Here is a 56,171-nt window from a genome sequence, read left to right as displayed (position 1 = left end):
TTGCGCCCGAACTGGGCAACGTGTACAAACGCCGTGGCGGCGAGTTCATCAAGGCATGGATCAAGGCTCAACCCACCCAGACCCCGGGACGCCGACAAATGCCGCAGTTCAATTTCACGGATGCGCAACTTGATGACATGGTGGAGTTCTTGCGTTGGACGAACAACGTGAACACCGAAAAATGGCCTCCCAATATTGAAGGCTGAACGTTGAGGCACGTCTGAACGAACAAGGAAACTCAAATGCAAGCGACAACACTCAAGTACAAATCTCAAGGGGTTGCGAAGTATTACTTCATAGCCGCCTTGATTCTTTTCACGGCCCAGATCGTATTTGGTATCGGGCTAGGCCTGCAATACGTGATCGGCGACTTCCTCTTTCCCTATATCCCGTTCAACCAGGCCCGGATGGTGCATACCAACCTGCTCATCGTCTGGCTGCTGTTTGGCTTCCAGGGGGCCGCCTACTACCTAGTGCCGGAGGAATCCGAAACAGAGTTGTACAGCACAAAGCTGGCGATGGTGCTGTTCTGGGTCTTTCTGGCCGCAGGGGCTCTGACCATCGTGGGCTACCTCGCGGTTCCCTATGCCACGCTGGCAAAGTGGACCGGCAACGAATTGCTGGCCACCATGGGACGGGAGTTTCTCGAGCAACCTTTGCCAACCAAGGTAGGCATTGTGGTGGTTATGCTGGGCTTTCTGTTCAACATCAGCATGACGGTGCTCAAAGGTCGCAAGACCAGTATTTCGCTGGTACTGCTGATGGGCTTGTGGGGCCTGGCGCTGATGTTCCTGTTCAGCTTCGTCAACCCGGACAACCTAGTCCGCGACAAAATGTACTGGTGGTTTGTCGTGCATTTGTGGGTTGAGGGAACCTGGGAGTTGATTCTGGGCGCATTGCTTGCATTCGTGCTCATCAAAACCACAGGGGTCGACCGTGAAGTCATTGACAAATGGCTGTATGTCATCATTGCCATGGCTCTGATCACAGGCATTCTGGGCACGGGTCACCATTTCTTCTTCATCGGCATGCCAGGCTACTGGCTGTGGGTTGGCAGCATCTTCTCGGCACTGGAACCTATCCCGTTCTTCATGATGACCGTGTTTGCTTTCAACATGGTTCAGCGCCGCCGCCGGGAACATCCCAACCAGGCTGCCCTGCTGTGGGCTGTCGGCTGCTCCGTGGTCGGATTCCTGGGCGCCGGTGTGTGGGGTTTCATGCACACATTGAGCCCCATCAACTACTACACACACGGCAGCCAAATCACAGCCGCGCATGGTCACCTTGCGTTTTATGGCGCCTATGTCATGGTGGTTCTGGCCATGATCAGTTATGCGATGCCAACCCTCCGGGGGCGCGAGGCCAACAGCCGCCGCGCGCAAAGCTTCGAAATGTGGAGCTTCTGGATGATGACCGTGGGCATGGGTGTCATGGCGCTGGCTCTTACCGGCGCAGGCATTCTGCAAGTTTGGCTGCAGCGCATGCCCACCGAAGGCGCCATGTCATTTATGGCAACGCAAGAGCAGCTCAACTTCTTCTACTGGCTGCGCATGGCCGGCGGCGTGGGTTTCCTGCTCGGACTGATGACCTACCTATTCAGTTTCTTCGCCAAACCGGGGGCGGATGAAGGCGAGGTCGGCGTTGCCTCGCCAGGCATGATGCCGCGACGGACTCAGGCGGTCTAAGGTGATGCAGGCGGCAACCCTACCGTTCTACGCAGAGCAGGGCAACGAGTGCGACCTCTTTGAGCATGCGTGGAAAAAGCAGTTGCCGCTTCTCATCAAAGGCCCCACCGGTTGTGGCAAAACCCGGTTCGTCGAACACATGGCCGCCCGGTTGGGGCGGCCTCTTGTCACAGTGTCGTGCCATGACGATCTCAGCGCCGCAGACCTGGTCGGCCGTTTTTTGATTGGCAACGGCAACACCGTGTGGTCTGACGGCCCGCTGGCCCGCGCAGTGCGCAGTGGCGCCATTTGCTACCTCGATGAAGTGGTGGAGGCGCGCAAAGACACCACCGTTGTGCTGCATCCGCTGGCCGATGACCGGCGCATACTGCCGATCGAACGAACCGGTGAACAACTCGCGGCACCGCCTGAATTCATGTTGGTGATTTCCTACAACCCGGGCTACCAGAATTTGCTCAAGGGCCTTAAACCCAGCACCCGGCAACGCTTTTTGGCGTTAAGCATGAGCTATCCGGTTCCTGAGGTCGAGATCGCCATTGTCCAGGCTGAAACCGGCGTTTCGACGCCATGCGCAACCCAACTGGTTCAACTGGCAAAGTCTTTGCGATGCCTGACAGAGTACGACCTGGAGGAAACCGCCAGCACCCGGCTGCTCGTTTCGGCAGGCCGTCTGGTGGCTTCTGGTTTGTCACTGCAGGGGGCCTGTAGAGCCGCCATTATTGACGCCCTGACGGACGACACCGCGACCGCCGAAGCCCTGGGTGAGGTCGTGCGCGCCCTGGTTGGCGATGCCCCCTGATCTTTCGCCCCTGGCCGCGACGCTGGAAACCTCGGCCCGGGCTAGAACCAGGCCTGGGCAACTTCAAAAATCACGCCGTGCAGCGCAGGCCGTGTTCTTCCTTCTGTTCGTTCTGGCGCCGGCGCTGAATTTGCTGCGCTTTGACCTGTACGATACACAATTATGGTTTATGGGAATGCGCTGGTCGCTGGGAATCGGTGCCCTTGCCAGCGGCGAAATCAATGCCACGCAAGCGGGCATCAGCATTTTGCTGCGCGCATTTTTGCCGGCGATCGTGTTCGTCACCGTATTTCTGGGCATTGCTTACCGCTATGGCCGCCTCTACTGTGGCTGGCTATGCCCCCATTTTTCAGCGGTTGAGTTGCTCAATAACTTTTTACATCGTGCCTCCGGCAAACTCAGCCTGTGGGACCGCGGCACGACACCACGCGTCAACGTGAAGCCCAAGGCCCGCTGGTGGCCGCTTTTTGCCCTGAGTTGCGCGTTGATGGGCTTCCTGTGGGCCATCACACTCTTGACGTATCTGCTGCCGCCAACAGTGATCTGGGGTGGCCTGATACAGGGCACATTGACCCCCAACCAGACGCGCTTCATTGTGATAGGCAGCCTGGTATTGACTGCGGAATTTGCCTTCGCCAGGCATTTGTTTTGTCGCTTTGGCTGCGCCGTGGGCTTGTTTCAAAGTTTGGCCTGGATGGCCAACCCGCGCGGCATGGTGGTTGCGTTTGCACGGGATCGCGCACGGGATTGCAAGACTTGCGACCCGCCAAGAGGCTCTGCTTGTGACAACGCTTGTCCGATGCGGCTCAATCCCCGCAACATCAAACGCCTGATGTTCTCTTGCGTGCAGTGCGGTCAGTGTCTGAGCGCTTGCGACACTTCACAGCAAGCCCAGGCGCGCGAACCAACCCTGCAATGGCAAGTGGGTGTTGAGGCGCTGCGCGAAACCCTGCGCCAGCGTCGCAGAGAGCATTCAGAGAGTTCTTGATGGAAGAAATGGTAGGACGCTGGTGGCATCACGCGGTGACGCGTCTGGCGCAACGTGGTAACCCTGAGGCCATTGTTCATCTCAATGATGTCCAAAAGTCGATTGGCGTTCTATTTCGGGCGGCAGGCGGTTCGGCCGCGTTGCGGCTGGCGCCAGCCTCCGAGCAGCGCATGGGTGGTCCGCGGAGCTGGCTGCAAAGAGTTGCCGGCAGTGGTGGCCGGGCCGACACGGCACGGCTTGAGCCCGATGTGCTCGCACTGCCCGCGTCGCTGTCGGTATTTGATGATCGAACGCTGAACCGGGATTTGTACCTCTGGCTTGCCATTCAATCGGCCTGCTTCGAACACACCGGCAACTGGGTCGCCGATAACTGCCGCGCCAGTCTGCGGGGGCTGTGCCACTTCCCCGGCTTTGCGCCAAGGTACAGGCAATTGCAGAGCGCACATCTTTCACAGCGTGCCAACCCAAGCCATCTGCGAGGAACCGCCGCTCTGGCTGAAGCCGCCATTCAGGCCGCCTTGCGGGGCGATGGCTTGAGTGCCTGTCAGGTTGAGCCATCGGACGTGGCGCCGGTATGGCTGTGGGTAGGCGCTGGAGGTGCCCTGGCATGCGGGGCGGCACGAAGCGCGGGCACGCAGGATCCGGTGGATGCCGCGCGCGCCAACTCTGCCGAGGACAAACAACGTCGACGCACGGAGCGCGCGCAGGAAAGTCAGGGACGTAACGCCATGGTGCTGCCTTTTCGGGGCGAGGCCCTGATGTCCTGGAGCGAGATGGTGCGCGTCAACCGCAGCACCGACGACGAAGATGACGGCAACGCCGTCGCGGCAGCCAACGACATGGACAAGCTGTCGTTGGCACCCGACGGTCAAACACTGGCATCGCGCGTCAAGTTTGATCTGGATCTGCCGAGCACGAGTGCCGACGACTTGCCTTTGGGGCCTGGACTGCACCTTCCCGAATGGGACTACCGGCGTGGCGTCATGCAGCCTGATCATTGTGTTGTACAAGTCATGGAGGCGCGTCCGGGCGCCTCTTTTGTGCCATCGCCAACTCTTCGATTGACAGCTCGGCGCGTGCGCCGTCGCCTGGAGACGCTGCGCGACGCACCCCGCCCGCAACACGGACAGGACAGCGGGGACGCCATTGACCTGGATGCCTGGGTACGCTTCAGCGCCGACCAGCTGGGGCACTGCGGCCTGCGCAGCGATGCGCCGCCGGTCTACACACGGCACGCCCGCAGTGAGCGCAGCCTCGCCACCTTGCTGCTGGCTGATTTGTCGCTGTCGACCGACGCCCATGCGACGTCGCAAGTCCGTGTCATTGATGTCATTCGCGATGCGCTGTTTGTTTTCGGCGAGGCCTTGTGCGCCGTGGGGGACCCGTTTGCCATGTGGGGGTTCAGCTCGGTGCGCCGCCACCATGTCAGACTGCAGCGCCTCAAGAGTTTTGACGAAGCATGGAATGAAACCACCCGGGCACGCGTGGGCGCCGTTCGGCCCGGCTACTACACCCGCATGGGTGCCGCAATACGTCACGCCACACGCCAGTTATCGGGGCGGCCGGAGCGCCGCCGCCTGTTGATGCTGCTGACCGACGGAAAGCCCAACGACCTGGACATTTATGAGGGGCGCTACGGCATCGAGGATACCCGTCATGCCATTCATGAAGCGCATGCCGCGGGCCTGTCACCCTTTTGCGTCACCATCGATGAATCCGGTCATGACTACCTTCCGCTGCTTTTTGGCCAACGGGGCTATGCACTGGTTCACCGGCCAGAAGACCTGGTCAACCGGTTAACGCAGGCCTGGGCGACACTGGCCCGTCAATAGAAACGCACTTCGGAGCCGCACCGCCTCCAGCTTGAATTCGACGGTGCATTGGCCCCACCATGCCGGTCTGATCTTTTGTCCATTTTTTCAACTGGAGGCCTTGGCACGTCCACTACAATTAAACAGCCACACCAACTCACCACCGGTAGAAAAAATCAAAATGGATACCGAACAGTTCGATATGCTGCGTTACCTGTCAGTGCTGCCACTGTTCAGCAACTTATCGCAACTTGAACGAGAACGCTTAGCTCAAAGCTGCCAACTGAAACGATTTGTCCGGGGTGATATGGTGTTTCGGGTGGGAGAGGAATGCGACGCTTTTTATGTCGTCGTGGTGGGGCAAATCAAACTGTACGTTGCCTCACCTTCCGGTCATGAGAAGGTGATTGAAATCGTGAGCCCTGGTCACAGCTTTGCAGAAGCCATGATGTTTCTCAGTATGCCTTGTATTTTGAACGCTCAAGCACTGGTTGACACCTTGCTTTTGCGTGTCAGCAAGCAGTCCGTATTCAGTGAAATAGAACGCGATCCGCGCTTTTCAATGCACATGCTTGCTGGCATCTCGCGTCGGCTACACGGCTTGATTCGAGACGTAGAGGGCTATGCCTTGCACAGTGGCATGCAACGGCTGATCGGCTACCTGCTGCGGGAGGTTGAGGACGAAAATGCCGACAGGATTGGCGCCGTCACCGTTGCCTTGCCCGTGAGCAAAGCCACCATTGCCTCACGCCTGTCGCTAACCCCCGAATATTTCTCTCGCGTTTTGCACGAACTTGAAGCCGAAGGTCTGATCGAAATAGACAAGCGCGAGGTCCGTATTCTTGATGTACAACGCCTCGCCAGCTACGGTTCGCATTGACTAATTGCCCCGACAAGAACCGCAACCCAAATCGTGCCGAATAAATAATTTGGATCGAGGCTGTTGGAACTTTGCACGGCTGTACGCGCTGTATCAGGGAGACTCCTTCTTTGTGACCCGCGCCAAGCCCGATTTCAATGCCTGACGGGTGTATCGCAGAACTGCAAACAGGCATCACCAGCCAATCAATGGCTGGTGCCCTCTGAGCGACTGATTTTATTGAACACATTGTATTTTCCGGAAGGTTTCTTCATCTTGATCCGCTTGACAACCTCCAGCGTCACTGCGTCGTAAATAACCAGCTCTCCATCAATTTCCCAGATGCTGACCACCGCATATTTGCCATCCCGCGTGAATTCTGTATGCGCTGCAATCTTGCCTGGGCTGGGCTTGAGTTGCTTGACGATTTCCAACGTTTTTTTGTCGATGATCTGGATCACATCGCTATTTTTTGGATCGTTAAAGACATCGACCCAGGCATACGGCGTGTTCTCGTGGCTGCGCATGAAGAAGCCAGGCCCCAGGGTGGGTATCTGCTTGATGGTCTGCCATGATTTCATGTCGATCACCGACACCACGCCATCTTTCAGGTTGGGCGTCGCCATCACGGGCTGACCCTGATAGGACCAGGATATGCCGGAGCCCAAGTGCGGCAAACCCGGCAGGCCAACATCGGCTGTTTTGCGCCCGCTATTGAGGTTCACCACCTGACCCTGACCGCCGCGCGAGGAGCCAAACACGTGGTCATAGGCGGGGTCGAAGAAGAAGTCATCCAGATAGTCATCGAGCTGGATGCGACGTGGCACAAAAGGCCCTTTGACGCCAAGCCCCGGCGTCAGCCGGTTGTCTGGCGCCGGGTCTGCGTCAGCCGGGGGCGCCTTTTCGGCGTAGCTAAGCTCCCATACTTCCGCAATATCTTTCAGGGCCGCTATGAAGCTTTTGCGCGGGGCGGCGTCATAGATGGCCGACACGCGTGACGACTTGCCGCTATCGTCCTTGACGTCGATCACCCGGATGGGCGACAGGTCACGGGTGTCGAGCGCTACCAGCGTATGGGGAAAGTAGTTGGCGACCAGGGCGAAGCGCCCGTCACTGGACACCGCCAGATTGCGCGTATTGATGCCGGCACGAATTTCGGCCACCAGTGTCAGATTCCAGATGTCATATTTGGCAACCCAGCCGTCGCGCGAAGCGAAATAAACATAACGCCCATCAGGCGAGAACTTGGGCCCGCCATGCAGGGCATAGCGAGTGGGGAAACGGGTAATCGGCTCGAACTTGTCGCCATCGAGGATGGTCGCATGGTGGTCGCCAAGCTCCACCACCACGAACAGATTGAGCGGGTCAGCCGAAAATACGGGTTTGTCCGGCAGGCTGCCGGCCTTGACATGTTCAACCCGGGACGCGCGGATTTCATCCATGCCCCATGCCGGTGTCTTGGCCAGCGGTTCATAGATCAGGTCCGTCAGCGATGCGATCTCCTGCGGCGTCAGGCTGGAGCCAAAGGCGGGCATCTGGGTGGCCTGCCGGCCTTGCGCGATGGTTTGGATGGCATCCGGACGGCGCAGGCGCGCAAGGTTTCCGGGCAGCAAGGCAGGCCCGGTGCCGCCCAGTCGGTCGGCGCCATGGCAGGACGCGCAGTGCGACTGATAAACCTTGCCTGTATCGACCACGGCATGGGTGGCCGCAGGGCCTGCCGCATTCACGGGCACGGGTTTTTCCGAGGCCGCCCATGCCGCAGGCAGAAAAGCGCCTGCCAGCAGCCCCATCAGCCCGGGCAACAGTTTGTGGAACAGGGCTGTGCTCATGGGGTGACCCTCGCCCTGCGTACGCCAATAAATGGTTTCATCGGGACCCGTTCCCGTTCCCGTTCGCCGGCCAGCCCGATTTCCGTATCCGACAAATAGCAGGCCGGGTCTTCCTGCCAGGCGTCGCCGGTCAACTGCAGGGCGCGCACTCGCGTGTTGCCGCCGCAAACATCGAAATAGCGGCACTCTGCGCAGCGGCCCTTGATCGTGCGCGGAACCGCCTTGAGCCCCGCCATCAGGGGGTCCGAGGTATCGCGCCAGATGTCGGAAAAGGCCCGCTCGCGCACATTGCCCAGGTTGTGGTGCCACCAGAAGGTGTCCGGGTGGACATTGCCCAGGTTATCGATATTGGCGACATTGACGCCGGACGAGTTGCCGCCCCACTGCGCCAGCCTGGCGCGCAGCGCCGCCTCCTGCTGCGGGAAACGGCGCCGCACCCAGTGCAGCAGGTACACGCCATCGGCATCGTTGTTTCCGGTGACGAATTCCTTTTCAGCGCCATTTTCAATATTTTTCCAGCAGGTGTCGAACAGCAAATCCATCGCCTTGCGGGTTGTTTCCAGGAACGCATCACGGCCGCGGTTGGTGTTGCCGCGCCCTGCGTAGTTGAGATGCGACAAATAGAACTTGTCGATGCCTTCATCATCGACCAGCCTGAGCAAGGCAGGCAGGTCGTGTGCGTTGTCCTGCGTCAGCGTGAAGCGCACGCCGATCTTGATCCCCGCATCACGGCACAGCCTGACGCCCCGCAGCGACGCATCGAAAGCGCCTTCCTTGCGGCGGAACTTGTCATGTGTTTCGCGGATACCGTCGAGGCTGATGCCGACGTAGTCGAAACCGATGGCCGCGATGCGCTCGATGGTCGATGCATCCACCAGCGTCCCGTTGGTCGACAGGCCGACATAAAAACCCATCTCTTTTGCGCGCCGTGAAATGTCATAAATATCCTTGCGCAGCAGGGGCTCGCCCCCCGACAAAATAAGCACCGGCACGCCGAAGCCACGCAAATCGTCCATCACGCCATAAACTTCCGCGCAACTCAGTTCGCCGGCGAAATCCTTGTCCGCCGAAATCGAATAACAATGCCTGCAGGTCAGGTTGCAGCGGCGAATCAGGTTCCAGATCACCACCGGACCGGGCGGGTTGCGTCTGGGGCCGGGCGGCGTGGGGTGTGCGATTTCTCGCATGTAGTGGGTGATTCGAAACACGGTGGGTCCTCTATTCGGTTTTTTTTTGGCCCGCCAGGCGCAGGCCCGTTTTTTTCAATATGCGGGTGCTGTACAAAATTGTGTGGCTCCGCACATGCTCGCCCAGCAGTGCGGCGATTTGTGAAACTTTCTGCTCGACTTCGTCGCGGCTCTTGCCGTGCACCATGGCGAACAGGTTGTACGGCCACTGCGGCAGGCGGCGTGGACGGCGATAACAGTGACTGACGAATTCGAAGCCGCCGACCGACGCCCCCAGTTGATCCACCCGGTCATCGGGCACATCCCACACCGACATGCCGTTGGCGCGGTAGCCGATGGCGTAGTGATTCGGCACCACCCCCAGACGGCGGATCACGCCGGTCTCCTGCATGCGGAGAATCCGCGTCATCACTTGCCTGGGCTCGAGCTGCAGGCTTTGCGCGATGGCGTGGTAGGGCCGCGCCACCAGCGGCAGACCGCCTTGCGTCGCCACGATGATGGCGCGATCAGTGGCGTCGATAGCTGGCAACTGGAACCCCACCCCGGTGATGTCTGTCATGTGCTTGCTTACGCTTTGAGTTTCAATTCGACGAAGTATTCCCGCGACTTGGGGAAGTTGAGTACGCTGCAACCAGTGTCCTGCTCTATCCGGGCGATGACCTCCTCGATTTCATCCGGCGTTTCGGTGGCGATGACGAACCACATATTGAGTTCATGGTCGCGCGCATAATTGTGCGCCACCTGTGGCAAGGCATTGACGCGTTGCGCCACCAGTTCGTACGCTTCGACTGGCGCATGCAAGGCAGCCAGGGTAAAGGCGCCACCCATGCGCTCGATCTGATACAAAGGGCCGACACGGGTGAGAACACCCTGCGCCAACAGTCGGGCGAGCCGCGCCATCAACTCATCCTCTTGCAGCCCAAGACGCTGCGCCGCTTCAAGATAAGGGCGCTCACACACCGCAAGCCCCTCCTGCAAACCGTTGATGATGTCGCGGTCAATCTGATCCACTGGCCAACTCCGGTGAGATGTCGTTGTTCACATGGGAGACATAGCGCGCACCGCATTGCTTGAAACGGCGGCAACTGAACAGGACCTGAAACGGATAAGAACCCAGCCCGCAGGCCTGTGCCAGGGTGGCGATGCGTTGTTCGACCTCTTGGCGATCCTTGCCATGGATCATGCAAAAAAGGTTGTATGGCCAGTGGGGCAACTTCCGCGGTCGGCGATAGCACAGGCTAACCTGGCCGGAATCCGCAATGCTTCTGCCCAACCGGCTGACCACTGCATCCGGCACATCCCACACCACCATCGCATTGGCGGTGTAGCCCAGTTCATGATGACGCACCACCACGCCAAAGCGCTTGATGACACCGGTCCCGGTCCAGCGCGAGAGCAGGGCCATCGCATCCGCCTCGGCCCAGCCCAAGACGGCAAACGGCTGTGAAATCAGCGGCAGGCCTTTTTGCAAAACAGCCACGAATGCCCGTTCCGCCTCGCTCAATTCGATCGCCGCGACATCGGCCGGAGCCTGTGCGTCACTTTGAACATGGTGCGGCGCAGCAGGCGCCAAGGAAAAACCCAAATCTATATGGAACTGCTCCAGCAAAGGCAGCACCAGCACGGGTCCGCATCCGCAAGCGATTTCAATTTTCCGGAAAATAGCGTGCAAATGTTCTGCCGATGATGTGGTCGCAACGAACCAGAGATTAAAACGGTGCTCGCGCTGATAGTTGTGGTTGATCTCGGTCAGCGCGCTGACCTGGGCGGCCACTTCTTCCAGCCGCCCGGCAGGCACGGCCAGCGCCGCCAGGGCGCTGACCCCGACGACATTCGGCCGGAACACGGCGCCGATCCGGCTGACCATGCCACGCTTGCGCATCGATTGCAAAACGTCAATGACCCTCGCCTCGTCGACGTCCAGACGGCTTGCCAGTTCAGCAAAAGGGCGCGCCACCAGCGGAAAATCCCGCTGGAAATCATTCAACAACTTGAATTCCAGTTCACCCAAAATACGCTCTTTCGTCAGACCCAGCTCGTGCATCTGTCCCATGTCCGCCTCAGAATCCGATGCGCGCCGCGCGGCTCGTGAAGAAAATACCGCTCGGGGACTCCGCCGGGAGCACGCCGCGTTGCGCAAAATTCTCCGTGTCGTACACCACCACACGGTTGTCGTCGCGCGCCGAAATCCAGACGGATTCGCCGCGCGGCGTGAACTCCATGTGCAAGACGGCCTTACCCGGTGCCAGTTGTTTCATGAGCGTGCGTTTTTCGACATCGATCACGTCGACATTGCCGTTGTCGGGAAATGCGAAATTGACCCACACCTGCCGGCCATCGGGTCGGGCCATGACAAAGACCGGCTGGCCCGACACCTTGATGCGACCAGCTTCAAGCCAGGTCTCCATGTCCAGCACCAGGACCTCATGGCGACCAATGGCCGGCAGGTAGGCATATTTTCCGGCGACCGCCCAGCCGCGCAGATGCGGCATCTTGAAGACAGGCAACTTTTCCTGGCCCTTGCCGTAACCGCTCAGCACGCGGCGCGCGCCCCGCTCCGGGTGCCACAGATCGACCAGGGCCATGCCATCCTCCCCGAACAGGCCCGCCAGGTAGAAGCGTCCGTTCGGTGTGATCAAGCCATCGTAGGGGGCCCGGCCAATGTCCTTGAACTTTTTGACATGGGGCTTGTGGGGGTCGGAAAAATCGCCGACCCAGATTTCATCCGCATCAAAAAGACTCCAGACGAAACGGTTGCCCGGCGCATCGGCCAGGCCGACCACTTTAGAGCGCAAGCCGGCCGCGCCGTAGGTCGCCGGCACGTCGGCAACCAGCTCCAGGGTGTCGGCTGAAAACACCTTCACGCCGCCGGGCGCATAGTTCTGGGCCGCGACCAGTTTGCCATCTTGCGAAATGGCGCCTCCGATGCTGTTGCCCGCCTGCATCACCCGGCGTTCGATGGCGCCACGCAACAAGTCAACCTTGCTCAAACCGCCGTCGCGCCCGAACACATAGGCATAGCGGCCATCGCGCGAATACACGAGCGACGCGTGGGACAGGTCACCCAGGCCCTGCACGGCTGCGATGGCCACCAGCTTGCTGGTGTCAACGATCTGTACGCTGCCGGTGGCCCGTTCGACGATGACACCCAAGTCCCCGGTACCGCGAATCACCGGGCTGGCACAAGCGGCCAGCATGAACAACGCCGTGGTCCACAGCATGGCCTGAAATTTTCTAATAGCCACCGGGAAAACCTTTCTGCAAATTGAAAACGATCCATTCAGCGTCTGCTTCACTGAGGAAGCGCTGCCAGGGCGGCATGGCCGTATGGGGCAATCCATGCAGAATGACGAACTTGAGGTACTCCGGGGGTTTGTCCTTTAAAGCTTCGGGCAACAAGGCAGGACCCAGGCCGCCTTTGAGCGCCAACCCATGGCAGGAGCCGCAATCCTGTCGCACCAGCTTGACAAGCTCAACGCGTCGGGTAGCGGCAATGGATGCACTGGATTCAGCCGCATACCCTGTGGAAAAAACCGCCATGGAGAAGGTGAAACCAAGCGTTGCGATGCCGGCGATCACACGTGGGATGCCTTGTTTGACAGCATGTTGTTTTGTCGGCACCTGTAGATCCTTTGCTATTTTTTCATCCGGACAGAACTTGCATCGTTTGGAGTGGCGGAGCCACGCATTGAAATCCGGGAACCTGTTGACGGCGAGACCCCCAAGTCTGCTGCAAAGTAAAAGTGGATGGTGAGAGAAATTATGCGGTTTTTTTATGGTGCTTTGGGTGATTTCCCATCCAAAGCTGAAGTTTCAGCGGGCGGCTTGATGCAGTTCAAGAAAAAGGTGCGAGCAGCGCTCATCCAACCCACGGCCAATCAAATAAGCCGCATAATTTAACGGACTGTCAGCTCGAACCTGCCAACAAAATTCGGGATGTCGCCCCGCAACGGGGGCGGACAGTGTTTCAACAGTGAAGCGTTTTATAAAATTGGAAAAGGAAAATCCTTGAATAATTTATTGGCGCCAGAACGGCAATCAAATGCAGACCGCGACAAATCGAAAACAGGCATCGTGTACCTGGTCGGTGCCGGCCCTGGCGACCCTGACTTGTTGACGCTTAAAGCCGCCAGGTTATTGAAACAAGCCAACGTGGTTGTCTACGACAACCTGGTCAGCGATGAAGTGATCAACCTGATTCACAGCGGTGCCGAGAAGATCTATGTTGGCAAGGAAACAAGTCGCCACACCCTGCCGCAAACCGAGATCAATCAGTTGCTGGTCGCTCTGGCAAAGACAGGGAAAAAAGTAGTTCGACTAAAAGGAGGGGACCCTTTCATTTTCGGACGCGGAGGAGAAGAGCTGGAAACACTGGCTGATCAGGGCATTGCGTTTGAAGTGGTCCCCGGGATCACCGCAGCCAATGGTGTTTCCTGCTACTCAGGCATCCCGCTCACACACCGGGACTACGCGCAGTCGTGCCTGTTTACGACCGGCCACCTCAAGGACGGTTCACTTGACCTCGATTGGCAATCTCTCGCAAGGCCGAGCCAGACGCTCGTGATTTATATGGGCTTAGGCGCATTAAGCGAGATTGCCCAGCAGCTAATCAGGCACGGCATGCCCGCCAACACGCCTGCTGCCACTATTGAAAAAGGGACGACCCATCAGCAACGAGTGATCACCGGAACCTTACTGACGCTGCCTGACCTGGTGCAGGCCGTGGGCCTGAAATCCCCTTCCCTGATCATCGTCGGCCAGGTGGTGGCGTTAAGCCAGCGACTGCAATGGTTTGGAAAATCAATCCAGGCCTGACACCAGATTAGCCTCGAGCAAACGATTCCCTGTGGGGTTGGTTCTCGACCGTTGCGGGACAGGGAGCGATCCACCGTCGCCACATGATCGACGCGTCACGGCAACGCGGGCCGCAAACGCGCGACCTATGACCGGTTGGCGCGGGCATACAAGCCCGTCACCTTGTCCATGACCTGCAGCAGATTTTCGCTGGTGACAAAAACGTCGCTCGCGCCTGAGCCGCCCGCGCTGGGTCGCGCTTTCAGTGCATTGTCAAAAAACAGCCACTGCGCATCGGCCAGGGTCAATTCCTGCTTGATTTCTGTGCTCGCCTCCGGCGCGTTGCGCAGTGTTTCCAGTGCGCTCACGAACTCGGCGCGTGCCTTGCCCAGTTCCGCCCCTGAGGCGACGGGGTCGATGCTCCAAGCCGTGGCCAGGTAGTACTTGCCCATGCGCTGGGACAGCATGCGTTGACGCCCGGCCACATTCACCAGCTTGCCCGCGGGTTTGCCCGAGAGTTGCTCCAGTTGCCCCGTGCCCTTGTTCGCCAGCTCCAGCACTTTGCTGTCCTGCGCCAGCAGCTTGCGCGCATTGGGCACGGAGGGTGCGGCGCCGACGAGCAGGGCTTTGTAGGCCGACCACTCCGATTCAAGCTGGAGGTAGGTGTCGCGCACGGCGCCTGCGGGGGCAAAAGCCTTGAGTTCCACCAGTTGCCGGTCAAACAGGGCCATGGACTGGTCCAGCGCCTTGGCGGCGGCTGCCACCTGCACCTGCTGCCCCAGGCATAGATAGGATTTGGCCATGCGTTGCGACAGCATGCGCTGGCGTCCGGCCTTGTTGATGGCGTCGCTCAGGTCGCCTACCTGCGCCTGCGATAGCAGGACGGATGATGCCGCCCAGGCAACAAAAATTCTGCGTTTCAGTTTCACGGATAGTCTCTTTCTCGGTCAGTCCAGCGCCGCAACTGCACTCAAAATACGCGGCTCGATGGGGTTGTTTCGCCAGCCACGGGCACAAACTCACCCCACGGCGAGTCCTGAGTCACTCACCACCCGTTCACCAGTTGATACGCTGATCGACCTGAGAGTCCGGTGATGACGCCAGGAACTCCAGAATCGGGAAGTATTATTGTTTGACGGCCTTCACATCACCATTGGCGCCCAGGCCCAAGGTATAGCCTAGAGACACATGATGGAATCGTCCGCTGGCATGATCACCGTGGATTGCAATACCGAAAGGAACCGTCTTGCCTTCGCCTGGGCTCTTGCGGGTGAACGTGACCGTGTAGGTATCGCCAGCCTTGGCGCCTTCAGCCTTGACGCCCAGTGCGCCCCCGTCCATCTTGCGTTCACTGGCCACTGTGCCGTCGACCGCCTTCGCGCCCTTGGCGCTTTTCCATTGCATCAACTCGTAGCTCCCTTCCTTGGTGTACTTGGTTTTCTTGTCATCGGCACCGGGCATGGTTCTAACATCCAGGTGACATGCTGCCCAGCAACCGACTTGCGCGGCCTGAGGCACCTTGGAATCCGGGAACAAGACTGAAGCCTTGACTTCATTTTCCTTGTCGCCCTTGTCAGCGCCACCCGCAGGCGCCTTGAATGTCAAACGGATGTAGAGATTGCTGGCATCGTAGGCGGCCTGAATAGCAACAGGGTAAAGAATCGTTTTTGGCGCAGCCTTGGGCTCCAGCTCCTTATCGGCCAGACGCTTGACATTGAAGTTCAAAGTGTCTTTTTCCTCATGACAGCCCACGCAGGATTCGCCCTTCTTCATGCCAGCCGTGCCACTGTGATCCGATTTCTTGCCGACCCACTCGATGGGCGTTACCCCGGCATGGAACACATTGATGTCGCGTTTGGGCACTTTCCCCCAATCGGGGGCGGCAAAGGCGAACTGGGAGCTCACAGTCAGCAGCGTACCCAGCACAAGCGTGGAAACAGTTGTCTTTTTCATTTTGAAGAATCCTTTCTGACTTTCTAAAGATGATCGATTTCGAGAGAGCAGCAGGCAAGAGCCGATTACTCTTCGTCTTCCTTCATGCCTGTTGGTTTCGTATGCGCAATGCCCTTGTGGCAATCAATGCAGGTCTGCTTTTCCTCTCGACCGATCTTGTGCATCTTGGCGCCACGCAGTTTTTGCTTTTCGGTATCCATCCCGTCAAAACTGTGACAGTTGCGGCACTCGAGCGAGTCGTTGGCTTTCATGCGCCTCCATTCGCGCTCGGCCAGAATCAGGCGCTTGGCCTCGAACTTCTCGCGCGTGTCGATGCTGCCGGTGACCTTGCCATAGACTTCGCGCGACGCCTGGATCTTGCGCAGCATCTTCGGCCCCCATTCCCTGGGCACGTGGCAGTCAGAGCACACGGCGCGCACCCCGGTGCGGTTGCTGTAGTGGATGGTCTTCTTGTATTCCGCGTAGACGTTGTCCCGCATTTCGTGGCAGCCGATGCAGAACGCCTCTGTGTTGGTCGCCTCCACCACGGTGTGAAAGCCACCCCAGAAAATGACGCCGGAGAAAAACCCCACCGCCAGCAAGGCAATCAGCGAATATTTTGCACTCGGCTTTTTCAAGGTTGCCAACCAACGAGCCATCTTTCCTGTCATCAAAACTCTCCCGACTTTATTGCAAGACTCATTAGAGAGGCAAAAGATAGAGGAGGGGCTTGCACCTCTCTATCCTTGCTTCAGTTCAACACGACCGATCAATAAATGTCATGCTGCGTGTTGTACACGTTGAACTTGCCGGTTGGCGTGATCATCTTCGGATCGGTGATCACCTTTTTCACCGCGAGGGTCTTGTCGTCGTACACCACGATGGCGGACTGGTCAGTCTTGCCGCCCCACAAGGAAATCCACACTTCTGTACCGTCCGCGCTGTACTCGGGATGAACCGCACGACGCGTCGCCTTTGTTGCGGGCAGACCGGAGTCCTTGAACACGTTGATCGTCCTGACGGGCTTGGACAGGTCCGACAGGTTCCAGACAGAGACGGATTCAGCCAGCTCCTTGTCCGAATTTTGCGCCGAATCGGCCCAGAGATGCTTCGACGTTGGATGCGTCTTGACGAACAGGTTGCCTGGCACGTGCTTGACTTCCTGCACGACCTTCCAGTTGAACGCTTTGTATTTGGCGTATTTCGCCTCTTCGGACGGCGTGCTGATCAAGGTGACAACATCGGCCCCCAAATGACCGGTCGCCCAGACCGGACCAAACTGCGGATGCACGAAGTTCGCGCCACGACCCGGATGTGGAATCTTCGCCGTATCAACCAAAGCGGCCAGCTTGCCGGTCTTGAGGTCCACCGCCGCGATCTTGTTGGATGCATTGGCTGCGACCAGGAAGTAGCGCTTGGAAGCATCAAACCCGCCATCATGCAGGAATTTTGCCGAACCAATGGTGGTGGTCTTCAAATTCTCGATGTCAGAGTAATCCACCAGCAGAATCTGGCCAGTCTCCTTGATGTTCACCACCCATTCTGGCTTGATCTCGGACGCCACAATCGAGGCCACCCGCGGCTCCGGATGGTACTCGCCGTCAACAGTCATGCCACGCGTGCTGACCACCTTGCGCGGCTTCAGCGTGTCACCGTCCATGATCACATACTGAGGCGGCCAGTAGGAACCGGCGATGGCGTACGTGTCCTCAAACCCCTTGAACTTCGAGGTATCCACCGAACGGGCGTCAAAGCCGATCTTGACTTCTGCAACAACACCCGGTTTCTCCATCCACAGGTCGATCAGCGACAGGCGCCCATCGCGACCGATCACATAGACATAGCGGCCGGACTTCGACATGCGCGAGATATGCACCGCGTAACCGGTCTTGACGATGCTGCGAATTTCTTTGGTGTCGCCATCGATCAGCGCCACTTCGCCGGTATCACGCAGGGTGACCGAGAAAAAGTTCTTCAGGTTGAATTTGTTCATCTGCCGGGTCGGCCTGTCCTTGACCGCCACGATCACCTTCCACGAATCCATCGTGTCCTTGAAACTGTACTCGGGTGGCACATCCGGCGTGTGCTGGATGTACTTCGCCATCAGGGAGAGCTCGTCCCTGGTCAGGATGTCGTCGAAGTTGACCATCCCGCCGTCCGTGCCATAGCCAATGATCTTCTCGATACGGGATTGCCCCAGACTGAGCATGCCGCCCTCGGTCTTGTTGTCGTCCTTGTCCGTCTTGCTCCAATGGGGCTCAAGATTCTTGCCGGTGGCGCCTTTGCGCAACACACCATGACAGCCAGCGCACCGCTCAAAGTAAATCTTTTTGGCGATTTCCTTCTCCCCTGTGGTCATGGGCGGGGCTTCGGGATTCTTGTTCTGCGCCGCCGCGGAAATCGCAAAGGTTGCCAGCACCATTGCTGCAACGCTTGAAAGACGTGAGACATTCATATTGTTTACTCCGGTATACCTCGCAGCCAACCCACCACATCGGTGGAGATCAGGGCTCGTCGAAGGCTGCAATTATTCGGCTCGAGCGTTTCATTGTCTGCCGGGGTCCGAGGCATCGTCTTTAAGTTGGATCAATAAATAGACAACATTACAGGGAACGCTGCGAAATACGGACACTGGCGCACAGAGGCTTTTATCCGGGCACCACGGGTTGATCCCGCTGGGCAAAGAAAGAGAGGCCGCGCGAGGGGAAACAGGCGAATTCGTCAGAGCCGATCCGCGAACCGGGAGGGGTTCATGCCGTAAGATGGGCGTCCCTGCGTTTGTGAAACCACGAATTGAAAACCGCGCCGACATTGTCCTTTTCCAAGCTTGGCTGCAGCCGGGGCGGCAGGCAGCTCTTTCAGGGCATTGACTGCGTTCTGGAATCCGGGTGCTGGCTGTATGTGACTGGTGCCAACGGCGCGGGCAAGACCAGTCTGCTGCGCATGGTGTGCGGGCTGGCCCCGATCGAATCCGGCGACATCTGCTGGAGCGGCACGCCGATTCATGATCAGCACCACGCCTATCGTCAGGACCTGTGCTACCTGGGCCACCTCAATGCCCTCCAGGAATCCATGACCGTCAACGAAAACCTTGTGTTCGCCGCCGCGCTGACGGGCACAGCGCCCGATGCCACGCAAACGCAGGAGGTGCTGGCACACTTCGGCTTGGCAGGCCGTGGCCAACAGTTGGTACGGCATCTGTCGCAGGGGCAAAAACGTCGCGTCGCCCTGTCCCGACTCGCTTTGAGCCAGGCCCGGCTGTGGGTGCTGGACGAGCCCTTTGTGGCCATGGATGAAGCCGGGGTGCGCCTGCTGGCCGACTTGATAGCGGCGCACCTGGCCAAGGGGGGGCTGGCGGTACTGACCAGTCATCAGCATGTGGACATCGGTTCCGTGCCCGCTCAACTGCTGGAGTTGCGCGCATGAAGAAGCTGGGACTTGCGAGCGTCATGCTGGCGGTGCTGCGGCGGGAGGTCTCCCTGGCGCTGCGGCAAAAGGGCGAGGTGTTGACGCCGCTGGTGTTTTTTGTCGTCATCGCCAGCCTGTTTCCGCTGGGGGTTGGGCCGGAGTCCGCGCTGTTGCTGCGCATGGCGCCGGGGGTTCTGTGGGTCAGTGCCCTGCTCGCGGCCATGCTCTCCCTGCAACGCATGTTTGCCACGGATTACGCCGATGGCTCGCTGGAGCAGATGGCGCTGTCCACCACGCCGCTGGGCTTGCTGGTGGCGGCCAAGGCCTTGGCGCACTTTCTTCTCTCGGGCCTGCCGCTGGTGCTGATGGCTCCCGTTCTGGGTTTGCAGTTCGGACTCGATGCCCGGGCGCTAGGCATTTTGATGCTGTCCTTGTTGCTGGGCACACCCACCCTGAGCTTGATTGGCAGCATCGGGGCGGCCCTGACCCTGGGCGTACGCGGGGCCGGGGTTTTGCTCTCGCTGTTAATCTTGCCACTGTATATTCCAGTGCTGATATTTGGCACTGGTGCGGTGCAAGCCGATGCGGCTGGCCTGGGCGCCAGCGGCCACCTGTCGCTGCTGGCGGCATTGTTGGTGCTCTCGGCTTTTTTCGCACCTTTGGCCACAACGGCCGCCTTGAGGATTTCCCTGGAATGAACAGACGCGTGATTCACTGGTTCAAGTTCGCCTCCCCGCAGAAATTCTATTTCCTGGCTGGACGCATGTGGCCCTGGTTTGCCGCCCTGGCGGCGGTGCTGACTGCGGTGGGTTTATGGATATCGTTCTTTGTGGCCCCCACCGACGCCCAGCAGGGCGAGGGCTACCGCATCATCTTTGTGCACGTGCCGGCGTCGCAGATGGCCATGTTCATTTATCTGGTCATGGCCGGCTGGGCCGGGTTTGGTCTGGCTTTCAACACACGGCTGTCGGGCATGATGGCCTCGGCCCTGGCGCCCACCGGCGCCCTGTTCGCCTTCTTGTCGCTGATGACCGGGGCGCTGTGGGGCAAGCCGATGTGGGGCGCCTGGTGGGTGTGGGATGCGCGGCTGACGTCCACCTTGATCCTGCTGTTTCTGTACCTCGGCTTCCTGGCCCTGCAATCGTCCATCGACGACCCGCGCCGCGCCGACAAGGCCTGTGCCGTGCTCGCACTGGTGGGCGTGGTGAACGTGCCCATCATCTACTTCTCGGTCAATTGGTGGAACACCCTGCACCAGGGGGCCTCGGTGTCCCTGACCCGCGCCCCGGCCATGGCCGCCCCCATGTTGTGGGGCATGTTGATCATGGTTGCAGCCTTCTGGATGTACGCCATTGCGATGGCGCTGGTGCGGGTGCGCAACATCATTCTCGAACGCGAGCGTCATACGGAGTGGGTCCAACATGCAGTGGAATAGCGTTTCAGAATTTTTGTCGATGGGCGGCTACGCCTTCTATGTCTGGGGCAGCTTCGGGCTGACGGCAGCAGTACTGGTGGCCGAAATACTGCTGGTTCGCCAGCAACGCAATCAAATCCTGCGGAACCTTCGCAGCGAACTCCGGTCAGAAAGTAACTCATCATGAAACCCCGTCATCAACGCGCCGCCATCATCGCGGGCGGCTTGGCTGCTTTGGGCCTGGCTGCTTACTTCGTACTCAACGCTTTTGAAAGCAATCTGGTCTTTTTCTTCACCCCCAGCCAGGTGGCTTCGGGTGAAGCGCCCAAGGATCGGCCCTTTCGCATTGGCGGCATGGTCAAGGAAGGTTCGGTCAAGCGTGACAACCTGACAGTGGCCTTCGTGGTAACCGATACCGCCAAGGAAGTGAGTGTGTCCTATACCGGCATCCTGCCGGATCTGTTTCGCGAGGGCAAGGGTGTGGTAACTCAGGGCAAGCTGGGCGCCGACGGCAAATTCACCGCCTCCGAGGTGCTGGCCAAGCACGATGAGAACTACATGCCGCCCGAGGCCCAGCATGCGGTAGATCAAGCCCAGAAAACCATCAAAACGCTAAAGTGAGATACGCCGCATGATTCCCGAAATTGGTCATTTCTCGCTCATCCTCTCGCTGTTTGTGGCGCTGGCCTTGGGGGTGTTGGGCGTTATGGGGGGGCAGCAGGGGCGCGGCGACTGGATGGCGCTGGCACGGCCCGGCGCGCAGGCGCTGTGGTTGCTGACGGCGCTCTCGTTTGCCTGCCTCACCTATGCCTTTTATACGAATGACTTCTCGGTGTCGTATGTGGCGAATCACTCCAACTCCAAACTGCCGGGGCTGTACCGCATTGCCGGGGTCTGGGGCGGGCACGAGGGCTCCTTGCTGCTGTGGCATTTCATGCTGACTTCCTGGATGCTGGCGGTATCCATTTTTTCCCGTCAGTTGCCCGACGCCATGGTGTCCCGTGTACTGGGCGTTCTGGGCCTGGTCGCGGTGGGTTTCCTGCTTTTCATGTTGCTCACGTCCAACCCGTTTCTGCGCCTGAGCGACATTCCCGCCGATGGCCAGGACCTGAACCCGCTGCTGCAGGACCCGGGCCTGGTGTTTCACCCGCCCCTGCTGTACATGGGCTATGTCGGTTTGGCTGTCCCTTTCGCTTTCGCCATCGCAGCCTTGCTCAATGGCCGGCTCGACGCGGCTTGGGCGCGCTGGTCGCGGCCCTGGGCCACTGCCGCGTGGATTTTTCTGACGCTGGGCATCGCTTTGGGATCGTGGTGGGCCTACTACGAGCTGGGCTGGGGTGGCTGGTGGTTCTGGGACCCGGTGGAAAATGCTTCCTTCCTGCCGTGGCTGGTGGGCACCGCGCTGATCCACTCACTCGCCGTCACGGAAAAGCGCGGGCTGTTCAGAAACTGGACCATCGTGCTGGCGATCACCGCGTTTTCTCTGAGCCTGCTGGGGACCTTCCTGGTGCGCTCCGGGGTGTTGACCTCGGTGCATGCTTTTGCGGTAGACCCCAAGCGCGGCGTGTTCATCCTGCTGTTCCTGGTCGTCGTGGTGGGCGGCTCGCTGACGCTGTTTGCCCTGCGCGCCAGCAAGGTGCGCTCAGGCGGTGCGTTTGCGCTGGTGTCGCGCGAGACTTTTCTACTGGTCAACAACGTGCTGCTCGCCACCGCCGCTGCCACGGTACTGCTGGGCACCCTGTATCCGCTGATCGTGGATGCGCTCAACCTGGGCAAGCTGTCGGTGGGGCCGCCCTACTTCAATGCCGTGTTTGTTCCCCTCATGGTGCCGGTGCTGCTGTTCATGGTGATCGGCTCCTTCGCCCGCTGGAAGAACGACAGCATGGCCGAACTGGTGAAAAAGCTGCGTGTCGTGGCTATTGTGTCGGTGCTGCTGGGGTGCAGCTTGCCGCTACTGGCCGGCCCCTGGTCGGCGCTGGCGGCACTGGGGCTGAGCCTGGCGCTGTGGATCGCGCTGTCATCGGCGCTGCAGATCTACCGGCAGTTCAAGGACACGGTCAACTGGAAATCCACGCCGGTGTCGTTCTGGGGCATGCACGTGGCCCACATCGGCATTGCCGTCTGTGTGGTGGGCATCACCATGGTCAAGGGTTACGAGACCGAAAAAGACGTGCGCATGGCGTTGGGTGACACCGTGTCAGTGGGTGGCTACATCTTTCGCCTGACCGATATTCGTGAGGTGCCGGGTCCGAATTACGTGGCTGACGTCGGCGCCGTGGAGGTCAGCCGCGATGGCCGGGTACTGAAGATTCTGCGCCCCGAGAAGAGAACCTACTTTTCATCCGCCATGCCCATGACGGAAGCTGCAATTGACACCAACTGGATGCGCGACATTTACGTCGCTTTGGGAGAGCGGCTCGAAGACGGCCCCAACCCGGCCTGGGCGATGCGGGTGTACCACAAACCCTTTGTCGCCTGGATCTGGGGCGGCAGCCTGTTGATGGCCCTGGGTGGTGCCATGGCCGCACTGGACCGGCGCTATCGCAAGAGGCGGCCCGCCAGTGTGGGTGCGGACCATGTCAAAGTGGTTGCAGCATGAAGAGGGCGCTGATTCCGCTGGGCATTTTTATCGTGCTGGTGGTGTTTCTGGCCATCGGCCTGACACGCGATCCACGAGCGGTGCCGTCACCCCTGGTTGGCAAGGCCGCGCCGGCGTTTACCGCGCCGCGCCTGCATGCGCCCGACCAGCATTTCTCAGCCAAAGACATGCTGGGCAAGGTCTGGCTGCTCAATGTCTGGGCGTCCTGGTGCGCGGCCTGCCGGCTGGAGCATCCGCTGCTGATGGAGCTTGCCAAAACCAGGGCCCTGCCCATGATCGGGCTCAACTACAAGGACAAGGATGCCGAAGGCTTGAAATGGCTGGCCCGCTTTGGCGACCCTTACGACGTCTCGGTGACCGACGGGGACGGACGCATCGGCATCGACTACGGTGTCTATGGCGTGCCGGAGACCTTTGTGATCGACAAGGCCGGCGTGATTCGCTATAAGCAGATCGGCCAGGTGACCGAGGAAGCCCTGAAAGAAAAAATCCTGCCCCTGATACGGGAGTTGCAAAAATGAAGTACTGGCTGGCCCTTTTTCTGGTGCTGCAAATGGCTGGCACGGCCCATGCGGGCGAAGCCCCGCCGCTGGCCGAAGACCCGGTGGTCGAGCAACGGCTGATCACCATTTCAGAAGAGCTGCGCTGCCTAGTCTGCCAGAATGAGTCGCTGGCCGGCTCGCGCGCCGATCTGGCGCTGGATTTGCGGCGTGAAATTCGCACGCTCATCAAAGCCGGCAAGACGGATCAGGAAATCATGGACTTCATGGTCAGCCGCTATGGCGACTTCGTGCGCTACCGCCCGCCCGTCAACCCCACGACCTGGCTGCTCTGGTTTGGCCCCTTTCTGTTGCTGATCGGTGCCATCGTGGTGCTGGTGCGCATGGTGCGCGGCAGCCAGCGTGGCGGCGCGCCGAGAGCGCTCGATGCGGCCCAGCGCGCAAGAGCGCAGTCGCTGCTCAAAGATCCGGAACTCCCCTCATGATCGTTTTTATTGCAATCGCAGCGTTGTTGACGCTGCTGGTGCTGGCCTGGGTAGTGCGCCCGCTGCTGCGGCCCGCGCCACAGGCTGGTGTGTCCAGCCAGCGCCTGAATGCCGCCATCTACCGCGACCAGCTGCAGGCCCTTGAGCGTGACCTGGCACGCGGCGTCATCAGTCCTGCGGACCATGAAGCCACACGGGATGAATTGCAGTTGCGCCTGCTGGACGACACCGAAGCGCCCAAGCTGGCCCCGCAGGCCAGCCGCGCGACCTTCTGGAACGGTCGGCGCACGGCCGGTGTGATGGCTGTGCTGTTTCCGCTGGCATCCGCCGGCATGTACGGATGGCTGGGCAACCCTGCGGCCATGGACCCGGTCGCCGCGCAAAAATCCAGCAACGAGCAGATCACGCAGATGGTCGACACCCTGGCCGCGCGTTTGCAGGCCAACCCCGACAACCCCAGGGGCTGGGCCATGCTGGCGCGCTCCTACAAAGTGATGGAGCGCTTCGACGAAGCCGAGCAGGCCTTTTTGAAAGCGGGTGACCTGGTCAACACCGACCCGGACTTGCTCATGGAATACGCCGACTTGCTGGCGGCGCGTGCCGACAACAACATGGAAGGCAAGCCGATGGTGCTGATCAACAAGGCGCTGGCGCTGGACCCGCAGCACCCGATGGGGCTGATGATGTCCGGCGTAGCGGCCTATCGCCGGGAAGACTTTGCGGGCGCGGTGGCGCAGTGGGAGAAACTGCTCGCGGTGCTGGAGCCCGGTTCACCGGATGCCCAGCAGGTTCAGGCTGACATTGCGGATGCCCGGGCGAGGGCGGGCAAGCTGCCGCCAGTCAACGCAGCCGCAGCGGGCGCCATGACCCCGGAAAAAATCAGCCAGATGGTCGAGGGCCTGGCGGCGCGTCTCAAGGCGAATCCGGGTGACTTGGCGGGCTGGGCCCGGCTGGCGCGGGCCTACAAGGTACAGGGCCGCTTGGCCGAGGCGGAACAAGCCTATGTCAAGGCTGGCAAACTGCTGGAGGGTGACCCTGACTTGCTGACCCAGTACGCCGACCTGCTGGCCATGCGTGCGGGCGACAAGCTCGAAGGTCGCCCGCTGGAACTGGTGAACAAGGCCCTGACCTTGAACCCCAAACATCCCATGGCCCTGATGATGGCCGGTTCTGCCGCCTACCGGCGCGCCGACTATGTCCAAGCCGTGACCCATTGGGAAAAAGCGCTCACGGCGCTGGAGCCCGGCTCGCGTGATGCCACGCTGGTGGCGGCTGAAATTGCCGACGCGCGTGCCAAGGGCCGGCCGGTCCTGCCATTGAAGTCAACGCCTTGATGCGTGAACGCCCCCCTGATTTTCAGCCGCTTCAACGCGCCGGAAGTGGGGCAATCGCCGCGCCCACGCTACTTCCAGTTTCAGTCGCCGGCCAACGGTCCGTTCACCTGAAATCATCCGGAGTCCGGGTCGGCGCTGTGGCGTGTCGAGATTGGCAAAGCCGCCGCATCGGCCGTGGTGTCAACTGGAAGCTGCTGCTCCAACGACGCCTGCGGTAGCCAGCAACAAACCTGAATGATCAAGGGTTCCGGTTGATGCTCCTGCCTGATTCACTCATACCAGGAGAACCGCCTTGTCCTGCCGGTTGAAGGGGATGAATGAACTGAGACAGCCCGCCTTGATGGCGTCCACCAACTGTTGCATGGATTTCTCGGCGGTATCACTGGTGGGCGGCCTTGCCGCCACTATCAGGCAGTGCAACGGGGAAGACGATGGCCCAGTCATTGCCAAATGCCTGCGATTCTCCTTCGGGCGCGAAAAACGAGTTCAGCTCCGCGGGTAACTTGTCAGCATGCCAACTCAGCACTGGCAATACAAATAGCAGACGTTGCGGTTCGGCTTGTTGTCGTGCCTCCTGCAACAAATCATCAAAACTGTACAAGTACGCATAGTCGGGGTTTTTTCAAAAACGGGTGAAATGGTAGACTACCAAGGGTCCGTGGAGAGTACTTTCTGGCGTTTGTTGCCCGTATCAAGCTTGTTCAGGCCAATGACCTTCGCATGTCTCAGCCCTGAACATCGTCCTGCCGGAGTTGCTGGCGGCAGGTGCCAAGGGCCATACCGCCGCGATGCGCGCTGGCTGCTGTCCTCCAACGTGCGCATCAAGATGCTGTGCAACGAATCCGTGGCTCGGAGCATCCTCGACATGGTTGAAACGAAATACGCTGACAACCAGGGGCTGGTCGTGTACATGGTCGATGCCGATGTCAACCGAAGCGACAAGTTCCGACGGACCTGCGGCGCGCGAAGGTTCTGCGGATCAAACACCGACGGGCTATCCGATGGTCAGGCGCAAGAGTGAGGAAGGACCGCTCACTTTGCACGGCTGACATTATGTCATTGAGGCGGGTGAAATCCATATCTTTGATGTACGGCAAGGCAATTTTGTGCCAGCTTTGTTAGCCTCCAACAGTGGCACTGGACCCTACCAACCTTATGTGGAGCACGATGGATAAATTATTTCCGACTGACCCGGCCGTAACGGCCCATGTTGACGAGGCGGCAACCGCCGCCGCCCTGCAGGAGATGGCGCGTGACGCCGGCCTCAGGCCCTTGCGCCTGGCCGGCAAAGAGTTGCTGCCGGTGGTGCAGGGCGGCATGGGCGTGGGCGTGTCTGCCGGCGGGCTGGCCGGTGCCGTGGCACGGCTGGGCGGCGTGGGCACCATTTCCTGCATCGATTTGCGGCGGCTGTATCCGGACCTGATGGCCATCACCGGCCACCTGGACAAAGAGCCTGACGCGCGCCAGCTGATCGACGCGGCCAACCTCGAAGCGCTGGACCGCGAAATCCGCCGGGCCCGCGAAATCTCCCAGGGACGCGGCCTGATTGCCGTGAACGTGATGAAGGCGCTCAGCGCCTACGAAGCTTATGTGCGCCAGGCGCTGGCCAGCGGTGCCGATGCGCTGGTGGTGGGTGCCGGTTTGCCGCTCGATCTGCCTGATCTGGCGCGCGACTACCCCCGCACGGCGCTGATTCCCATTTTGTCCGACGCACGCGGCGTGCAGCTGCTGGTTAAAAAGTGGGAGAGAAAAGGCCGCTTGCCCGACGCCATCGTGATCGAGCACCCGCGGCTGGCCGGTGGCCACCTGGGCGCCGCCAAGGTGGCCGATCTGCAGGACCCGCGTTTTGACTTCGAGGTCGTGATCCCGCAGGTGCTGGAATTCTTCAAGACGGCGGGCATAGAGCGCGAGATTCCGCTGATTGCCGCGGGCGGCATCAACTGCCGGGACGACATCCTGCGCCTGCAGGCCCTGGGCGCCTCGGCGGTGCAGCTGGGCACGGCCTTTGCTGTCACCCAGGAGTGCGATGCCGACCCCGCCTTCAAGCGGGTGCTGGCCGAAGCGAAACCCGAAGATCTGGTGGAGTTCGTGAGCGTGGCAGGCCTGCCCGCGCGCGCGGTGCGCACCCCCTGGCTTGAAAAATACCTCCGCCTGGAACCCAAACTCAAGGCGGTGGCGCACGTCAAGGCCAAGTGCAACATGTCCTTCGACTGCCTGGCGCGCTGCGGCCTGCGCGATGGCGATGCCACAATGGGCCAGTTTTGCATCGACCAGCAGCTGGGGCATGCCTTTTCGGGCGAAACCAGCAAAGGCCTTTACTTTCGGGGCGCAGGCCGCCTGCCGTTTGGCGACCAGATCCGTTCGGTGCAAGAACTGATGCAATGGCTGCTGGGCGGTATTCGTCCGGCGGTGCCTTCCTGAGGAAAATGGACATGAAGCGCGAACATTTTGGCAGGCCACAGGACGTGACAGCCACCCAGCCCATCAGCCACGACGTGCTGAAGGAAAAATACCTCAAACCCGGCGAAAGCGGGATCGAGGACATTTACCGGCGCGTGGCGCGGGCCCTGGCCTCGGTCGAGCCCGAAGCCGAACGGGCGAAGCACGAAGCGCTGTTCCTGGAAAACCTGCACGCCGGCGCGATTGGCGCGGGCCGCATCATGAGCGCGGCGGGCACGTCCATACAGGCCACGCTGATCAACTGCTTTGTGCAGCCGGTGGGCGACTGTATCCAGGGCGTGGACGACGAGGGCTACCCCGGCATTTACGAGGCCCTGCGCGAAGCCGCTGAAACCATGCGGCGCGGCGGCGGCGTCGGCTACGACTTTTCACGCATCCGGCCACGCGGCGCCGAGGTCAAGGCCACGGCGTCCATGGCGTCCGGCCCGTGCAGCTACATCAACGTGTTTGACCAGTCGTGCGCCACGGTGGAGAGCGCGGGTGCGCGGCGCGGCGCGCAAATGGGCGTGCTGCGCATCGACCACCCCGATGTGCAGGAGTTCATCACCGCCAAGCGCACCCCGGGTCGCTGGAACAATTTCAACGTGTCGGTGGGCATGCTGGACGCCTTCATGCAGGCGCTCGCCGACGACCAGCCCTGGGAACTGGTGCATAAGGCCAAACCCGGCGCAGCGCTGCTCGCGCAGGGCGCGTTCCAGCGTGCGGACGGCCTGTGGGTGTACCAGACCGTGGCCGCGCGCGAATTGTGGGACACCGTGATGCGCTCGACCTACGATTTCGCCGAGCCCGGCATTTTGTTTCTGGACCACATGAACCAGGACAACAACCTGCGTTACTGCGAGTCGATTGAGGCGACCAACCCTTGCGTCACCGCCGATACCTGGGTCATGACCACCGAGGGCCCGGCCCAGGTGGCGGATCTGGTGGGGCGGCCCTTCAGCGCCGTGGTGGATGGCAAGGCCTACAGCGTGGAGAGTCAGGGATTTTTCAGCACCGGCCACAAACCCGTGCTGGCCCTGAAAATGCGCGAAGGACCGTCCTTGCGCCTGACGGCAGAGCACCGGGTGCGCCGTGTGGCGCACAAGACCCGCTACACGCTGCAAGCCGAATGGGTGGAAGCCGGGCAACTGCAGCCGGGCGACGAACTGCTGCTGCATGACCACCGCGCGCTGGGCGGCTGGGACGGCGTCGGCACCCAGGCACAAGGCTACCTGCTTGGGCTGCTGGTCGGCGATGGCACGCTCAAGAGCGACAAGGCGGTGATTTCAGTCTGGGCGAGCGAGCTGAAACAAGTTGCCAATGGCGCGCCGGTCCATGCCTGCACCGGGGCGGCCGGTATCGTGGCGGCGGCAGAGGCTGCCGCCTGCACGCTCACGCACCGGGCGGATTTCCGGGGCTTTCAGCGGCCCGTCGCGGGTCGGGGGGAGGTCCGCATGGCATCCGCGGCGGTGCGCCACCTGGCCCACGGGTTCGGCATGCGGCCGGGCCACAAAACCATCACGCCAGCGATGGAAAAGACGTCTTCCGCGTTCGCGGTGGGGCTGCTGCGCGGGTTGTTTGATGCCGACGGTTCGGTTCAGGGCGCACAGGACAAAGGCGTCAGCGTGCGGCTGTCGCAAAGCGAGCTGTCCCTGCTGCAGACGGCGCAGCGCATGCTGCTGCGCCTGGGCATCGCTTCAACGCTCTACCAGAACCGCCGATTGGCGCAAGCGCGAAACCTGCCCGACGGGCGCGGTGGCCTCAAGCTCTATGACACGCAAGCGCAGCATGAACTGGTCATCAGCGGCGACAACCTGCGCGTCTATGCCGACCGTATCGGCTTTGCCGACACTGAAAAATCAAAGCGACTGGAGCAGGCGCTGGGCAGCTACCGCCGCAGCCTGAACCAGGAGCGCTTCATCGCTACCGTGGAATCGCTGACCGAGGACGGCAGTGAAGACGTGTTTGACGTCACCGTGGCCGATGTCCACGCCTTTGACGCCAATGGCCTGGTGGCCCACAACTGCGGCGAACAGCCGCTGCCCCCCTATGGCTGCTGCGACCTCGGGCCCATCATCCTCACGCACTTTGTGCGGCATCCGTTCGGCTTTGACGGCGACGCGCACTTTGACTTCGATGCATTTGAAAAGTCGGTGGCGACCCAGGTGCGCGCGCTCGACAACGTGCTGGAGGTGACCTTCTGGCCGCTGCCGCAGCAGCGCGCGGAATCCGCCGCCAAGCGCCGCATCGGCGTTGGGTTCACCGGCATGGGCAATGCGCTGACGATGCTCTGCCTGCGCTATGACGCGCCCGAAGGCCGCGACATGGCTGCGCGCATCGCCGTGCGCATGCGCGATGCGGCCTATGCCGCTTCGGTCGCGCTGGCCCGGGAAAAGGGGGCTTTTCCCAAGTTTGAAGCCGAGGGCTACCTGGCCCCAGGCACCTTTGCCAGCCGCTTGCCGGCCGAGTTGCAGCAGGCGATACGCGCGCACGGCATTCGCAACAGCCATTTGCTGTCGATTGCGCCCACGGGCACCGTGAGCCTGGCCTTTGCCGACAACGCCTCCAACGGCATTGAGCCGGCGTTTTCGTGGATGTACCGGCGCAAAAAACGCGAATCCGACGGCAGTACCACCGACTACGCGGTGGAAGACCACGCCTGGCGCCTGTACCGCGAACTGGGCGGCGATGTGGACAAACTGCCCGACTACTTTGTGTCGGCGCTGGAGATGTCGGCGGCCAGCCACATCGCCATGATGGAGGCGGTGCAGCCCTTCGTCGACACGGCGATTTCCAAGACCGTGAACGTGCCGGCCGACTACCCGTATGACGACTTCAAGGGCCTGTACCAGCAGGCCTGGCGCGCCCAACTGAAGGGCTTGGCCACCTACCGGCCCAACGCCATTTTGGGCTCGGTGCTGGACGTGCCTGCCAGCCCCGAGGCCGTGCCTGCCGCAGCCCCCGCACCGCTGGACCCGATGCGCACGGTGATTGAAAGCCGCCCCAAGGGCGCGCTGTCGGCGGTGGCGGACAAGGTCGATTACTGGACCCAGGAGGGCCACAAGACGCTGTACATCGTGGTGTCGTTCTTGCCGGTGCCCGCGGCCAGCGGCGTGGGTACGCTGGAGCGCGCCATCGAGTTTTTCATGCCCGTGGGCCAAAGCGGCGAGTCGCAGCAGTGGATCACCTCCAGCATGCGCATGCTGTCGCTGGCGGCGCGCGGCGGCTTCCTGGAGCGTGCGCTCAGCGACATGCGCAAGGTGGCCTGGGACCGTGGCCCCGTGCGTCTGGGCACCTATGAAAAGGCCGACGGCACGCGCGTGCCGCTGTGGCATGACTCGGAGGTGGCGGCGATTGCCTACGCGGTGCAAAACATCATCACGCGGCGGGCCAGTCAGCCTGCGGCGGGCGCGCACCCGGTGGCCGAACCCCAGGCCACGGCCGCACTGGTGCCGCCCGTGATGGCCGGCAAGAAATGCAGCGAATGCGGCGCCCATGCCGTGATCCGCAAGGACGGCTGCGACTACTGCACCCAGTGCGGCCATCTGGGAACCTGCGGATGAGCGTGCTTCCCGTCCTTCCTTCGCGGGTGAGCCCGGGCAAGCCTTCCGCCGGGGAGCGGGCGAAGCTGGACCGCCGCTGGCGCGCCCGCTACCTGCTGCTGGCGCCGCATCGGCTGGGTTTTTTTCTGGCCATGGGGCTGTTGGTGGCATCGGGCGCCTGGTGGGCGCTGGTGCAGCTAGACCGGGTCAGCGCCGTGCTGGCGCTGCCGTACGCGCTGTCGCCGTCGCTGGTGCATGCGGCGGTGATGACGTTTGGGTTTATCCCGCTGTTTTTCTCGGGTTTTCTGTTCACGGCCGGTCCCAAGTGGCTGGGCGTGCCGCCGCTGGGGGTCCGGCAACTGCTGGCGCCGCTGCTGCTGCAGGCGACGGGATGGCTGCTGTGGCTGGCTGGGGCCCATCTGCATGCGCTGCTGGCGCAGGTTGCGCTCGTGCTGGCCTGGACCGGCCTGGCGTGGATGACTGCGGGATTCTGGCGCCTGATCCGTCTTAGCCAGGCGCCAGACCAGTTGCACGCCCGCACGGTGGGTGTGGCCTGCCTCGTGGGTTGCCTGAGCCTGGCCGGCCTGCTGGCCAGTGTGGCGCTGGAGGCGCCCGCCGTGGCCCGCGCCAGCGTGCTCACCGGCCTGTGGGGGTTTGTGCTGGTGGTGTACGTGTCGGTGGCACACCGCATGATCCCGTTTTTTACCTCCAGCGCCATGCCCTTCATTGCCGCGTGGCGCCCGTTTTGGGTGTTGTGGCTGATGCTGGGCGCAGCGGCCGTGGAGGTGGCCGCCGTGTGGGTGGAACTGGGCGGCCCGCTGCAGGGCACCGTGGGTTCGGTGTGGATGCTGGCGCGCGGCATCCTTGAACTGGCGGCGGGGGGCGTGCTGCTCTGGCTCGCCGTGGTCTGGGGGCTGGTGCAAAGCCTCAAGAACCGCCTGCTGGCCATGTTGCACATCGGTTTTCTCTGGTTCGGTCTGGCGCTGGTGCTGGGCGGCACCTCGCAGTTGCTGGGCTGGGTGCAAGGGGCTCCCGTGCTGCCCTTGGGCTCGCTGCATGCCCTCACCATGGGGTGTCTGGCGTCGCTGATGTTCGCCATGGTCACCCGCGTGTCCTGTGGCCACAGCGGGCGTGCGCTGGTGGCCGACAAGCTCGTGTGGTCGCTGTTCTGGCTGTTGCAGGCGGCCACCGTGCTGCGCATTGTGGCTGCCGCGCCGAGCGCGTTGGGCGCCTGGCTGCTGCTGGCGGCCGCGCTGCTCTGGGCCGGCGTCATGGCTGTGTGGGGCGTGCGCATGGCCCGCTGGTATGGCCGCCTGCGCGCCGACGGACGCGCCGGCTAAGGTGGACGGTGTGATGACCGACAACGACCTGGCGGCCATGGCGGCGGTGCTCATGCAGTCGCGCCAAACCATTTTGCCCAAGCGGCTGGTCGCGCCCGGACCTGACGCAAAACAGCTGGCCATGATTCTGGAGGCTGCGGCCACGGCGCCCGATCACGGCCAGCTGCTGCCCTGGCGCTTCGTGCTGGTGCCGCAGGCGGCACGCCCCCGGCTGGCCGATGTCTTTGGCGCCGCGCTGATTGAGCGTGACGCCTGCGCCACCTCCGAGCAGCTGGCGCAGGCGCGTGAAAAAGCGCAGCGTTCCCCGCTGCTCATGCTGGTGGTGGTGGATGGCCAGCGCGGCGATGCGGAGATCGACCTGTTTGAGCGCATCGTCTCCACAGGCTGCGCAGTGCAGAACATGCTGCTCATGGCCACCGCGCTGGGATTTGGTTCGGCGCTGACCAGCGGCAAGGCCCTGAAGTCTGCCGGCCTGCGCCTGTTGTTTGGCCTGGCGGACGGTGAACACGCGCTGTGTTTTGTCAGTATCGGCACGGTGCAGTCGCGCCGGCCGGCCCGCCCGCGCCCGGTGCCACGTGATTTTGTGACTTGCCTTTCGGGTCCCGGCGAGGCCGCGACCGAGCGCGATCTCGCCGGTTTTTCGTACGCTTTTTAAGGGGTATTTCCATGGATATTTCAAGTTTTGACGACCTGTTGCAGGCAGCCCGGGCCCAGCCCGAGCCGCAGCGTTTGCTGTTTGTGTTTGCCGGCGTCGAGTTGCCCGAGGACAGCACCCCGGCGCAGCGCGAGCGCTTTGAGGCCGGCCAGGGCGGCGCACTGGTGCCGCTGATGTGCGTCGACAAGCGGCCTGACGAACTGGCGTCGTTTGGCGCGCTGGTCGCGGAGTCCAGCCAGTTCGGCCACGACTGGGGCATGGTGTTTGCCGCCGCCATGTCGGGCACAGTGAACCGGGCGCCGACCTCCGAAGACGCCGAGGAGCCGCTGCAGCGCATGGTTGAAGCCATCAAGCGCGGCGAACATGGCGCCTACATTCCTTTCAACCCGCAGGGCCAAGCCGTCCAGATGGGTTGACATGAGCAGCCCTGCCCGAACGACACGACCGGTGATGCTGCCCGGCCACAGCGCGCCTGCCGCCGGTTTTGAGGCACCGTTCGAGATGCTTGCCACCTGCCACGAGCGGGTCGAGCGCATGCTGGCCCTGATGGCGCGCCTGCAGCAGCACCTGCTGGACAAGGCTTGCGATGAATCCGCCCGCCAGGCCGCACGCGACGTGATGCGCTACTTTGACCTGGCCGCGCCGTTGCACCACCAGGATGAGGAACTGCATGTGTTTCCGCCGCTGCTGGCCGGGCCGGATGTTGCACTGCGTGCGCTGGTGCAGCGGCTGGTGCAGGATCACCGTCAGATGGAAATAGCCTGGACCGAGGCGCGTCGCACGCTGCTGGCCGTGGCGGAAAGTCCCGCGTCCGGCTGGACGCCGCTCACCGCAGCCCAGACCGGCGCCTTGACGGAGTTCGCCGTCCTGTACCGTCAACACCTCGATGACGAAAATAACACGGCTTATCCCGCAGCCCAAGCCACCCTGTCGCCGGATGCAGTCGAGGCGATGAGCGAAGACATGATGCAGCGTCGGGGTGTGCCTGCTGCGGCCGTGAAGCCCCCGATTGCGGGCAAAATAGGGGTATGAACGCGACTGACCTTCAACACCTGCCCGCTAACGATAGCAAAGTCTCTGCAACTGCTAGCCTGATGGAGACCATGGGTTTCAATGCAAAAGTGGCTTCTGCGCAAGCAGCGCGGGCACCGGCAGCTATTAAAAACAGAGCTCTCCGGGGGCTGGCGGCGCTGCTGCGGAAAAACCTGGTGGCGCTTGAAGCCGCCAACCAGCGCGACCTCGAACGGGCCGCTGCTGCCGGACTGGCCGGCCCGCTGCTGGACCGGCTCAAGCTCAGCCCCAAAGACATTGAAACCGTGGCCCTGGGCTGCGAGCAACTGGCCGCCATGCCCGACGTGATTGGCGAAATCATCGGCATGAAAGAGCAGCCCAGCGGCATTCGCGTGGGGCAGATGCGCGTGCCCATTGGCGTGTTCGGCATGATTTACGAGAGCCGGCCCAATGTCACGATTGAAGCGGCGAGTCTGGCCATCAAGAGCGGCAACGCCTGCATCTTGCGCGGCGGCTCGGAAGCCATCGAGTCCAACAAGGCGCTGGCCGCGCTGGTGCAGCAGGCGCTGGCAGAGGCAGGCCTGCCCGCGGACGCGGTACAACTGGTGCCCACCACCGACCGCGACGCTGTCGGTCATCTCATCGCCATGCCGCAGTATGTGGACGTGATCATTCCGCGCGGCGGCAAGGGCCTGATTGAGCGCATCAGCCGCGATGCCAAAGTGCCGGTCATCAAGCACCTGGACGGCAACTGCCATGTCTATGTCGATGACCCGTGCGATATCGCCATGGCGGTCAAAATTGCCGACAACGCCAAAACCCAGAAATACAGCCCCTGTAACGCGCTAGAGAGCCTGCTGGTGGCGCGTTCCGCCGCAGCGGAATTTTTGCCAAAAATCGGCGCGATTTACGCGGCCAAGGGCGTGGAAATGCGCTGCGATGCCGGGGCCCAGGCAATGCTGCAGGCGGTTCCCGGTGCAAATGTCCAGCCCGCCACCGAGCAGGACTGGTACGAAGAATACCTGGGGCCCGTCATCAGCATCAAGCTGGTGGGCGGCGTTGACGAGGCGATCGCGCACATCAACCACTACTCCAGCCACCACACCGACGTCATCCTCACGCGCGACCACATGCATGCCCAGCAGTTTTTGCGCGAGGTTGATTCGGCCAGCGTGATGGTGAATGCGAGCACTCGCTTCGCGGACGGTTTCGAGTTCGGATTGGGCGCTGAGATCGGCATCAGCACCGACAAGTTTCATGCGCGCGGGCCGGTCGGCATTGAAGGCCTGACCTCGCTCAAATACGTGGTGCTGGGCCAGGGTGAAGTGCGCACCTGAGCGAATGGTGGTCCAGGCATGCCTTGCAACCGGCGCGCTAGCCCCCATTTCACTTCAATTCGGTCCGCATTGACCGGGTTCAATAACAACAGTTAATAACAGTTAGCAACTGTTTCCTACCGAAAGTGGCCGCAATGGTTCCGCATCTCATTACCGCCCTGACCGGCCCCATCAACGAACTCGAACAACGCATCCTCGACACCACGCCCGCCATTGAGCGCTGGTTCAGGCTGGAGTGGATGGAGCACACGCCGCCCTTTTACTGCTCGGTCGACATCCGCAACGCCGGCTTCAAGCTGGCGCCGGTGGACACCAACCTGTTTCCAGGCGGCTGGAACAACCTGACGCCCGAGATGCTGCCGCTGGCGGTGCAGGCCGCCATGGCTGCGATCGAGAAAATTTGTCCCGAAGCGCGCAACCTGCTCGTGGTGCCCGAAAACGAGACGCGCAACAGCTTTTACTGGTCGAATGTGCTCCAGCTCAAGCGCATTTTTCACCAGGCCGGCCTGAACGTGCGCTTTGGCTCGCTCAGCGCCGAGATCAAGGCGCCCACCACGCTGAACCTGCCGACCGGCGAAAGTATCACGATAGAGCCGTTGATCCGCACCGACCGGCGGCTGGGGCTCAAAGACTTCGACCCGTGCACCATCCTGCTCAACAACGACCTGTCGGTCGGCATTCCGGGCATCCTGGAGGACCTGCACGAGCAGCACCTGCTGCCGCCGCTGCACGCCGGTTGGACGGTGCGGCGCAAGTCCACCCATTTCAAGGCCTACGAAGAAGTCTCCAAACGCTTTGGCAAGCTGCTGGGCATTGACCCCTGGCTGATCAACCCGATGTTTGCGCAATGCGGCGAAGTCAACTTTGCCGAAGGCACAGGCATGGATTGCCTGACCAGCAACGTCGATGCGCTGCTGTCCAAAATCAAGCGCAAATACAAGGAATACGGCATCAACGAAAAACCCTTTGTGGTGGTCAAGGCCGACAACGGCAGTCACGGCATGGGCATCATGACGGTGCGCGACGTGAAAGACCTGGACGCGCTGACCCGCCAGACCAAAGACAGGATGAGCACCACCAAGGGTGGCCAGGCGTTGTCCGAAGTCATCATCCAGGAAGGCGTGCTGACCAATGAGCGCGTCAACGACGCGGTGGCCGAGCCGGTGGTCTACATGATGGACCGCTACGTGGTGGGCGGTTTTTACCGGGTGCATGCCGAGCGCGGCGTGGATGAAAACCTCAACGCCCCGGGCGCCAGCTTTGTGCCGCTGGCCTTTGCCGACAGCGGCCGGCTGCCGCAGCCGGGTCAAAAACCCGGTTCCAGCAGCCCCAACCGCTTCTACATGTATGGCGTGATTGCCCGGCTGGCCATGCTGGCCGCCAGCTACGAGCTCGAAGCGACCGATCCGGATGCCGAGGTCTACGACTAAATCCACGCGACTAAAAGGGTCTTTTTTTTAGGCCATTTTTGGCGTCAAACGCTTATCCGGCGGGCGCTGGCAGCTATATAAACAATAGCAAATTGCGGTTTGTGGGCGGTGCGGTGCAGCGCACGCGCAGGCCCGCGCCACAGACTGTGCCAAGTTGTTGCATTGCAACAAAATACCGAATTCTTGCGTTCAGATATTACTTGCGATTTGCTTCAGGCGGGGCGAGGTGCAAAATAGCGCTCCTTAAGGTAACCTTTCCCGCCGCCAGGGCCAGTCCCTGACCCTGGTCACAGCGGGAATTTTTTGTGTCTACTCAAAAATCATCACTTGCGGCGCTCACCCTGGGCGCCATCGGCATTGTTTACGGCGACATCGGCACCAGCGTGCTGTATGCCGTCAAGGAAGTCTTTGGCTCAGGACACGTGGCGTTCACCCCTGACAACGTTTACGGCATCCTGTCCATCTTTTTCTGGACGCTGACCGTCATCGTGTCGATCAAGTACGTGGTGCTGGTGCTGCGGGCCGACAACAATGGCGAAGGCGGGTTGGTCGCCATGCTGGCGCTGGCTTCGCAGGCGGTCAAGGACAAACCGCAGCTGCGGCGCGTGCTGCTGGTCATTGGCATTTTTGGCACCTCGCTGTTTTATGGCGACGGCGTCATCACCCCGGCGATTTCGGTGCTGTCGGCGGTGGAGGGCCTGGAGGTTATTTCGCCGGCCTTCAAGCAGTATGTGATTCCCGCCACGCTGCTGATCCTGTTCGCCCTGTTTGCCGTGCAAAAGCGCGGCACTTCTGGCATCGGTAAATTTTTCGGCCCCATCACGCTGGTCTGGTTTGCCGTGCTGGCGCTGCTGGGCGTGGCGCAAATCATCACCCACCCCGCCATCCTGAAGGCGCTGAGCCCGCACTACGCGCTGATGTTCATGTGGTTCAACCCGGGCACGACCTTCATCATCCTGGGCGCCGTGGTGCTGTGCGTGACCGGCGCCGAGGCGCTGTATGCCGACTTGGGCCACTTCGGTAAAAAGCCGATCCGGCTGGCCTGGTTCGCGGTGGTCATGCCCTCGCTGGTCCTCAACTATTTTGGCCAGGGTGCGCTGCTGCTGAACAACCCGGCCGCCGTCGTCAACCCTTTTTACCTGATGGCCCCGGAATGGGCGCTGGTGCCGCTGGTGCTACTTGCCACCATGGCGACGGTGATCGCCTCGCAGGCGCTGATTTCGGGCGCTTTCAGCGTGACCAAGCAGGTGATCCAGCTCGGTTACCTGCCGCGCCTGAACATCCAGCACACCAGCGTGCGCGACACCGGCCAGATCTACATTCCGCTGGTGAACTGGGGCCTGTTTGTCACCATCGTCCTGGCCGTGCTGATGTTTCGCTCGTCGAGCAACCTGGCGGCGGCCTATGGCATCGCCGTGACCACCGACATGCTGATCACCACGATTTTGACTTTCTATGTGGTTCGCTACGACTGGAAGTACCCGCTGTGGTTGTGCCTGGCTGCCACAAGCGTCTTTTTCGTCGTCGATTTCGCCTTTTTTGCCTCCAACCTGATGAAGCTCTTCGCGGGTGGTTGGTTTCCGCTTGTCATTGGCGGCGCCATCTTCACGCTGATGATGACCTGGAAGCAGGGCCGCGCCCTGCTCAACGAAAAACTGCGCGCCGACGCCATCGACCTGCCCAGTTTTCTGGACGCCGTGTTCGTCAGTCCGCCCGTGCGGGTCGAAGGCACGGCCGTCTTCCTGACCGCCGAACCCGGCATCGTGCCCAATGCGATGCTGCACAACCTCAAGCACAACAAGGTGCTGCACCAGCAGAACCTGTTTGTGACGGTGCGCAACCACGCGGTGCCGTGGATTGGCATGGACAAGCGCGTCGAAAGCGAAGCGCTCGGCCACGATTGCTGGCAGGTCACGATCAACTACGGGTTCAAGAACGATCTGGACCTGCCCAAAGCCCTGCAGCAGATCAAGGGCCGGGGCTGCGAGCTGGAGCCCATGACCACCAGCTATTTCCTGTCGCGCGACACCGTGATCCCGACGATTGGCAGCGGCATGGCGCCCTGGCGCGAAAAGCTGTTTGCGCAGATGCACCATAACGCGAGCGGTGCGGCGGACTTCATGAACCTGCCCAACAACTCGGTGGTGGAGCTGGGCAGCAAGATCGAAATTTGAGGTGTTTTTTTGGCTCTGGCGCAATGAGTATGGTCGCAGGTAGCTATTGAATTCATAGTGCGTTGACGCGGCTTGGGTGGGCTGCCGGGCTACCCCCGGCCAGCCCAACCTGGAAAAGCCAAACAAGCTATGAATTCAATAGCTTCCAGCGCTCGAGTGTTGCAATAGCCGAGGCCGGATCGGCCTTTTGGGGTGCGGTCGCCGGTGGGGCGGCGCTGTTTGTACAACAATACGGGCATGCACGTCCCGCACCCTTGTCGGTTCCGGCGCCAACAACCAAAACTTATCAGTCCTCAAAAATTCATGAACATTCTTTTTATTGCCGATCCGCTTGAGTCGTTCAAGATATACAAGGACACCACCTTCGCCATGATGCGTGAGGCGCAAAAGCGCGGCCACCGCGTCAGCGCCTGCGAGCCGCAGGATCTGATGTGGCAGCGCGGCGCGGCCGTGATGGCCCATGTGCGCGACATCACGCTGACCGGCGATGCGGTGAACTGGTTCGAGGACAAGGGGTCGCGCGCGGTGGCCTTGAAGGGCTTTGACGCGGTTTTGATGCGCAAGGACCCGCCGTTTGACAGCGAGTATTTCTACGCCACGCACTTGCTGGAGCAGGCCGAGCGCGATGGCGCCCGGGTGTTCAACAAGCCGCGCGCGTTGCGCGACCACCCTGAAAAACTCGCCATCATGGAGTTTCCGCAGTTCATTGGCCCCACGCTGGTGACACGCAACGCCGAGGACATCCAGCGTTTTCATGCCGAGCACCAGGACATCATCCTCAAGCCGCTTGATGGCATGGGCGGCATGGGCATTTTTCGTGTCGGCCCCGATGGCCTGAACCTGGGCTCGATCACCGAGACGCTGAACCGCCACGGCGCGCAAAGCCTGATGGTGCAGAAGTTCCTGCCCGAGATTGCGGACGGCGACAAGCGCGTGCTGGTGATTGGCGGCCGGCCGGTGCCTTTTTGCCTGGCGCGCATCCCGCAGGGCAGCGAAGTGCGCGGCAATCTGGCGGCGGGCGGCAAGGGCGTGGCCAAGCCCCTGTCGACGCGCGATTTTGAAATTGCCGAAGCCCTGGGCCCGGTGCTGGCCGCGCGCGGCCTGCTGCTGGCGGGCGTGGACGTGATTGGCGACTGTGTCACCGAGATCAACGTGACCAGCCCGACCTGCTTCCAGGAGATTTTTGAGCAGACCGGGTTTGACGTGGCGGCCATGTTCATCGACGCGCTGGAGCAGGCGCTGCCGGCCTGACGCGCCGATCTGGGAAAAGCGTCGGTGCGGGCCTTTGTGGCGTGAAGAGGCCGGGTCTGCCGTGAGGGGTGTCGCGGGTGTTTACCCGACTTGCGGGTGCAGATGAAAATGAGCAAAATGCCTCCTCATTGATCCCTTGCAATGCCACCACCCTTGAACCGATGCCCTCCATGACCGATGTATCACTCGACCTTGCGTCCGCCACTTTTGCCAAGACGGCAGCCGGCGTTCAGGAAATCCAGGACCGCGCGCTGGGCTTGCCGCCGCTGACACGCCGGGTGCTGGTGCTGGTGGATGGAAAACGCAGCGGCAAGGAGCTGGCGGCCTTTGTGGCCGGCCATGATGCAGCCGAAATCCTGGGCCAGTTGCTGGCGCAAGGCTGCATTGAGGCGCTGGCGGCCGCCAAACCCGTTCCGGTGGGCACAAAAGCAACTGCGCCAGAAGGCGAAGCGGCGCTGTCCGGCCTGCCCCAGGCTGCCACGCGCAGCGCCAAGGATACCGAGATGGCGCGCAATTTCATGACCAACACCATCAACACCATGTTCGGACAGAACATGCGCCTGACCCTGATCCAGTCCATCTTTGCCGCCAAAACGGCCGAGGACTTGCGCCGGGTTTACCCCGCCTGGGCCGATACCATGGCCACCATCGGCATTGGCGCCAAGCGCCTGCCGGAACTGCGCCAGAAGCTGTTTCAGGTGCTGTAACGCCTGGGCGCGGTGCGGCACTGGTCAATACTGCTGCAGCGCGCCGTCCACAAACACCTTGAGTTCGCCGGGCGCAAACGCCGTCCAGTGCTCGTTCGTGGTCAGCGGTGCCGTTACCACCACGGCCACACGGTCGCTGGACGTGGTGTGCTCGGCAAAGTTGACGCTCACGTCTTCGTCGCTCAGCGTGGCATGGGCAAACGGGTGGCGGCGTTCTACGTAGACCAGGCTGGTCGAGGCATGGGCCCACAGCGCCTGCCCGTTGCTCAGCAAAAAATTGAAGGTGCCGTGGCGCGCAATCTGTCCCGCCAGCTCGCGCAGCGTGAGGCTCAGCTCCTGCACGCTGGGCACGTCCGCATGGGATTTGGCCAGCTCCTGCATGATCCAGCAAAAAGCCCGCTCGCTGTCGGTGTTGCCCACGGGCCTGAAGCTGCCGTGCAGCCGGGGTGCGAAGTTCTTGAGGTCGCCGTTGTGCGCAAACACCCAGTAGCGGCCCCACAGCTCTCGTACAAAGGGATGGCAGTTCTCCAGCGCGACGCGGCCTTGCGTGGCCTTGCGGATGTGCGCAATGACGTTGCGGCTCTTGATCGGGTAGCGTCGGATCAGTTCGGCCACGGGCGATGCGCAGGCCGGCAGGTGGTCGACAAAATGGCGCAGCCCCTTGTCGCCGCCGTTACTGCCCGTGCTGCTGTCGCCTTCAAAAAACGCAATGCCCCAGCCATCGGCGTGGTGGTCGGTGGCGCCACCGCGCTGTGCAAAGCCGCGAAAGCTGAAGGTCACGTCGGTGGGCGCGTTGCAGTTCATCCCGAGCAGTTGGCACATGGTCAGTCGGTGTCCGGTAGTTGGGCCGGTGGCGCAGGGGCACGAAGTTGCCAGGCCGCCACCATCGCCAGCGCGCACAGGGCGGCCAGCATCAAAAAGGTTTCGTTAAAAGCGGCCAGCCGCGCCGGGCTGCTGCTGGCGTTGGCAAACGAATCGCCATGCGCCGCCAGGCGCCACTCCAGCACAATGCCGCACAGGCTGACGCCGATGGCGCCGCCCAGCATGCGTAAAAAGTTGATGGCGCTGGCGCCCTGGGACAGCAGCTGTTCGTGCAGCGGCCGCAGCGCGCCGAGGTTGAGCGACGGCAAAATAAAGCCCAGTCCGATGCGCCCCAGCGTGGCCCACAGCGCCAGCAGCCACAGGGCCGACGTCAGTGTGACGGTCCACATCAGCGCAAACGAGGCCGCCAGCAGGGCCAGACCGATGCTGACCAGCCGCCAGGTCGGCTGCTGGTCGGCCAGCCGCCCCACGCCCGCGATGGTGGCGGCCAGCACCAGGCCGGCGGGCAGCAAGATGGTGCCGACATGCGAGGCCGCCAGGTTCAGGCCCAACTGCAGGTACAGCGGCAGCAGGTAGGTGGAGCCAAACAGGGCGGTGCCGTAAATAAAGGCCACGATGCTGCCCATGGCGAAGGGGCGGTAGCCAAACAGCGCCAGGTTCATCAGCGGTGTGCGCCCGCCAGCGGCCAGGCGGCGCTGCCACCCGACAAACGCCAGCAGCGCCAGCGCGGCCGCGCCCAGCAGTGCCGAGGCCTGTACGGCGCTGCCGCCGTGCAGCTCGACCAGGCCATTGAGCAGGCACAGCGTACCCACGGCGCCCAGCAGCAGGCCGCGCCAGTCAATCATGGCGCCCCTGGGGTTGGCCGCCACGCCGCCTGGCGCCGTCACCGGCACATAGCGGTAGGCCATCCACAGTGACAGCAGGCACAGCGGGATCACCATGAAGAAAATCGAGCGCCAGCCGAACAGGTCCACCAGCACGCCGCCCAGGCTGGGGCCGAGCGCCGGCGCCAGCACCACGCCCATGCCAAACAGCCCGCTGGCGCGGCCCTGCTCATGGGGCCCGAAGGCCCGCATGATGATGATGGCCGGAATCGGCTGCACCACGCCGGCGGCCAGTCCTTCGGCCACGCGCGCGCCCAGCACCAGTCCGAAATGGTTGGCCAGGCCGCCGGCCACGCCGCCCGCCATCAGCAGCAGCATGCAGCCGACGTAGGTGCGGCGGTAGCCGTAGCGCGCCAGCAGCCAGGGCGTGGTCAGCATGGACACCGTCATGGCCGCCATGAAGCCCGAACTGACCCACTGCGCACGTTCCTGCCCCAGCGCAAAGTGCTGGCTCATGTCGGGAATCGCCACGTTGACGATGGTCGCCGACATGATGGAGGCCATGGTGCCAATCATCACCGACAGCAGCAGCAACCAGCGGTAGCGCGGGCCGTGGCGCGCCTGCAGGTCGGCGAGCGTGAGAGCGGGGGGCGTGCGCAAGGGGGCCTGGGCGTCAGTCCTGGGGTTCCGACCAGAGTTTGCCGCCGGTCGCCCAGTTCTCGCGCTTGATGTCGGTGATGATGATGTCGACCGAGTCGGGCTGGCCGCCGAGAATTTCAACGCTGACGCGGGTAATGGCTTCAGCCAGCTTCTTCTTTTGTTCGATGGTGCGGCCTTCCATCATTTCTACATGGTACGTGGGCATGGTTTCCTTGGGGTGGTTGGGAAGAGTAGATGATAAAAGCAGGCGAGCCGGCCTGCCGGCATCACGCCAGAAAAATGCCGCCTCGCCAACTACTCCAGCGCGTCAACGCGCACGCCGTATTGCGCAGAAAAGGCCTTCAGGATGTCTTCAATCTGCGGGTCTTGCAGCGTCGTGGTCAGCTCCACGATCTTGTGGTCGCTGCCCTTGTGGCTGTCGCTGACCGCCACGGTGGCGGCGCTGTCGCCAACGGCCAGCAGTTTTTGAAGCAGCGGCCCGAGCTCGTCCATCACCGCATCGCGCTCTGCCTGCGTGTGGTCCGACTGCGCAAGGTACTGGACTTCGAAAGAGAAGTTGGTTTTCATGGTCATGGTGGCCCTTGTACGTTGTGGGGTGTCCCGGAGGCTGCCCGCCTGAAATTTCAGGCGTGGTCCCCATCATCCAGGGTTTTCATCTGCCAGGCAATCCGCACCAGCTCCGACTTGAGCTGTTGGCGCGCCTCTTCATCCAGGCCCGACAGGCTTTTGGACAGGCTCATGTTGCGCGGCGAAATGGCCTGGCCTTTGGCGGCAAACACAATGCTGTTGCTTTGCTCCCCGGACAGGACCTCGACCGCATGGCCGCTGAAGCTGCGGCTGATGCGGTCGGCCAGCACCGGGTAGTCAGGGTGGTCGTAGTGCAGGTTGACCACCAGCACGCCGCCGTCGGGCAGCGCCGCAAAGCAGTCGTCGTAAAAGCGCTGCGAGCACAAGGCGGCGGGCTGCCCTTCATGGTCAAAGCCATCGACCAGCAGCACGTCAAAGCCCGGCGTTTCGGTCTGCACAAAAAGGGCGCCGTCGGCAGCGATCACCCGAAACCGTTCGTCATCGTCCGGAATCTGAAACTCGTGCCGCAGCGCGATCACATGCGGGTTGATTTCCAGCACCGTCATCTGGCTCCCAGGCAACTGCCGGTAACAGAATTTGGCCAGCGAGCCCCCGCCCAGCCCGATCATGCCGATGTGCAGCGGCGCAGGCTTGAACAGCAAAAAACCCATCATGGTCCGGGTGTAGTCCACCTCCAGGCGCCAGGGGCGGCGCATGACCATGCGGCTTTGCAATTCGCCGATCGTGAAGTGCAGCGATTTGCTTTCGCCGTTGTCATACACAAAGGGCTTGACGTAATGCCGTGGCGGGATTTTTCCGGCCGCAGTGGCATCAGCCGGCGACGCAAGGGGCGGAACCGCTGGCAGGGTGGGCCAGGAGAGGCTCATCGCGGCTGCGCCGCGGTAGCGCGTGCGGTTTGGGGGGGAAGGGGGTGTGGCAGCTTGAAAATCATGAAATCTCGCGAGGCAACAAGCCTGGCAGCGTTCATTATCGGTGCGCGCAAGCGGCCATGCCGCGGTATTCCCGCGTGACGGAACAGCTTGTCGGGCAGCGCGCCTTGGGAGGCCGTCCACGCCGCTCAAGATGCGCTGCCAAGGAGAACGGCTCCCCACGCAATCAGCAACGCGCCGCTTGCGGGGCTCAACCACTGTCCTCCCGGCCAAGTCTTTTCTATCAGAACAAAAACGGTCAGCGCCGCGATCCACGCAACATTCATAACGCCGAGAAGAAACAGCATGGTCATCAATGACCAGCAGCAACCCGTGCAAAAAAGCCCGTGCCGCAGCCCCATGATCCATGCGCCGCCCTTACCCGGACGCCACTCGGTCATGAGGAACGAGAAAGGCGAGCGGCAACGCGAGAGGCAGGCACGTTTCAGCGGCGTGAACTGGAAGATGCCGGCCACAAGCAGCAACACGCCACCGAACGCGGGACTGCGAATTTCCATCATCGGGGAGATCAGCCGGGCCTGCAGAAGGGCCCATTGGACGAGCGTCATCACAAGGCTGAAGCTGGTCCAGACCAGCATGTAGCCCGCCACGAAGGCGACGACGCGCAACACGGATGAATGCGCCGGGGGTTGTTGCGGCAACGACCAGAATGCCAACACCATGGGCAGTGCGGTCGGCAGCATCATGGCAACCATCATCACGGTCCACATCAGAAAGACCAGGGCAAGGTCCACAGCGCCCCAATCCGTCATGCGGGGCATGAGCACCATGTCGGCGCCGACCTCCATGTGCGCCATGCCCCAACCCATGTAGAGCAGGTACACCCAGGCCAGGAAAATCATGCCCACCAGCCCGAGCAGGACCGGCAGGCGCGCGATGTCGCTCGACGTTCGCATCAGCTGCTGTACCTGAACGGCGAGTAGAAGCCGTTTCGATCCGACACCTCACGCTGATAGCCGTGGTCTGCGTAGCGGAACCGCGTGGACTTGGCCACCACGGCAGGGAACCCGGGCGCCGCTGTAAACGGGGGGTTGTCCATCGTCACATCGCCACCGTCCTGGCCGGGAATGGCTTCTATCTCCGCCTCCGCTATGTCCTCAATGCGGAGGCTGCGACGTTTGCCCTCGGCGACATATTCGATCGGGGCGGTGCGCACGCCCATGACCTCGCCGATCAGCGGCGCCAGGTCGGCCAAAGGTCCGCCCGCCTGACCGGAAAACACCTGCCCCAGCACTTTCTGCTGCGCCGGGCTGGCGCGCTGATCCAGGTACAGCGCCACGCGCCACCTGGATTCCATCATGGGGCCTGGCGAATGGACAAAGAGCACGGCATTTAGACCGTCCAGCTTCACGTCGCCGAAAGCCCCCTGGTCGATATGCCAGGCGATGAGCGCGGCGCAATTTCCCTCTGTGGGTGGGCTGAGACAGGAGCAACTGCACGGTGCGAAGCAATTGCAGCTTTCAAAATACGTTCCCGAGACGTTCAATCCGTTTGACATGATCGTTCTCCTTCAAGGTTCTGAGGCCTCAAGCATCCGATCGGCCAGCGACGGCCCCATCACGCTGGCACAACATCCTTGACCAGAAGCGCCGGGCGTCAGCAGTGGCGCTGCGGGACGGCCGCAACTCTGTAAGGTCAACGATGAATGCCTCCTTCCGGTCTTGGCAATCGAATGGGCCTGCCACCGCCGTCGGCATCTTTGTGCCAAAGTGGAGTCGCATGGCCACCGCTTCAACAGACAGGAACGACCACTGTCAAAGTTACATCAGTCGGCAATGATCTGGTAAGAAATTTGTTTCAGATTGATGCTCTTCAGGGCATCAATTTCAAGCCCGGCGGCAGTGATTCGCCCAGCATGCGGCGCTCCACGGCTTCGTCCAGTTCCACGCGTTCACTGACCATTGCGACCCAGGCCGGCGGCGCGTTGATGGCCAGCAGCCGCGCCACGATCTGCTCGCGCAGTACCAGCGGCAGGTCGCGCGCGCGGTCATCGGTCACGCGGGCCAGATGGGTGGCGGCAAAGGCGGCGGGCTCCAGTTTTCTCCAGTCCAGCACGAGCAGCGTGCCTGCCCAGTCGGCGGCGGTGTCGGCCGGCACCACGTCGTGCGGGCTGCCGTAAAACGGCTGGCGCGCGCCGATGCGGCCCAGCGCCCACAGGTGCAGGCTGTCGCTGGCGGGGTCAGGGCCGGCGCGCGGGAGCGGGGCCGCCAGCGATTTTTGCAGGCGGGCCAGCAGCCACTCACCAATTTCGGCTTTGTAGGCGGCCGGAATGCGCTCCAGCGAGGCGCCCAGCCGCAGCATGTCCTCGTCGCTGCCCCTGACCGGCTTGATCGCGCCGGGATCGTCCATGCCCTCTGCGTTGATCTGCAGATTAAAGGCAAAGTCTTCCAGCAGGCGCAGCTGCTCGGGCGCGGCCAGACCGCCCGCCACGCGCCGCCACAGCGTCCACCATTCGGCGCACACCTGCTTGTCGCGGGCGTGCTGAACCCCGAGCGGAAACAGCATCCAGAGCTGCTGCACGCGCCAGGCGTCCAGCGCGTTGCCAAAGCCCGGGCGCAGGCCATAGCCCGCCAGATTGAGCCAGACCCGTTCATGTCCGGCGGAGCGGCGGCGCCCGCGCGCGCGTTGCCACAGCGCATCAAACAGCTGGCGCAGCACGGGCGTGGTCCACTGCGCGCGCGCGCCCAGAACTTTTTCCAGCTGCGCGCGCAGTTGCGTCACGTCCTTGGGGCTGACCGATTGCCTGGTGCTGCCAAAAATGCGGTCGATTTTGTCGATCGCATCGGCCAGGCGCGATGCAGAAATTTGGTCGTTGTCGCCAGTGCCACCGGCCAGGTCTGCGCCGGTGCCTGCGTGCCGCAAGTCAAACTCCAGCTGCCAGCGCTGGCTGGCGTCGGCCAGGCTGACGCAGTGCATCTCCAGCGTGCCGACTTCGGTCAGCACGGCGGCCAGTTGCACCGGGATGTCTTGTTGGTTACCCGGCGACGGCTGACCGGTGGCCGCTTGCAGCACCATCACGATGGGCGGCAGCGGCACGAAGTCCTCGTTCAGGTCGATCAGATCACCCGCCCGCTCGGGCGTATGGGCGACCGAGGTGACCAGGTGAAAGCGCACCGGCTGGCCCAGGCGCAGCGCAAAGGTTCGGCCCGTTAGCAGCACCTCCTGGCCGGTTTCAGTGCCGCGCGGCAGCAGGCAAATGCCGCGCGCCTTGGCGGCATCTTTCGCGCCATCGAGCCGCAAAAAGTAGCTGCGCGCCGCGCCGCCACCAATCCTGGGCGCCAGCCCCTGCTGCGCCAGCGCATAGGCCACCGCGCCGCGCGCCACCGCCACGTCGGGATTGTCGTTGTGCAGCAGGCGCAGTGGTGCGCCGCGCCAGGCGCCCAGGGTTTGCTGCAGCCGCTGGACCAGCGCGCCCGCGCGAAACACGCCGCCGTTGAGCAGCAGGGTGTCGGGCATGGCCTGCGCGTGCTGCCGAAAAAAGTCCGCGATATGGCTGGTAATGGCCGGGTCGCGGGCGTAGGGCAGGCCAAACTCGACGAGACCGCCGCGTGCTTGCCGGGCTTGCGCGCTGGCCTCAACCTGCGGGAAAAAGCCATCCACGATCAGCTGCTCGACGTCCTGGCGCGTCAGCGTGACCGAGCGGCTGCCGCCAATCAGCCGGGCGCCACCGCCCAGCAGGGTCACTTGCGTCTGTTCAGGCGCGTCGGCGGCCAGCAGCTGCTCTTTGGCGCTGCGGCAGCGTTCCACCAGCTGGGCCAGCTGGCTGGCCGACAGGCGGGTGGACGGATCTGCCGCCGTGCTGGCCATGCGGGTCTCCACCAAATGCGCCAGCGCCAGGTCCATGTTGTCGCCGCCCAGCATCAGGTGGTTGCCCACGCCGATGCGGCTCAGCTGCGGCGTGCCATCCTTTTGTTCCACCTGAATCAGGCTCAGGTCGGTGGTGCCGCCGCCCACATCGCAGACCAGCACCAGCCGGGTTTGCGCCAGCTCTTTGGCCAATGTGCTGCGATGGCGCAGCAGCCAGTCATAAAACACCGCCTGCGGTTCTTCCAGCAGGCGCAGCTGGGGCAGCCCGGCCTGGCGCGCGGCGCTCAGGGTCAGGGCGCGCGCGGCTTCGTCAAAGGACGCGGGCACGGTCAGCACAATGTCTTGCTGCGCCAGCGGATGGTCGGGATGCTGCGCGTTCCACGCGTCCCGCACGTAGCGCAGATAGCTGGCGCTGGCTTCGACCGGCGACACCTTGGCCACCTCGGCCGGCGCGCCCCAGGGCAATATCGGGGCCAGACGGTCTGCCGCCGTGTGGGACAGCCAGCTTTTGGCACTGGTCACCAGCCGGCCCGGCACCTGCGCGCCCAGCTGGCGCGCCCATTGCCCCATCACCACGGGCGCCGTGGCGGCGTCAGCTTGCGCAGGCCAGGGCAGTTGCAGCGCGCTGGGGGGCAGTTCGCCTTCTGCCGCGTGGTAGCGCACCGAAGGCAGCAGGGGCAGTGCGGCTACCTGGCCTGCTGCCACCAGTTGCTCGATCTGCAGCAGTTCTATGGCTTGCCCGGTCTTGCCCGGGCGGGCATAGGCGACCACGGTGTGGGTGGTGCCGAGGTCTATGCCGACGATGTACTGGGAAGGCTTGGCTTTTGAATTCATCGCCTGGTTAACTCTTTTTAGTTGGGCTGGCCGGTCTCGCCCGGCAGGCGAGGCACTTTACTTTTGCTTCGCCAAAAGAAAGTACCCAAAGAAAAGGCGACCCGCAGTCTGGGTCCCCTGCGCTTCGCTACGGGGCAACCTGCGCTGCGCCAGAAAAGCGGGGGTCCGCGCAAACTCGCTCCACTGCGTTGCGCTCAAACAGCGCGCGGCCCTGATCCCGCTTTTATGGCGCAGCACAGGCCCAGCCAGGACGGGTGGGGGATCAATACCAACAGCCAACAGCCAACAGCCGCCGACGCCAAAACACCAAGATCAATCGCTGTTGCCGCGCACGTCGAATTCCACCTTCCAGCGCTCGTTACCCTGGGTCGCCACGGCGGTTAGTTCCAGCGTGCCGGTGTCGGTGGCCACGGCGCGCAGCTTGACCTGCACCACCTCGCCTGCTTGCCGGCCTTCGGCGGGTAGCGTGGCCTGGATTTCGCCCAGCGCCTGCAACTCTTCGGGCTGCCAGAAGTCGAGCAGGGTGCCCAGCTGGTCCTGGCGCCGCACCGACGAGCCCAGCAGGCGCAGGTGCACTGGTTCGCCCACCACCAGGCCGAATTCCTGCGTCAGCAAGTCGGCATCGGTGCCTTCTTCCATGCCAAACGGCGCAATGCACAGCGCCTGCACCGGCGGCTCAAAGCCCGGAATGGCGGGCATGGCCGACTCGATGGCGACGTAGTAGGCGCGCGCCGTGCCGCCGCGAATCCGCACGCCCTGGCCGCGCCGCACATAGCCGTAGTAGGCCGCGCCGCGCGCCACCGCCAGGTCCATGTCGGCACCGGCCAGCATGCGTGCCGGCTCGGCGTTTTCTGCGGCCAGCCAGCCGTTCAGCGTGGCCAGCGTGCGCTCGGTCAGCACGCCGGATTTGAAAACGCCGCCGTTGAACAGCACGGCGGTCGGGTGCAGAAAGCTGGCTTCGGCATCGAGCTTGCCGGCAAAGCCTTCGAGTTCGGCCGTCGCGCCGGCCTGGCGCCCCAGCAGCGCCGCCAGATGGCGCGTCACGCCTGCGTCCTGCGCGTAGGGCAGGCCCAACTGCGTCAGGCCGCTGCGGGTGCGGCTGGCCGGGCGGGTGGCGGCGTCCACTTGCGGGAAGAAGCCTTCCAGAAGGGTGGCGCGCACTTCGGCCTGCGTCAGTTCGGTGCGGATCGCGCCGCCTATCAGTTTGGCGCCTCGGCTCGGCACCACGATGGCTTGTGTTTCCAGCGCGGCGTCGCTCAGCAGGCTTTCCTTGGCCGTGCGGCAGGCGTGGTTCAGTGCGCGCATTTGCCACGGGTCGAGTTGTTTGCCCTCGGCGGCCAGCTTGCGGGCCACCCCATGCGCCAGCGTCAGGTCCATGTTGTCGCCGCCCAGCAAAATATGGTCGCCCACGGCCACCCGGTGCAGTTCCAGCTGGCCGCCCCGCTCCAGCACCGCAATCAATGAAAAGTCACTGGTGCCGCCGCCCACATCGATCACCAGAATGATGTCGCCGGGCTTGACGTCCTTGCGCCAGCGGCCCGCGCTGGTCTGAATCCAGTTGTACAGCGCGGCCTGCGGCTCTTCCAGCAAGGTCAATGCCGTGTAACCGGCGGCGCGGGCGGCTTCGGCGGTCAGCTCCCGTGCAGCCGGATCGAACGAGGCCGGAATGGTCACGGTCACGTCCTGCTGGTCAAACGGTGCTTCCGGGTGGGCCGCGTCCCAGGCCTGGCGCAGATGGGCCAGGTAACGGGTCGAGGCTTCGAGCGGCGAGATGCGCGCCACTTCGGGCGGCGCGTCGTGGGGCAAAATCGCCGCGCGCCGGTCCACGCCGGGGTGGCACAGCCAGCTTTTGGCGCTGGCCACCAGGCGTATCGGCGTCAGCGCGCCGCGCGTGCGCGCCAGCTCGCCCACCGCAAAGTCCTGGTCGGCCACCCAGGGCAGCGTCAAATCGCCAGGCACCAGTTCGCTGGCGTGCGGCAGGTATAAAAAAGACGGCAGCAGCGGCAGGCTCTCGACACTGCCCGGCGCTGTGAGTTGCGGGATGTCAAGCACGCCATAACGGGTGGTTTCGCCCTCGCTGGCCGCGATGTCCACATAGGCCAGCGCGCAGTGCGTGGTGCCCAGATCGATGCCGATGGAATAACGCGGATCGCTCACAGTTCCACCTCGGCCTGCGCCAGCACGGTGGCGTCATGACCGTCAGCCAGCTTGGGCAGTTTCACCTCGGTGGCGCGCCAGCCCCGGTGGCTTAAGGCGCCCTGAAACGGCGCCTGGCCGACCACGTTGCCTGTCAGGCGGATGGCGCGGGCATCAAAGCCCTCGTTCAGTGTGATGCGGCTGCCCTCGGCTTCCGGCCGCACCGGCGCCAGCGTGAAATGCTCGCGCAGCACCTTGGCGCAGCCCTCATGCACCACGCGCGCCGCGCCCCCGATGTCGGCGTCGGAGTAGCCGCTCAGGTCTTCCTGCGTGAAGTCGATCAGGCGCGCGTCGCGCTGCAGCAAGGCCAGCAGCTGCAGGGCGGCGTCGGGCGTGGCTTGCTTCAGCGGGGCGGGCGCCACGGCTGCAGGCGTGGGCGCAGGGGCCGGCGCATGGCGCAAACCCAGCACGCGGGCGGCATAGCCGGGGTCCGACAAGGTGCTGAAAAAAGCGCCAAAGGCGATGGGAATGCGTTTGAAAAAGGAAGGGGTCGCGTCGGTCATCAATGGCTCCTGATGGCGTCGGCCAGGGGGCCGAACATGAAAGGGGAGGGGCTCAAAAAAGCGGGTGTCGGGCGGCAACGCCGGCCTTGTCGGCTGCGGGCGTTGTGCCGGGGGAATCTTCAGCAATCAGCCTGAAGGGCTTCCCGCTTTTGAACGTGGTTTCAAAAGCCTATTGTCCATAGAAAAAAGTCACCTTGCGGCGCAGGTGGGTAGTTTTTAATAGTAAAAAGTGCCTATGGCCAATATAGGACGGGTGTTTGTAGCTATTTAATTTATAGCAATTTGGCGGGCGGCGTCAGACGCGCTCCGCGCAGCAACCCGCATAATCCAGACAGACTCAGAAAGCAGCCGCCTTGTCCGCCCCCTTACGCCTTACCGATCCCAATAGGTCGCCTGGCAGCTGTCGCGCCGCATCAATACGGACTCGGCCGACATGCTGGCTTGCACGCTGGTGGATGCGCAAGTGGTGGTCCTTATTCTCGCTTGCCGCCGGTGTCGCCCGCCGCGCCGAATGATTTTGCTCGACCCCCCTCTTGCTGGCCCGTCTGTTGCTGCGCAACGGCTGCGGCACCGACGATACAAACCTCAGGATGCAAGGGTGAACAATTTGCCAAACAATCGTTTAATCGTTAGAATGACGGAATGAATAAACAATCCTTGAAAGACCTGCTGTACGAACAGGTCGCCCGCATCGGCAAGGCCGTCTCCAGCCCAAAGCGGCTGGAGTTGCTGGAGTTGCTGGCCCAGGGTGAAAAAACCGTCGAGTTGTTGGCTGCAGAGTTGTCGGTCGACATCAAGCTCATCAGCGCCCACCTGAAAGCTTTGAGGGGCGCTCGCCTGGTCACCTCCCGCCGCGACGGCAAATATGTGATCTACCGGCTCACGGGCAGTGATGTGGCCGGGCTGTGGGTGACGTTGCGACAGGTGGCCGAAGAGCATTTGCTGGAGTTGAGGCTGGCGCTGGATCAAATGGCAGCCCATCCGTCCCAGCTTGCCTCTGTAGGCCGTGAAGAACTGCTGGAGCAGGCCAGGCGAGGCGACATCATCGTCATCGACGTGCGTCCACAGGCCGAATACGAAGTGGCGCACCTGCCGTTTGCCCGCTCGATGCCCGTGGCCGAGATCGAAAAGCGGCTCTCGGAGCTGCCGGCCGGCAAGGACATCGTCGCGTACTGCCGCGGCCCCTTCTGCCTGCTGTCCGACGAAGCCGTGGCTTTGCTCGGCGCCAGGGGCTATCGGGTACGCAAGATTCTTGACGGCGTCAGCGAGTGGCAGGCGGCCGGCCTTGCGCTCCAGACCTCCGTCGAGGAATGAATCAACCACCCATCCACAAAGGAGACATCTATGCGTAAATTGATCATCGGCCTCGCAATGGCCACGCTTTCCACCACAGGGGTATCGACCGCATTCGCGGCCGGAAAACTCTCCATGCCCGTCCCCGGCGCGGTCGACACCGCCGGACGCAAGGTGCTGACCTTCATTGCCAAGGACCCGCCCGGTGCGCGCTGCAACGGCAATCTGCAGGTGGCGGCCGAGGTGGCCAACACCTACCGCGTGCCGATCCAGCTCCTTCCTTCCAGTCTGGTTCCGGGCCTGCCTGCCCCTGCCGTGTTCTACGGCACTCAGTTGCTCGTGGCCGACGGCAAGGACTACAACGGCGCAGCGAGCTTTCAGATCGTCAGCGACGTGCTGGAAATTGAAGGCGTGGACAAGCAGGAAAACACGGGCCTGCTGTTCAATGAAGCCGTGCGCCGCGATTTCGACGGGCTGAAGGCGACCATCAAATCAGGAGGTAAATGACATCGCCAGGCATCTTTTCATCCTCAACGATCCGCCCTACGGCACCGAGCGCAGCTACAACGCCTTGCGCCTGGCGCGCTCCCTGCTGAAGGCGGGGGACACGCAAGTCAAGCGCCTTGCCACGCTGCCGATTGCCATGATGGTGATCGGCACCGCCATCGCATCATTGCCAGCAGCCCTCTTGATGCGCCGCCTTGGCCGGCGCACAGGTTTTCTGACCGGGGCTACGCTCGGAATCACGGGCAGCCTGCGGGAGCGCCCCGCATGAATGCGCCGATCTACCTCGACTACAACGCCACAACGCCGGTCGCGCCGGAGGTGCTAGAGGCCATGCTGCCGTTTTTGTGCGAGCATTTCGGCAACCCTTCGTCCACGCACCCCTTTGGACGCCTTGCCGCGCAGGCTGTCGCCGAAGCACGGAGCCAGGTTGCCGCGCTGATCGGGGCGCGGGCCCATGAAATGGTGTTCACCGGCTGCGCCACCGAGGCCAACAACCTGGCCCTGCTCGGCGTCGCGCGAGCCCACGGCGGCACGAAGCGCCACCTCGTCGTCAGCGCCATCGAGCACCCGGCGGTGATGGCCCCGGCGCAGCATCTTCAGGAAGAGGGCTGGCGCCTCACCGTGGTGCCGGTCGACGATTTCGGCCGCGTCTCGCCGCAAGACATTGCGCAAGCCCTGCGGCCCGATACGGCGCTGGTGTCGGTGATGCACGCCAACAATGAGATCGGCACCATCCAGCCGATCCGGGAGATCGCGCACATCACGCGCGAACGCGGCGTCCTGCTGCACACCGACGCGGCCCAATCGGCAGGCAAGATTCCGGTCGACGTCGACACATTGGGTGTCGACCTGCTCACGCTGGCCGGGCACAAGTTTTACGCGACCAAGGGCGTCGGGGCCCTGTATATCCGTCAGAATACGCCCGTGCGTCACATCAGTTTCGGCGCGGACCATGAGCGCGGCTTGCGGCCGGGCACCGAGAACGTACCCGCCATTGTGGGTTTGGGGGTCGCGGCGCAGCTTGCGCGGGAACGACTGCCTCAGGCAAGCAGCCGTCTGCGCGAACTGCGGGATCAACTCCATGCCCTGCTGATCGAGGCGATACCCGGCCTCATCCTCAATGGCCACCCCGAGCAGCGTCTGCCCAATACGCTCCATGTATCGTTTCCGGGGGCAAGCGGACGCCGGCTGCTGGACCAAGCCAGTCACATCGTCGCTGCGTCACTCGGTTCGGCTTGTCATTCGGAACACGACGCTGTCAGTGGCGTATTGGCCGCGATCGGTGCCGATTCCGTGCGGGCTACCGGGGCCGTGCGGCTATCGGTTGGCCGCATGACAACGCCCGACGAAGTGAGCCGCGCCGCCAGCGGCTTGATTGAGGCCTGGCGGACGGTGGCCAGTCCGTGACACCGGAAGAATACGACGCGTGGTACGACAGCCCGCGCGGCCGCTGGATCGGCGACGTTGAATTCGAGCTTCTCTGTCGCCACCTGCATAGTCCCGGATGCCCTTCACAAACTTTCTCGCATCTGTTCAGCTTGGGTTCACACAGGCACGCGCAAACTGCGTTCCATACCAACCCAAGGAGCTTTTCATGAAACGTCTTGCCATCGCCAGTTTATTGGCCACCGGATTGCTCGGCGCCCAAGCCCAGACATTCACGGACAACGCGCGCGTTCGCAGCGCCGAGCCACAGTA

General features: G+C 62.4%; 54 protein-coding genes and 1 pseudogene (1 of these 55 running past the window's edge). 33 read left to right on the top strand and 22 right to left on the bottom strand.

Annotated features, from left to right (window positions below):
* The 6 genes from Q8K05_RS04630 to Q8K05_RS04605 all read left to right on the top strand — a co-directional run.
* A protein-coding gene (locus Q8K05_RS04630; protein WP_370868772.1) for a cytochrome c crosses the window boundary here: on the top strand, positions 1–206 show its 3' portion. It extends 232 nt beyond the left edge of the window; only the last 206 of its 438 coding nucleotides appear in the window; its start codon lies beyond the left edge, outside the window; the stop codon is at positions 204–206.
* 36 nt (positions 207–242) lie between these two features.
* A complete protein-coding gene (locus Q8K05_RS04625; RefSeq protein WP_305245345.1) occupies positions 243–1,685 on the top strand; it encodes a cbb3-type cytochrome c oxidase subunit I in 1,443 nt (480 codons plus the stop codon).
* A 4-nt stretch (positions 1,686–1,689) separates the two neighbouring features.
* Positions 1,690–2,484 carry a CbbQ/NirQ/NorQ/GpvN family protein gene (locus tag Q8K05_RS04620; protein WP_305245344.1) on the top strand — a complete coding sequence of 265 codons (795 nt, stop codon included), beginning with the start codon at positions 1,690–1,692 and terminating at the stop codon, positions 2,482–2,484.
* The gene (locus Q8K05_RS04615; RefSeq protein WP_305245343.1) at positions 2,474–3,472 is read left to right on the top strand and encodes a 4Fe-4S binding protein; all 999 of its coding nucleotides are present in this window, start codon (positions 2,474–2,476) and stop codon (positions 3,470–3,472) included. The genes Q8K05_RS04620 and Q8K05_RS04615 overlap by 11 nt, the downstream gene beginning before the upstream one ends.
* A complete protein-coding gene (locus Q8K05_RS04610; RefSeq protein WP_305245342.1) occupies positions 3,472–5,304 on the top strand; it encodes a nitric oxide reductase activation protein NorD in 1,833 nt (610 codons plus the stop codon). The genes Q8K05_RS04615 and Q8K05_RS04610 overlap by 1 nt, the downstream gene beginning before the upstream one ends.
* Positions 5,305–5,464: 160 nt before the next feature.
* Positions 5,465–6,163, top strand: a complete 699-nt coding sequence (locus Q8K05_RS04605) for a Crp/Fnr family transcriptional regulator (RefSeq protein WP_305245364.1) — start codon at positions 5,465–5,467, stop codon at positions 6,161–6,163.
* 185 nt (positions 6,164–6,348) lie between these two features.
* Here Q8K05_RS04605 and Q8K05_RS04600 read toward each other — a convergent pair whose 3' ends face one another.
* The 7 genes from Q8K05_RS04600 to Q8K05_RS04570 are packed head-to-tail and all read right to left on the bottom strand — an operon-like array spanning position 6,349 to position 12,779.
* On the bottom strand, positions 6,349–7,932 hold the full coding sequence (locus Q8K05_RS04600) for a cytochrome D1 domain-containing protein (protein WP_305245363.1): 1,584 nt from the start codon (positions 7,930–7,932) through the stop codon (positions 6,349–6,351).
* 35 nt (positions 7,933–7,967) lie between these two features.
* Complete coding sequence (nirJ, locus tag Q8K05_RS04595; protein ID WP_370868771.1) at positions 7,968–9,179, bottom strand: heme d1 biosynthesis radical SAM protein NirJ; 1,212 nt, start codon at positions 9,177–9,179, stop codon at positions 7,968–7,970.
* Between the two features lie 10 nt (positions 9,180–9,189).
* A complete protein-coding gene (locus tag Q8K05_RS04590) occupies positions 9,190–9,717 on the bottom strand; it encodes an Lrp/AsnC family transcriptional regulator (protein WP_305245341.1) in 528 nt (175 codons plus the stop codon).
* A gap of 8 nt (positions 9,718–9,725) precedes the next feature.
* Entirely contained in the window at positions 9,726–10,169 is a 444-nt protein-coding gene (locus tag Q8K05_RS04585) for an Lrp/AsnC family transcriptional regulator (protein ID WP_305245340.1), read from the bottom strand.
* A complete protein-coding gene (locus Q8K05_RS04580) occupies positions 10,156–11,211 on the bottom strand; it encodes an Lrp/AsnC family transcriptional regulator (protein ID WP_305245339.1) in 1,056 nt (351 codons plus the stop codon). The genes Q8K05_RS04585 and Q8K05_RS04580 overlap by 14 nt, the downstream gene beginning before the upstream one ends.
* A 7-nt stretch (positions 11,212–11,218) precedes the next feature.
* Positions 11,219–12,379 (bottom strand): cytochrome D1 domain-containing protein, encoded by a 1,161-nt coding sequence (locus tag Q8K05_RS04575; RefSeq protein ID WP_305245361.1) that lies wholly within the window; start codon positions 12,377–12,379, stop codon positions 11,219–11,221.
* A 13-nt stretch (positions 12,380–12,392) separates the two neighbouring features.
* Positions 12,393–12,779, bottom strand: coding sequence for a cytochrome c (locus Q8K05_RS04570; protein WP_305245338.1), 387 nt, complete (start codon positions 12,777–12,779; stop codon positions 12,393–12,395).
* Between the two features lie 387 nt (positions 12,780–13,166).
* On the opposite strand from Q8K05_RS04570, the gene cobA reads away from it, so the two are divergent.
* Positions 13,167–13,973, top strand: coding sequence for a uroporphyrinogen-III C-methyltransferase (gene cobA / locus Q8K05_RS04565; RefSeq protein ID WP_305245337.1), 807 nt, complete (start codon positions 13,167–13,169; stop codon positions 13,971–13,973).
* A gap of 125 nt (positions 13,974–14,098) precedes the next feature.
* Here the strand turns inward: cobA and Q8K05_RS04560 are convergent, their stop codons facing one another.
* From Q8K05_RS04560 to Q8K05_RS04545, 4 genes are all read right to left on the bottom strand, one after another.
* Positions 14,099–14,881: a type IV pili methyl-accepting chemotaxis transducer N-terminal domain-containing protein gene (locus Q8K05_RS04560; protein WP_305245336.1), complete on the bottom strand. Its 783-nt coding sequence runs from the start codon at positions 14,879–14,881 to the stop codon at positions 14,099–14,101.
* Between the two features lie 196 nt (positions 14,882–15,077).
* Positions 15,078–15,905, bottom strand: a complete 828-nt coding sequence (locus tag Q8K05_RS04555) for an ethylbenzene dehydrogenase-related protein (RefSeq protein ID WP_305245335.1) — start codon at positions 15,903–15,905, stop codon at positions 15,078–15,080.
* A 65-nt stretch (positions 15,906–15,970) separates the two neighbouring features.
* Complete coding sequence (locus Q8K05_RS04550) at positions 15,971–16,555, bottom strand: NapC/NirT family cytochrome c (RefSeq protein WP_305245334.1); 585 nt, start codon at positions 16,553–16,555, stop codon at positions 15,971–15,973.
* 98 nt (positions 16,556–16,653) lie between these two features.
* A complete protein-coding gene (locus Q8K05_RS04545; protein WP_305245333.1) occupies positions 16,654–18,339 on the bottom strand; it encodes a cytochrome D1 domain-containing protein in 1,686 nt (561 codons plus the stop codon).
* Between the two features lie 338 nt (positions 18,340–18,677).
* Here Q8K05_RS04545 and ccmA point away from each other — a divergent pair, with 338 nt between their 5' ends.
* From ccmA to ccmI, 9 genes are read left to right on the top strand one after another with little or no spacing between them, the layout of a single operon-like run.
* Positions 18,678–19,310 (top strand): cytochrome c biogenesis heme-transporting ATPase CcmA, encoded by a 633-nt coding sequence (ccmA, locus tag Q8K05_RS04540; protein ID WP_370868770.1) that lies wholly within the window; start codon positions 18,678–18,680, stop codon positions 19,308–19,310.
* Positions 19,307–19,990 (top strand): heme exporter protein CcmB, encoded by a 684-nt coding sequence (gene ccmB, locus Q8K05_RS04535; protein ID WP_305245332.1) that lies wholly within the window; start codon positions 19,307–19,309, stop codon positions 19,988–19,990. The genes ccmA and ccmB overlap by 4 nt, the downstream gene beginning before the upstream one ends.
* The gene (ccmC, locus tag Q8K05_RS04530) at positions 19,987–20,727 is read left to right on the top strand and encodes a heme ABC transporter permease CcmC (RefSeq protein WP_305245331.1); all 741 of its coding nucleotides are present in this window, start codon (positions 19,987–19,989) and stop codon (positions 20,725–20,727) included. Before ccmB ends, ccmC begins: the two co-directional genes overlap by 4 nt.
* Complete coding sequence (gene ccmD / locus Q8K05_RS04525) at positions 20,714–20,893, top strand: heme exporter protein CcmD (RefSeq protein ID WP_305245330.1); 180 nt, start codon at positions 20,714–20,716, stop codon at positions 20,891–20,893. Before ccmC ends, ccmD begins: the two co-directional genes overlap by 14 nt.
* A complete protein-coding gene (ccmE, locus tag Q8K05_RS04520) occupies positions 20,890–21,327 on the top strand; it encodes a cytochrome c maturation protein CcmE (protein WP_305245329.1) in 438 nt (145 codons plus the stop codon). Before ccmD ends, ccmE begins: the two co-directional genes overlap by 4 nt.
* Positions 21,328–21,337: 10 nt before the next feature.
* A complete protein-coding gene (locus tag Q8K05_RS04515; protein ID WP_305245328.1) occupies positions 21,338–23,305 on the top strand; it encodes a heme lyase CcmF/NrfE family subunit in 1,968 nt (655 codons plus the stop codon).
* Positions 23,302–23,826, top strand: coding sequence for a DsbE family thiol:disulfide interchange protein (locus tag Q8K05_RS04510; RefSeq protein ID WP_305245327.1), 525 nt, complete (start codon positions 23,302–23,304; stop codon positions 23,824–23,826). Before Q8K05_RS04515 ends, Q8K05_RS04510 begins: the two co-directional genes overlap by 4 nt.
* On the top strand, positions 23,823–24,290 hold the full coding sequence (locus tag Q8K05_RS04505) for a cytochrome c-type biogenesis protein (RefSeq protein ID WP_305245326.1): 468 nt from the start codon (positions 23,823–23,825) through the stop codon (positions 24,288–24,290). The genes Q8K05_RS04510 and Q8K05_RS04505 overlap by 4 nt, the downstream gene beginning before the upstream one ends.
* Entirely contained in the window at positions 24,287–25,624 is a 1,338-nt protein-coding gene (gene ccmI / locus Q8K05_RS04500) for a c-type cytochrome biogenesis protein CcmI (protein ID WP_305245325.1), read from the top strand. The genes Q8K05_RS04505 and ccmI overlap by 4 nt, the downstream gene beginning before the upstream one ends.
* A 379-nt stretch (positions 25,625–26,003) precedes the next feature.
* Here the strand turns inward: ccmI and Q8K05_RS04495 are convergent, their stop codons facing one another.
* On the bottom strand, positions 26,004–26,225 hold the full coding sequence (locus Q8K05_RS04495) for a hypothetical protein (RefSeq protein WP_305245324.1): 222 nt from the start codon (positions 26,223–26,225) through the stop codon (positions 26,004–26,006).
* Between the two features lie 264 nt (positions 26,226–26,489).
* Here Q8K05_RS04495 and Q8K05_RS04490 point away from each other — a divergent pair, with 264 nt between their 5' ends.
* The 13 genes and pseudogenes from Q8K05_RS04490 (at position 26,490) to Q8K05_RS04425 (ending at position 41,510) form a co-directional block, all read left to right on the top strand.
* The gene (locus Q8K05_RS04490; RefSeq protein ID WP_305245365.1) at positions 26,490–26,645 is read left to right on the top strand and encodes a hypothetical protein; all 156 of its coding nucleotides are present in this window, start codon (positions 26,490–26,492) and stop codon (positions 26,643–26,645) included.
* Positions 26,620–26,799: pseudogene (locus tag Q8K05_RS04485) on the top strand (carbonic anhydrase); the annotation flags it as partial. The gene Q8K05_RS04490 and the pseudogene Q8K05_RS04485, both read left to right, overlap by 26 nt.
* Positions 26,792–28,045, top strand: coding sequence for an NAD(P)H-dependent flavin oxidoreductase (locus Q8K05_RS04480; RefSeq protein ID WP_370868769.1), 1,254 nt, complete (start codon positions 26,792–26,794; stop codon positions 28,043–28,045). The pseudogene Q8K05_RS04485 and the gene Q8K05_RS04480, both read left to right, overlap by 8 nt.
* 11 nt (positions 28,046–28,056) lie before the next feature.
* Positions 28,057–31,626: an LAGLIDADG family homing endonuclease gene (locus Q8K05_RS04475; protein WP_305245323.1), complete on the top strand. Its 3,570-nt coding sequence runs from the start codon at positions 28,057–28,059 to the stop codon at positions 31,624–31,626.
* The gene (locus tag Q8K05_RS04470) at positions 31,623–32,945 is read left to right on the top strand and encodes an NnrS family protein (RefSeq protein ID WP_305245322.1); all 1,323 of its coding nucleotides are present in this window, start codon (positions 31,623–31,625) and stop codon (positions 32,943–32,945) included. The genes Q8K05_RS04475 and Q8K05_RS04470 overlap by 4 nt, the downstream gene beginning before the upstream one ends.
* 13 nt (positions 32,946–32,958) lie before the next feature.
* Positions 32,959–33,600, top strand: coding sequence for a nitroreductase (locus tag Q8K05_RS04465; RefSeq protein ID WP_305245321.1), 642 nt, complete (start codon positions 32,959–32,961; stop codon positions 33,598–33,600).
* An 11-nt stretch (positions 33,601–33,611) separates the two neighbouring features.
* Positions 33,612–34,016, top strand: coding sequence for a ribonucleotide reductase subunit alpha (locus Q8K05_RS04460; RefSeq protein WP_305245320.1), 405 nt, complete (start codon positions 33,612–33,614; stop codon positions 34,014–34,016).
* A gap of 85 nt (positions 34,017–34,101) precedes the next feature.
* Complete coding sequence (locus Q8K05_RS04455) at positions 34,102–34,632, top strand: hemerythrin domain-containing protein (protein WP_305245358.1); 531 nt, start codon at positions 34,102–34,104, stop codon at positions 34,630–34,632.
* Positions 34,629–35,948, top strand: coding sequence for a glutamate-5-semialdehyde dehydrogenase (locus Q8K05_RS04450; protein WP_305245319.1), 1,320 nt, complete (start codon positions 34,629–34,631; stop codon positions 35,946–35,948). The genes Q8K05_RS04455 and Q8K05_RS04450 overlap by 4 nt, the downstream gene beginning before the upstream one ends.
* Before the next feature lie 134 nt (positions 35,949–36,082).
* Positions 36,083–37,378, top strand: a complete 1,296-nt coding sequence (gene gshA, locus Q8K05_RS04445) for a glutamate--cysteine ligase (RefSeq protein ID WP_305245318.1) — start codon at positions 36,083–36,085, stop codon at positions 37,376–37,378.
* A gap of 305 nt (positions 37,379–37,683) precedes the next feature.
* Entirely contained in the window at positions 37,684–39,552 is a 1,869-nt protein-coding gene (locus tag Q8K05_RS04440) for a potassium transporter Kup (protein ID WP_305245317.1), read from the top strand.
* 303 nt (positions 39,553–39,855) lie between these two features.
* Complete coding sequence (gshB, locus tag Q8K05_RS04430) at positions 39,856–40,803, top strand: glutathione synthase (RefSeq protein WP_305245316.1); 948 nt, start codon at positions 39,856–39,858, stop codon at positions 40,801–40,803.
* Between the two features lie 170 nt (positions 40,804–40,973).
* Positions 40,974–41,510 (top strand): hypothetical protein, encoded by a 537-nt coding sequence (locus Q8K05_RS04425; protein WP_305245315.1) that lies wholly within the window; start codon positions 40,974–40,976, stop codon positions 41,508–41,510.
* Between the two features lie 24 nt (positions 41,511–41,534).
* Here the strand turns inward: Q8K05_RS04425 and Q8K05_RS04420 are convergent, their stop codons facing one another.
* From Q8K05_RS04420 to Q8K05_RS04375, 10 genes are all read right to left on the bottom strand, one after another.
* Positions 41,535–42,332: a class II glutamine amidotransferase gene (locus Q8K05_RS04420; RefSeq protein WP_305245314.1), complete on the bottom strand. Its 798-nt coding sequence runs from the start codon at positions 42,330–42,332 to the stop codon at positions 41,535–41,537.
* A 2-nt stretch (positions 42,333–42,334) separates the two neighbouring features.
* Positions 42,335–43,816, bottom strand: coding sequence for an MFS transporter (locus Q8K05_RS04415; RefSeq protein ID WP_305245313.1), 1,482 nt, complete (start codon positions 43,814–43,816; stop codon positions 42,335–42,337).
* A gap of 13 nt (positions 43,817–43,829) precedes the next feature.
* Positions 43,830–44,021, bottom strand: a complete 192-nt coding sequence (locus Q8K05_RS04410) for a 4-oxalocrotonate tautomerase (RefSeq protein ID WP_305245312.1) — start codon at positions 44,019–44,021, stop codon at positions 43,830–43,832.
* Positions 44,022–44,110: 89 nt separating this feature from the next.
* Positions 44,111–44,389, bottom strand: coding sequence for a hypothetical protein (locus Q8K05_RS04405; RefSeq protein ID WP_305245311.1), 279 nt, complete (start codon positions 44,387–44,389; stop codon positions 44,111–44,113).
* 50 nt (positions 44,390–44,439) lie between these two features.
* Entirely contained in the window at positions 44,440–45,270 is an 831-nt protein-coding gene (locus Q8K05_RS04400; RefSeq protein WP_305245310.1) for a methyltransferase, read from the bottom strand.
* 191 nt (positions 45,271–45,461) lie between these two features.
* On the bottom strand, positions 45,462–46,229 hold the full coding sequence (locus Q8K05_RS04395; protein ID WP_305245309.1) for a DUF2182 domain-containing protein: 768 nt from the start codon (positions 46,227–46,229) through the stop codon (positions 45,462–45,464).
* Complete coding sequence (locus tag Q8K05_RS04390) at positions 46,229–46,831, bottom strand: DUF1326 domain-containing protein (protein ID WP_305245308.1); 603 nt, start codon at positions 46,829–46,831, stop codon at positions 46,229–46,231. Before Q8K05_RS04390 ends, Q8K05_RS04395 begins: the two co-directional genes overlap by 1 nt.
* 314 nt (positions 46,832–47,145) lie before the next feature.
* Positions 47,146–49,974, bottom strand: coding sequence for an Hsp70 family protein (locus tag Q8K05_RS04385; protein ID WP_305245307.1), 2,829 nt, complete (start codon positions 49,972–49,974; stop codon positions 47,146–47,148).
* Positions 49,975–50,286: 312 nt separating this feature from the next.
* A complete protein-coding gene (locus Q8K05_RS04380; RefSeq protein WP_305245306.1) occupies positions 50,287–52,131 on the bottom strand; it encodes an Hsp70 family protein in 1,845 nt (614 codons plus the stop codon).
* A complete protein-coding gene (locus Q8K05_RS04375; RefSeq protein ID WP_305245305.1) occupies positions 52,128–52,673 on the bottom strand; it encodes a DUF2760 domain-containing protein in 546 nt (181 codons plus the stop codon). Before Q8K05_RS04375 ends, Q8K05_RS04380 begins: the two co-directional genes overlap by 4 nt.
* A gap of 642 nt (positions 52,674–53,315) precedes the next feature.
* Here Q8K05_RS04375 and Q8K05_RS04370 point away from each other — a divergent pair.
* The 4 genes from Q8K05_RS04370 (at position 53,316) to Q8K05_RS04355 (ending at position 55,880) form a co-directional block, all read left to right on the top strand.
* On the top strand, positions 53,316–53,987 hold the full coding sequence (locus Q8K05_RS04370; protein ID WP_305245304.1) for a metalloregulator ArsR/SmtB family transcription factor: 672 nt from the start codon (positions 53,316–53,318) through the stop codon (positions 53,985–53,987).
* Between the two features lie 30 nt (positions 53,988–54,017).
* Positions 54,018–54,473, top strand: coding sequence for a hypothetical protein (locus Q8K05_RS04365; RefSeq protein WP_305245303.1), 456 nt, complete (start codon positions 54,018–54,020; stop codon positions 54,471–54,473).
* Between the two features lie 64 nt (positions 54,474–54,537).
* Positions 54,538–54,741, top strand: a complete 204-nt coding sequence (locus Q8K05_RS04360; RefSeq protein WP_305245302.1) for a hypothetical protein — start codon at positions 54,538–54,540, stop codon at positions 54,739–54,741.
* A complete protein-coding gene (locus Q8K05_RS04355) occupies positions 54,738–55,880 on the top strand; it encodes a cysteine desulfurase family protein (RefSeq protein ID WP_305245301.1) in 1,143 nt (380 codons plus the stop codon). Before Q8K05_RS04360 ends, Q8K05_RS04355 begins: the two co-directional genes overlap by 4 nt.
* Positions 55,881–56,171 lie beyond the last annotated feature (291 nt).

Source organism: Polaromonas sp. (assembly GCF_030682935.1).
Taxonomy (GTDB): Bacteria; Pseudomonadota; Gammaproteobacteria; order Burkholderiales; family Burkholderiaceae_C; genus Polaromonas.
Note: the sequence above shows the minus strand (reverse complement) of the source record. Positions and strands in the feature narration are given on the sequence as shown.

What these genes read in the sequence shown, in the direction of transcription:
- Q8K05_RS04450 (WP_305245319.1), top strand. Translation starts at nt 34,629, where the DNA reads ATGAACGCGACTGACCTTCAACACCTGCCCGCTAACGATAGCAAAGTC.
- Q8K05_RS04545 (WP_305245333.1), bottom strand. Translation starts at nt 18,339, where the DNA reads ATGAATGTCTCACGTCTTTCAAGCGTTGCAGCAATGGTGCTGGCAACC.
- Q8K05_RS04550 (WP_305245334.1), bottom strand. Translation starts at nt 16,555, where the DNA reads ATGACAGGAAAGATGGCTCGTTGGTTGGCAACCTTGAAAAAGCCGAGT.
- Q8K05_RS04370 (WP_305245304.1), top strand. Translation starts at nt 53,316, where the DNA reads ATGAATAAACAATCCTTGAAAGACCTGCTGTACGAACAGGTCGCCCGC.
- Q8K05_RS04425 (WP_305245315.1), top strand. Translation starts at nt 40,974, where the DNA reads ATGACCGATGTATCACTCGACCTTGCGTCCGCCACTTTTGCCAAGACG.
- ccmE (WP_305245329.1), top strand. Translation starts at nt 20,890, where the DNA reads ATGAAACCCCGTCATCAACGCGCCGCCATCATCGCGGGCGGCTTGGCT.
- Q8K05_RS04590 (WP_305245341.1), bottom strand. Translation starts at nt 9,717, where the DNA reads ATGACAGACATCACCGGGGTGGGGTTCCAGTTGCCAGCTATCGACGCC.
- ccmC (WP_305245331.1), top strand. Translation starts at nt 19,987, where the DNA reads ATGAACAGACGCGTGATTCACTGGTTCAAGTTCGCCTCCCCGCAGAAA.
- Q8K05_RS04475 (WP_305245323.1), top strand. Translation starts at nt 28,057, where the DNA reads ATGAAGCGCGAACATTTTGGCAGGCCACAGGACGTGACAGCCACCCAG.
- Q8K05_RS04405 (WP_305245311.1), bottom strand. Translation starts at nt 44,389, where the DNA reads ATGACCATGAAAACCAACTTCTCTTTCGAAGTCCAGTACCTTGCGCAG.
- Q8K05_RS04625 (WP_305245345.1), top strand. Translation starts at nt 243, where the DNA reads ATGCAAGCGACAACACTCAAGTACAAATCTCAAGGGGTTGCGAAGTAT.
- Q8K05_RS04505 (WP_305245326.1), top strand. Translation starts at nt 23,823, where the DNA reads ATGAAGTACTGGCTGGCCCTTTTTCTGGTGCTGCAAATGGCTGGCACG.
- Q8K05_RS04510 (WP_305245327.1), top strand. Translation starts at nt 23,302, where the DNA reads ATGAAGAGGGCGCTGATTCCGCTGGGCATTTTTATCGTGCTGGTGGTG.
- Q8K05_RS04490 (WP_305245365.1), top strand. Translation starts at nt 26,490, where the DNA reads ATGGTTGAAACGAAATACGCTGACAACCAGGGGCTGGTCGTGTACATG.
- Q8K05_RS04455 (WP_305245358.1), top strand. Translation starts at nt 34,102, where the DNA reads ATGCTTGCCACCTGCCACGAGCGGGTCGAGCGCATGCTGGCCCTGATG.
- Q8K05_RS04575 (WP_305245361.1), bottom strand. Translation starts at nt 12,379, where the DNA reads ATGCTGTGGACCACGGCGTTGTTCATGCTGGCCGCTTGTGCCAGCCCG.
- Q8K05_RS04480 (WP_370868769.1), top strand. Translation starts at nt 26,792, where the DNA reads ATGGATAAATTATTTCCGACTGACCCGGCCGTAACGGCCCATGTTGAC.
- Q8K05_RS04580 (WP_305245339.1), bottom strand. Translation starts at nt 11,211, where the DNA reads ATGGGACAGATGCACGAGCTGGGTCTGACGAAAGAGCGTATTTTGGGT.
- Q8K05_RS04555 (WP_305245335.1), bottom strand. Translation starts at nt 15,905, where the DNA reads ATGAAAAAGACAACTGTTTCCACGCTTGTGCTGGGTACGCTGCTGACT.
- Q8K05_RS04610 (WP_305245342.1), top strand. Translation starts at nt 3,472, where the DNA reads ATGGAAGAAATGGTAGGACGCTGGTGGCATCACGCGGTGACGCGTCTG.
- Q8K05_RS04365 (WP_305245303.1), top strand. Translation starts at nt 54,018, where the DNA reads ATGCGTAAATTGATCATCGGCCTCGCAATGGCCACGCTTTCCACCACA.
- Q8K05_RS04615 (WP_305245343.1), top strand. Translation starts at nt 2,474, where the DNA reads ATGCCCCCTGATCTTTCGCCCCTGGCCGCGACGCTGGAAACCTCGGCC.
- Q8K05_RS04400 (WP_305245310.1), bottom strand. Translation starts at nt 45,270, where the DNA reads ATGAGCCTCTCCTGGCCCACCCTGCCAGCGGTTCCGCCCCTTGCGTCG.
- ccmD (WP_305245330.1), top strand. Translation starts at nt 20,714, where the DNA reads ATGCAGTGGAATAGCGTTTCAGAATTTTTGTCGATGGGCGGCTACGCC.
- gshB (WP_305245316.1), top strand. Translation starts at nt 39,856, where the DNA reads ATGAACATTCTTTTTATTGCCGATCCGCTTGAGTCGTTCAAGATATAC.
- Q8K05_RS04355 (WP_305245301.1), top strand. Translation starts at nt 54,738, where the DNA reads ATGAATGCGCCGATCTACCTCGACTACAACGCCACAACGCCGGTCGCG.
- Q8K05_RS04515 (WP_305245328.1), top strand. Translation starts at nt 21,338, where the DNA reads ATGATTCCCGAAATTGGTCATTTCTCGCTCATCCTCTCGCTGTTTGTG.
- Q8K05_RS04420 (WP_305245314.1), bottom strand. Translation starts at nt 42,332, where the DNA reads ATGTGCCAACTGCTCGGGATGAACTGCAACGCGCCCACCGACGTGACC.
- ccmB (WP_305245332.1), top strand. Translation starts at nt 19,307, where the DNA reads ATGAAGAAGCTGGGACTTGCGAGCGTCATGCTGGCGGTGCTGCGGCGG.
- Q8K05_RS04460 (WP_305245320.1), top strand. Translation starts at nt 33,612, where the DNA reads ATGGATATTTCAAGTTTTGACGACCTGTTGCAGGCAGCCCGGGCCCAG.
- Q8K05_RS04465 (WP_305245321.1), top strand. Translation starts at nt 32,959, where the DNA reads ATGACCGACAACGACCTGGCGGCCATGGCGGCGGTGCTCATGCAGTCG.
- Q8K05_RS04375 (WP_305245305.1), bottom strand. Translation starts at nt 52,673, where the DNA reads ATGACCGACGCGACCCCTTCCTTTTTCAAACGCATTCCCATCGCCTTT.
- Q8K05_RS04470 (WP_305245322.1), top strand. Translation starts at nt 31,623, where the DNA reads ATGAGCGTGCTTCCCGTCCTTCCTTCGCGGGTGAGCCCGGGCAAGCCT.
- Q8K05_RS04620 (WP_305245344.1), top strand. Translation starts at nt 1,690, where the DNA reads ATGCAGGCGGCAACCCTACCGTTCTACGCAGAGCAGGGCAACGAGTGC.
- ccmI (WP_305245325.1), top strand. Translation starts at nt 24,287, where the DNA reads ATGATCGTTTTTATTGCAATCGCAGCGTTGTTGACGCTGCTGGTGCTG.
- Q8K05_RS04410 (WP_305245312.1), bottom strand. Translation starts at nt 44,021, where the DNA reads ATGCCCACGTACCATGTAGAAATGATGGAAGGCCGCACCATCGAACAA.
- Q8K05_RS04600 (WP_305245363.1), bottom strand. Translation starts at nt 7,932, where the DNA reads ATGGGGCTGCTGGCAGGCGCTTTTCTGCCTGCGGCATGGGCGGCCTCG.
- Q8K05_RS04605 (WP_305245364.1), top strand. Translation starts at nt 5,465, where the DNA reads ATGGATACCGAACAGTTCGATATGCTGCGTTACCTGTCAGTGCTGCCA.
- gshA (WP_305245318.1), top strand. Translation starts at nt 36,083, where the DNA reads ATGGTTCCGCATCTCATTACCGCCCTGACCGGCCCCATCAACGAACTC.
- Q8K05_RS04390 (WP_305245308.1), bottom strand. Translation starts at nt 46,831, where the DNA reads ATGTCAAACGGATTGAACGTCTCGGGAACGTATTTTGAAAGCTGCAAT.
- Q8K05_RS04385 (WP_305245307.1), bottom strand. Translation starts at nt 49,974, where the DNA reads ATGAATTCAAAAGCCAAGCCTTCCCAGTACATCGTCGGCATAGACCTC.
- Q8K05_RS04395 (WP_305245309.1), bottom strand. Translation starts at nt 46,229, where the DNA reads ATGCGAACGTCGAGCGACATCGCGCGCCTGCCGGTCCTGCTCGGGCTG.